At 64.2% G+C, this 57,671-nt stretch carries 41 protein-coding genes and 8 pseudogenes (1 of these 49 running past the window's edge); 24 read left to right on the top strand and 25 right to left on the bottom strand.

Going from position 1 to position 57,671, the window contains the following annotated elements; all coding sequences use genetic code 11:
• From ACFTWF_RS33780 to ACFTWF_RS33755, 6 genes and pseudogenes are all read right to left on the bottom strand, one after another.
• Positions 1-348, bottom strand: the 5' portion of a protein-coding gene (locus tag ACFTWF_RS33780; RefSeq protein WP_378465495.1) for a zinc-binding dehydrogenase. The gene continues 252 nt to the left of window position 1, outside the view; 348 of the gene's 600 nt are visible here — the first part of the coding sequence; its start codon is at positions 346-348; its stop codon lies off the left edge, out of view.
• 42 nt (positions 349-390) lie between these two features.
• Positions 391-771: pseudogene (locus ACFTWF_RS33775) on the bottom strand (alcohol dehydrogenase catalytic domain-containing protein); the annotation flags it as partial.
• Between the two features lie 120 nt (positions 772-891).
• Complete coding sequence (locus tag ACFTWF_RS33770) at positions 892-2,424, bottom strand: class I adenylate-forming enzyme family protein (protein ID WP_378465435.1); 1,533 nt, start codon at positions 2,422-2,424, stop codon at positions 892-894.
• Positions 2,425-2,518: 94 nt separating this feature from the next.
• The gene (locus ACFTWF_RS33765; protein ID WP_378465434.1) at positions 2,519-3,562 is read right to left on the bottom strand and encodes an AraC family transcriptional regulator; all 1,044 of its coding nucleotides are present in this window, start codon (positions 3,560-3,562) and stop codon (positions 2,519-2,521) included.
• Between the two features lie 65 nt (positions 3,563-3,627).
• A complete protein-coding gene (locus tag ACFTWF_RS33760; RefSeq protein ID WP_378465433.1) occupies positions 3,628-4,554 on the bottom strand; it encodes an alpha/beta hydrolase in 927 nt (308 codons plus the stop codon).
• 8 nt (positions 4,555-4,562) lie between these two features.
• Positions 4,563-6,848: a CaiB/BaiF CoA transferase family protein gene (locus tag ACFTWF_RS33755; protein ID WP_378465432.1), complete on the bottom strand. Its 2,286-nt coding sequence runs from the start codon at positions 6,846-6,848 to the stop codon at positions 4,563-4,565.
• Between the two features lie 815 nt (positions 6,849-7,663).
• Here ACFTWF_RS33755 and ACFTWF_RS33750 point away from each other — a divergent pair.
• Positions 7,664-8,848, top strand: a pseudogene (locus ACFTWF_RS33750) (ISAzo13 family transposase); the annotation flags it as partial.
• Between the two features lie 31 nt (positions 8,849-8,879).
• Here ACFTWF_RS33750 and ACFTWF_RS33745 read toward each other — a convergent pair.
• Positions 8,880-9,269, bottom strand: coding sequence for a limonene-1,2-epoxide hydrolase family protein (locus tag ACFTWF_RS33745; RefSeq protein WP_378465431.1), 390 nt, complete (start codon positions 9,267-9,269; stop codon positions 8,880-8,882).
• Positions 9,270-9,407: 138 nt separating this feature from the next.
• Complete coding sequence (locus ACFTWF_RS33740) at positions 9,408-9,899, bottom strand: ester cyclase (protein WP_378465430.1); 492 nt, start codon at positions 9,897-9,899, stop codon at positions 9,408-9,410.
• Between the two features lie 88 nt (positions 9,900-9,987).
• On the opposite strand from ACFTWF_RS33740, the gene ACFTWF_RS33735 reads away from it, so the two are divergent.
• Positions 9,988-10,317 (top strand): winged helix-turn-helix transcriptional regulator, encoded by a 330-nt coding sequence (locus tag ACFTWF_RS33735; RefSeq protein WP_378465429.1) that lies wholly within the window; start codon positions 9,988-9,990, stop codon positions 10,315-10,317.
• Between the two features lie 291 nt (positions 10,318-10,608).
• Here ACFTWF_RS33735 and ACFTWF_RS33730 read toward each other — a convergent pair whose 3' ends face one another.
• The 3 genes from ACFTWF_RS33730 to ACFTWF_RS33720 all read right to left on the bottom strand — a co-directional run bounded on the left by ACFTWF_RS33730 (position 10,609) and on the right by ACFTWF_RS33720 (position 13,824).
• Positions 10,609-11,373, bottom strand: coding sequence for an IclR family transcriptional regulator (locus tag ACFTWF_RS33730; RefSeq protein ID WP_128639665.1), 765 nt, complete (start codon positions 11,371-11,373; stop codon positions 10,609-10,611).
• Positions 11,374-11,594: 221 nt separating this feature from the next.
• Complete coding sequence (locus tag ACFTWF_RS33725; RefSeq protein WP_378465428.1) at positions 11,595-12,455, bottom strand: alpha/beta fold hydrolase; 861 nt, start codon at positions 12,453-12,455, stop codon at positions 11,595-11,597.
• Positions 12,456-12,552: 97 nt separating this feature from the next.
• Complete coding sequence (locus ACFTWF_RS33720) at positions 12,553-13,824, bottom strand: MFS transporter (RefSeq protein ID WP_378465427.1); 1,272 nt, start codon at positions 13,822-13,824, stop codon at positions 12,553-12,555.
• A 719-nt stretch (positions 13,825-14,543) separates the two neighbouring features.
• Here ACFTWF_RS33720 and ACFTWF_RS33715 point away from each other — a divergent pair.
• Entirely contained in the window at positions 14,544-16,187 is a 1,644-nt protein-coding gene (locus ACFTWF_RS33715) for a flavin-containing monooxygenase (RefSeq protein WP_378465426.1), read from the top strand.
• 648 nt (positions 16,188-16,835) lie between these two features.
• The gene (locus ACFTWF_RS33710; RefSeq protein WP_378465425.1) at positions 16,836-20,372 is read left to right on the top strand and encodes a protein kinase; all 3,537 of its coding nucleotides are present in this window, start codon (positions 16,836-16,838) and stop codon (positions 20,370-20,372) included.
• Between the two features lie 470 nt (positions 20,373-20,842).
• Here ACFTWF_RS33710 and ACFTWF_RS33705 read toward each other — a convergent pair whose 3' ends face one another.
• The 6 genes and pseudogenes from ACFTWF_RS33705 to ACFTWF_RS33680 all read right to left on the bottom strand — a co-directional run bounded on the left by ACFTWF_RS33705 (position 20,843) and on the right by ACFTWF_RS33680 (position 24,818).
• The gene (locus ACFTWF_RS33705; protein ID WP_378465424.1) at positions 20,843-21,250 is read right to left on the bottom strand and encodes a hypothetical protein; all 408 of its coding nucleotides are present in this window, start codon (positions 21,248-21,250) and stop codon (positions 20,843-20,845) included.
• Positions 21,222-22,817 carry an AMP-binding protein gene (locus ACFTWF_RS33700; RefSeq protein ID WP_378465423.1) on the bottom strand — a complete coding sequence of 532 codons (1,596 nt, stop codon included), beginning with the start codon at positions 22,815-22,817 and terminating at the stop codon, positions 21,222-21,224. The genes ACFTWF_RS33705 and ACFTWF_RS33700 overlap by 29 nt, the downstream gene beginning before the upstream one ends.
• On the bottom strand, positions 22,807-23,526 hold the full coding sequence (locus ACFTWF_RS33695; protein WP_378465422.1) for a hypothetical protein: 720 nt from the start codon (positions 23,524-23,526) through the stop codon (positions 22,807-22,809). The genes ACFTWF_RS33700 and ACFTWF_RS33695 overlap by 11 nt, the downstream gene beginning before the upstream one ends.
• Positions 23,527-23,538: 12 nt before the next feature.
• Positions 23,539-24,188: pseudogene (locus ACFTWF_RS33690) on the bottom strand (fumarylacetoacetate hydrolase family protein).
• Positions 24,189-24,400: 212 nt separating this feature from the next.
• Positions 24,401-24,640, bottom strand: coding sequence for a hypothetical protein (locus ACFTWF_RS33685; RefSeq protein ID WP_378465421.1), 240 nt, complete (start codon positions 24,638-24,640; stop codon positions 24,401-24,403).
• The gene (locus ACFTWF_RS33680) at positions 24,615-24,818 is read right to left on the bottom strand and encodes a hypothetical protein (RefSeq protein ID WP_378465420.1); all 204 of its coding nucleotides are present in this window, start codon (positions 24,816-24,818) and stop codon (positions 24,615-24,617) included. The genes ACFTWF_RS33685 and ACFTWF_RS33680 overlap by 26 nt, the downstream gene beginning before the upstream one ends.
• A gap of 14 nt (positions 24,819-24,832) precedes the next feature.
• Here ACFTWF_RS33680 and ACFTWF_RS33675 point away from each other — a divergent pair.
• A pseudogene (locus ACFTWF_RS33675) lies at positions 24,833-25,684 on the top strand (class I adenylate-forming enzyme family protein); the annotation flags it as partial.
• Between the two features lie 255 nt (positions 25,685-25,939).
• Complete coding sequence (locus ACFTWF_RS33670) at positions 25,940-26,260, top strand: hypothetical protein (protein WP_378465419.1); 321 nt, start codon at positions 25,940-25,942, stop codon at positions 26,258-26,260.
• A gap of 625 nt (positions 26,261-26,885) precedes the next feature.
• Here ACFTWF_RS33670 and ACFTWF_RS33665 read toward each other — a convergent pair.
• Positions 26,886-30,152: a protein kinase gene (locus tag ACFTWF_RS33665; RefSeq protein WP_378465418.1), complete on the bottom strand. Its 3,267-nt coding sequence runs from the start codon at positions 30,150-30,152 to the stop codon at positions 26,886-26,888.
• A 593-nt stretch (positions 30,153-30,745) separates the two neighbouring features.
• On the opposite strand from ACFTWF_RS33665, the pseudogene ACFTWF_RS33660 reads away from it, so the two are divergent.
• Both ACFTWF_RS33660 and ACFTWF_RS33655 read left to right on the top strand, forming a co-directional pair.
• Positions 30,746-31,064: pseudogene (locus ACFTWF_RS33660) on the top strand (transposase); the annotation flags it as partial.
• An 87-nt stretch (positions 31,065-31,151) separates the two neighbouring features.
• Positions 31,152-32,063 carry an SDR family NAD(P)-dependent oxidoreductase gene (locus tag ACFTWF_RS33655; protein ID WP_378465417.1) on the top strand — a complete coding sequence of 304 codons (912 nt, stop codon included), beginning with the start codon at positions 31,152-31,154 and terminating at the stop codon, positions 32,061-32,063.
• 933 nt (positions 32,064-32,996) lie between these two features.
• Here ACFTWF_RS33655 and ACFTWF_RS33650 read toward each other — a convergent pair.
• Positions 32,997-34,058 (bottom strand): IS110 family transposase, encoded by a 1,062-nt coding sequence (locus ACFTWF_RS33650; RefSeq protein WP_378465416.1) that lies wholly within the window; start codon positions 34,056-34,058, stop codon positions 32,997-32,999.
• Positions 34,059-34,299: 241 nt separating this feature from the next.
• Positions 34,300-34,464, bottom strand: a pseudogene (locus ACFTWF_RS33645) (transposase); the annotation flags it as partial.
• A gap of 88 nt (positions 34,465-34,552) precedes the next feature.
• Between ACFTWF_RS33645 and ACFTWF_RS33640 the strand changes: the two are divergent.
• The 7 genes from ACFTWF_RS33640 (at position 34,553) to ACFTWF_RS33610 (ending at position 38,676) form a co-directional block, all read left to right on the top strand.
• Complete coding sequence (locus ACFTWF_RS33640; RefSeq protein WP_378465415.1) at positions 34,553-35,146, top strand: hypothetical protein; 594 nt, start codon at positions 34,553-34,555, stop codon at positions 35,144-35,146.
• Positions 35,122-35,520, top strand: coding sequence for a hydrogen gas-evolving membrane-bound hydrogenase subunit E (mbhE, locus tag ACFTWF_RS33635; RefSeq protein ID WP_378465414.1), 399 nt, complete (start codon positions 35,122-35,124; stop codon positions 35,518-35,520). Before ACFTWF_RS33640 ends, mbhE begins: the two co-directional genes overlap by 25 nt.
• Positions 35,514-35,912 carry an MnhB domain-containing protein gene (locus tag ACFTWF_RS33630; protein ID WP_378465413.1) on the top strand — a complete coding sequence of 133 codons (399 nt, stop codon included), beginning with the start codon at positions 35,514-35,516 and terminating at the stop codon, positions 35,910-35,912. The genes mbhE and ACFTWF_RS33630 overlap by 7 nt, the downstream gene beginning before the upstream one ends.
• 175 nt (positions 35,913-36,087) lie before the next feature.
• Positions 36,088-36,330: a hypothetical protein gene (locus ACFTWF_RS33625; protein WP_378465412.1), complete on the top strand. Its 243-nt coding sequence runs from the start codon at positions 36,088-36,090 to the stop codon at positions 36,328-36,330.
• A gap of 106 nt (positions 36,331-36,436) precedes the next feature.
• Positions 36,437-36,778 carry a hypothetical protein gene (locus ACFTWF_RS33620; protein ID WP_378465411.1) on the top strand — a complete coding sequence of 114 codons (342 nt, stop codon included), beginning with the start codon at positions 36,437-36,439 and terminating at the stop codon, positions 36,776-36,778.
• Positions 36,779-37,483: 705 nt separating this feature from the next.
• Complete coding sequence (locus ACFTWF_RS33615; RefSeq protein WP_378465494.1) at positions 37,484-37,561, top strand: hypothetical protein; 78 nt, start codon at positions 37,484-37,486, stop codon at positions 37,559-37,561.
• A 77-nt stretch (positions 37,562-37,638) separates the two neighbouring features.
• Positions 37,639-38,676: an alcohol dehydrogenase catalytic domain-containing protein gene (locus ACFTWF_RS33610; RefSeq protein WP_378465410.1), complete on the top strand. Its 1,038-nt coding sequence runs from the start codon at positions 37,639-37,641 to the stop codon at positions 38,674-38,676.
• Positions 38,677-39,072: 396 nt separating this feature from the next.
• On the opposite strand, the gene ACFTWF_RS33605 is transcribed toward ACFTWF_RS33610, so the two are convergent.
• Positions 39,073-40,173 (bottom strand): hypothetical protein, encoded by a 1,101-nt coding sequence (locus ACFTWF_RS33605; RefSeq protein WP_378465409.1) that lies wholly within the window; start codon positions 40,171-40,173, stop codon positions 39,073-39,075.
• A 1,048-nt stretch (positions 40,174-41,221) separates the two neighbouring features.
• Here ACFTWF_RS33605 and ACFTWF_RS33600 point away from each other — a divergent pair.
• Positions 41,222-41,837 (top strand): annotated as a pseudogene (locus ACFTWF_RS33600) (AAA family ATPase); the annotation flags it as partial.
• A gap of 660 nt (positions 41,838-42,497) precedes the next feature.
• On the opposite strand, the gene ACFTWF_RS33595 reads toward ACFTWF_RS33600, so the two are convergent.
• Positions 42,498-44,456: an aconitate hydratase gene (locus ACFTWF_RS33595; RefSeq protein ID WP_378465408.1), complete on the bottom strand. Its 1,959-nt coding sequence runs from the start codon at positions 44,454-44,456 to the stop codon at positions 42,498-42,500.
• A 382-nt stretch (positions 44,457-44,838) separates the two neighbouring features.
• Between ACFTWF_RS33595 and ACFTWF_RS33590 the strand changes: the two are divergent.
• Positions 44,839-45,171, top strand: a pseudogene (locus tag ACFTWF_RS33590) (helix-turn-helix domain-containing protein); the annotation flags it as partial.
• A 16-nt stretch (positions 45,172-45,187) separates the two neighbouring features.
• On the opposite strand, the gene ACFTWF_RS33585 reads toward ACFTWF_RS33590, so the two are convergent.
• The 3 genes from ACFTWF_RS33585 to ACFTWF_RS33575 form a co-directional block, all read right to left on the bottom strand.
• Positions 45,188-46,309: a zinc-binding dehydrogenase gene (locus ACFTWF_RS33585; RefSeq protein WP_378465407.1), complete on the bottom strand. Its 1,122-nt coding sequence runs from the start codon at positions 46,307-46,309 to the stop codon at positions 45,188-45,190.
• A 416-nt stretch (positions 46,310-46,725) separates the two neighbouring features.
• Complete coding sequence (locus ACFTWF_RS33580) at positions 46,726-47,664, bottom strand: hydroxymethylglutaryl-CoA lyase (protein ID WP_378465406.1); 939 nt, start codon at positions 47,662-47,664, stop codon at positions 46,726-46,728.
• Entirely contained in the window at positions 47,661-48,911 is a 1,251-nt protein-coding gene (locus tag ACFTWF_RS33575) for a CaiB/BaiF CoA transferase family protein (protein ID WP_378465405.1), read from the bottom strand. Before ACFTWF_RS33575 ends, ACFTWF_RS33580 begins: the two co-directional genes overlap by 4 nt.
• A 1,310-nt stretch (positions 48,912-50,221) precedes the next feature.
• On the opposite strand from ACFTWF_RS33575, the gene ACFTWF_RS33570 reads away from it, so the two are divergent.
• The 7 genes from ACFTWF_RS33570 (at position 50,222) to ACFTWF_RS33540 (ending at position 57,212) form a co-directional block, all read left to right on the top strand.
• Positions 50,222-51,310, top strand: a complete 1,089-nt coding sequence (locus ACFTWF_RS33570) for a homogentisate 1,2-dioxygenase (RefSeq protein WP_378465404.1) — start codon at positions 50,222-50,224, stop codon at positions 51,308-51,310.
• Positions 51,311-51,399: 89 nt separating this feature from the next.
• Entirely contained in the window at positions 51,400-52,182 is a 783-nt protein-coding gene (locus ACFTWF_RS33565) for an enoyl-CoA hydratase-related protein (protein ID WP_378465403.1), read from the top strand.
• Positions 52,179-53,354 (top strand): acyl-CoA dehydrogenase family protein, encoded by a 1,176-nt coding sequence (locus tag ACFTWF_RS33560; protein ID WP_378465402.1) that lies wholly within the window; start codon positions 52,179-52,181, stop codon positions 53,352-53,354. Before ACFTWF_RS33565 ends, ACFTWF_RS33560 begins: the two co-directional genes overlap by 4 nt.
• A gap of 4 nt (positions 53,355-53,358) precedes the next feature.
• A complete protein-coding gene (locus tag ACFTWF_RS33555; RefSeq protein ID WP_378465401.1) occupies positions 53,359-54,453 on the top strand; it encodes an acyl-CoA dehydrogenase family protein in 1,095 nt (364 codons plus the stop codon).
• Positions 54,450-54,740, top strand: coding sequence for a hypothetical protein (locus ACFTWF_RS33550; RefSeq protein ID WP_378465400.1), 291 nt, complete (start codon positions 54,450-54,452; stop codon positions 54,738-54,740). The genes ACFTWF_RS33555 and ACFTWF_RS33550 overlap by 4 nt, the downstream gene beginning before the upstream one ends.
• Positions 54,741-54,948: 208 nt before the next feature.
• Complete coding sequence (locus ACFTWF_RS33545) at positions 54,949-56,232, top strand: acyl-CoA dehydrogenase family protein (RefSeq protein WP_378465399.1); 1,284 nt, start codon at positions 54,949-54,951, stop codon at positions 56,230-56,232.
• Positions 56,229-57,212: an NADPH:quinone oxidoreductase family protein gene (locus ACFTWF_RS33540; RefSeq protein ID WP_378465398.1), complete on the top strand. Its 984-nt coding sequence runs from the start codon at positions 56,229-56,231 to the stop codon at positions 57,210-57,212. Before ACFTWF_RS33545 ends, ACFTWF_RS33540 begins: the two co-directional genes overlap by 4 nt.
• Positions 57,213-57,671: the final 459 nt, after the last annotated feature.

Genomic DNA, 57,671 nt, shown 5'->3' with positions numbered 1-57,671 from the left:
GCCCACCGATGCGGCGCCGAGGGCCATCGTGCTGTCCACCCCCACGAAATCGATGACCGCGTCGGCGCCCTGACCGCCGGTGAGTTCTTTGATCTGCTGTTCGGCGTCGTCGGAACGCGGGTCGATCACGACGTCGGCGCCCAGTGTCAGCGCCAGCTCACGTTTCGCTGGATCGGTGTCGACCGCAATGACACGCGCCGGTGTCAGCAGTTTCAGGAATTGGATTCCGTACTGACCGAGGCCACCCACGCCGATCGACAAGGCGCTGCTCCCGGGTACGAGGCGCGACAAGGTCTTCGTCACCGCCGAGTACGGCGTCAGTGCTGCGTCGGTCAACGTTGCCGCCATCACCGGGTCCACTCCACCCGTAGGTACGAGTACCCGGACGGAGGGCACGACAAGGTACTCGGCGTAGCCGCCTGCCGGGCCTATTCCACCCCACAAGAAGGTGTCGCAGAGTTGTTCTCGACCGCCGAGGCAGAACCGGCAGTTGCCACAACCCCAGCCGCCGAACACGACGACCGCGTCGCCTATCTCGAAGCCATGTGAATCGGCACCGGGTCCGAACTCTTCGATCCAACCGGCGTTTTCGTGGCCGAGCGTCTGAGGTAAGCGAATGGCAGGGACATCTCCGCGTTTGATGTGCAGGTCGGAATGGCACACCCCTGCCCCTGCGATTTTGATGAGTACTTCTCCGGGGCCCGGTCGCGGTCGAGGTAGATCCTCGATGATGAAGTCGGCACCCTGAGTGTGGAGTCGTGCAGCTTTCATGGTCATGTCCTGTTGTCGTTGACGTTCGTGGTGTGGGCTAGAAGTGCGGATAACAGCGAACTGCCGGAGGACTTGGTAGCGGTGAGTGCCGATTGCCTGACGGATCTCCCTGCCGGTCGATCACTGGACGAGAGTGTCGATGGTGTGACTGAGCTTGCGGCGCATGATTTTCCCGCTCGACGTCTTGGGTAGATCGCCGACGAAGCGGACAATGCGCGGTCGCTTGTAGGCGGCGAGGTGTTGTGCCGAGAAATCGATGATCTCCTGCTCGGTCAGGGTCGAACCGTGTGCGCGGACGACGTACGCGCACGCGAGCTCGCCTTTGGTCTCGTCGGGCACTGCACCGACCGCGACCATGGCAATGTCGGGATGTGCACTGAGCACCCGTTCGATCTCCGCGGGATAGATGTTGTATCCACCGGTGATGATCAGGTCCTTGAGCCGGTCGACGATGAAGAGGAAACCGTTCTCGTCACGTCGTGCGACGTCCCCTGTTCGTAGCCATCCGAACTTGTCGAGGACCTCGTGGGTAGCTGCCTCGTTCCCGAAGTAGCTCTTCATGACGACGGGGCCACGTATCAGCAGCTCTCCGGCCGCGCCGTCGGCGGCGTCCCGTGTCGGATCTTGCAGGTCGGCCAGCCGCACCTCCATTCCGGGGAGGGGGATGCCGATCGAGCCTCTCGGCCCCTGAGCGTGAAGGGGATGTGTCGTGCCCAGCCCTGCCAGTTCGGTCATGCCCCATAGTTCGATCAGGGGAGCATCTGATCGTTCTTCCCAACGCTCGATCGTGGCTTCCGGCATGGTCTGGCCTCCGACAGTGGATCGTGTCAGTGAGGACAGATCGGCGTTGTCCAGTGCGGGATGCGACAGCATGGCGGCATACATCGCGGGCACACCCTCGAACATGGTCGCGCGGTGTTCACCGATCCGCGCGAGGGCTGCCGCCGGGTCGAAACGCTCCATCAGGACCACCGTGCCACCCGCCAACCAGGTCGAATTGATGGCCACATTGCCGTAGACGTGGGGAGCAGGTAGTGCCGTGACGACGACGTCCGCGTCCGTGCGTCCGTGCATCGTGGCGGTGAGTCCGAAGTTCGCGATCACGGCGCGGTTGCTCTGCACGGCCCCCTTGGGGTGCCCGGTGGTGCCGGAGGTATATCCGATCGTGCACGTGTCGTCGAGACGCGGCCGGTGCTGGACAGAATCGGCTGGGGTGTCCAGAAGAGTTCGGAACGCCACCGTGCCGGGCACCTCCGTAGAACCGAACACGATCACATCGCATTGCTGGGGGATCCGTGCCGTCGCCTCGACGAGTGTGCCGGCCTGATCCGCACCGACGAAGACCGCTGCAGAGCGGGCGTCGCGCAGGACGTACTCGACCTCGTCCGTTGTCAGCATGACGTTGATCGGATTGACCACGGCGCCGGCCTTCAGCGCGCCGTGATAGGCCACGAGCCATTCCCACCGGTTCTGGGAGTACAACGACACGGTCTGACCGGGTTCGACACCGCGTGAGTGCAGAGCGCCGGCCACACGACTACTGGCAGCATCGAGTTCGGCGAAGGTCATGATCCGATCGTGCGTGACCAGTGCAGTCTTGTCGGCGAAGCGGGATGCGGCATACGGCAGGACCTGAGCGGGGCCGTTGAGCATGATGTTTGTTCCGTTCGTGGAGTTTTCGGGTAGGGCGAGGAACACCGACCGTCCCGAGCGGTCGACGTCGAGAGAAACGTGCGAGGGGTGGTCGCTAGCGGCACACGGATTTCAGTGTCTCGGCGGGAAATTCACCGAAGCTGTCCCGATAGAAACTGGCGAAGCGGCCGAGGTGTTTGAAACCCCATTTGTTGGCGATGCGGGCGACGGTGTGCGTCGCCGGATCAGCAACTTGCAGATCGCTTCGAACACGATCGAGACGTACTTGTCGCAGATACGCCATGGGCGTGGTGTCGAGATGCTTCCTGAAGCACACTTCCAACGACCGCACACTCGAGTGCACCCGCTCGGCCAGATCCCCCACCGTGGTGAAGGCCAGGGGGTCGTCTTCGATCAACGTCTGTGCGTCCCGAAGCGGACCTACCGGACACGACCTGACCGGGCCGTGGATCAAGTCGGAGAAGTTGCTGGGTTGGGACAACACCAGCGACGTGGTCACGACGTCCGTCAGTAACGCAGCACCACGCCGGTTCTGTGCGATGCCATCCGCCTGGGTCAGTTCGATACGAAGCATCTCGAGGGCCCTTCCGAGCGCGGCACTGTTGCCGTTGGACAGGTCGAACTCGGGGTGGAACTTCACGGGATCGGCGATCGGTCTGCCCAGCATCTGGACGAGTTGCCGTTCGAGGAGTTCGGCATCGATTCGCACGGTGAGCAACTCCGTCTCCGGTGCCCAGTTCTCGAAGTAGGTGGGCTCATGCGGACAGAGGATGACACCGCGGCTGCCGGACACGACATGGGTCGAGCGCCCGGAGATGACATCCAGGCTTCCCTCGCTGGCGAGCCAGAGGACGTACCACGACGGCGGCAGAGCTGTCACCCTGACATCCGTTCCGAACGAAACCTTGCCGAAGACCAGTCCGGGAAGCCTGGAGACTCGCACCTCGACGTTGACGTCCCGGTCAGTGCCGAGGACGTCGAGGCGGGACGGCGCGTACGTCTCGATGATGACGTCGAGAACCGTCTCGGGACGAAGAACCGTCAGTCCGGTGACCAGATCGGTCGATGAACGTTCGGCCACCATGGCACCTGATACCTCCGGATCCGGAGCGATTGCCTTACTCACTGTCGCGGTCATGCTTGTTCATCCCACGGCAAACAACTCGGCCCGACAACGCTGATTCGCGTGCCTGTTCTTTCAGCTCACACCCTCGCCGGGGTAGGAGAGCCCAGCCTGGCGGCAAGCCACGCTCCGGCGTCGGTGACGGACCGATCTGCTTCGGGAGCTCGACCGGCCATGAACTGGAAGACGTGCTGCTGCCCCTCTTCGACGACGAAGGTGACGTCGACGCCGGCCTGCCGGGCCCGCTCGGCGAACCTCTCCCCGTTGTCGAACAGGCATTCGATGTCGCTGGCGGTCAGGTACACCGGCGGGAAGCCCGTCAGATCCGCACGGAGGGGATTCGCACGCGGGTCGGCTGCAGCACCGGTGTCCTGGATGTATGCGGCAGCCATGTCTTCGCACAGCGGCCGCTTGGCCAGCGCGTCGAACTGTTCGTTGCTGTCGAGTGTGCCGGGCAAGGACTCCAGGTCTAACCACGGTGAGAAACCGAGCACGCCGGCCGGAAGCTCGATCCCGTTGTCGCGCAAGCGCACAACTGTCGCCAAGGCCAGGCATGCTCCCGCGGAGTCGCCGGCGAAGCCGATGTGTGCCGGCTCGAAGTCCTGGTCGAGCAGCCACGTGTAGGTGGCCTGCGCATCGTCGATGGGCGCCGGGTAGGCGAACTCGGGTGCCTGACGGTAGTCAAGAAGCAGCACTCTACGGTTGGCGGCCTTGGCGAGATGACCGGCCAGCTTGCGGTGGCTGTGAATGCTCTGGACCACGAACCCGCCGCCGTGGAAGTAGACGATCACACCGTCCTGGTCGCCGTCCTCGGGTTCGCACCACATCCCGGGTCGTCCGCCGGCATCGACGTCGCGGTAGGTGACGCCCGTCGGCTCTCCTGTGACGAAATGGATCTGGTCGAGCAGCGCCCGCCGAAGCGCGAGGTCGATGTCTGGAGCGACGCTGAGGACGGCGACGGTCGCTTCGTAGTGGGCTTTGAGCGCAGCAGATTGGGGACTGGGCATCGATACTCCTAGTTTTCGAGTGAGGTCACGTGTCGAGGGAGGTCACGGACGGTGGCGGTATGGGCTCCGAGAGCGCCGGGGTGTTCGTAAATTCGGTCGGGCACCGGCCACGGAGCAGACCCGCCGCCGAGGACAGGTGAAGTGCGATTCTCACCGTTCAGGGCATGGCGGAGGATCCCCCGCTGGTGCCACACAGGGTCGTTCGCGACTTCGTCGATCTCTCGGACGGACTGAGCAGCGATATCTCGTTCGGCAAACGCTGCAGACCAGTGCGCGCGGGTACGTCGGCGAAGGGCACTTTGGATCTGTTCGGTGAACTCCTCGTCGTCGCAACCGGTAGGTGCAACGGGAGTGGAAGTCGAGAGCCCGAGTGCCGCGCGTAGATCGTTCGTCTGCCCGGGCGCGGCGGCGAGGAACAACCAACCGTCCGAGGCCTGGTACAGCCGCTGCAACGGCGTCCAGCCGTGGCTGTCGGGCCCGGACGGTTCCGGAAGTCTCGCGGCGTCGGGCCCGCCGTCGAAGAGGTAGATCGCCTGTTGGAGGGTGGCCACATTGGTCAGGGACGTGCTGATGTGCTGGCCACGGCCGGTGCGGCTGCGATGGAACAATCCCAGGACCGCTCCGAGGGCACCCATGATGCCGGTGTTGACGTCGCAGACGAGGTAGGGCTGGTAGGTCGGCCATCCGTCGGAACCGCCGTAGCGGCTGGACAAGCCGGTAACGGCGACCGCTTGGTTCTCGTGACCGCGGCGGGCACGCCACGAACCGCTGCGGGCGTATGCGCCCATGGAGACGTACACCAGGTCGGGGTGTCTTTTTTGCAGACCGTCGTAGCCGAGGCCGTATCGTTCGATCGCGCCGTAGGCGTAGTTCTGCAGGAGCACGTCGCTCTCGTCGACGGCTGCACGCACGGCAGCGAAGTCGTCGGGGTCCTGAACATCGAGGAACACCGTTTGCTTGCCGCGGTTCGTGTATGAGCCGTGGAATCCGTTGTTACCGTGCGGATCCGGGTTGGCGATCTTGACGACCTCGGCCCCGAGGTCCGCCAGCAGGCGTCCGGAGATCGGCCCTGCGACGACCTGGGAAAACTCGAGTACCTTCACACCCGCGAGGGGCGGCTCGTCTACCGCTGTCGTCGGTGCGTGCGTCCGTGCCGGCTCTGCGAGGAGTCGCGCGATGGCGTCCGAGTCGCCGCCGAGGGGAGATCGGGGGCGAAGGACCGCTGGTGCCTCGCTGAGCTCCAGGGCGACCCCTCCCATCGTCAACGATCCGAACTCGGGATCGTCGAGCTCGACGACCGTGCGTGATTGTCGGGCATGGTCGTTCTCGAGCCAGGCACGCGGTGTCCGGACCTCGGCGGCCGGGCTGCCGAGCTCGAGGACAATACGCTCCCAGTACTCCGCCGGCCGGGTAGCGATGAGCTCGACGAACCGTCGCTCGGCGACTCGTTTGAGGATGGGATCGGTGAATACCTTCCTCATGTCGCCGAGTCCGTCCGCACACCAGGCCTCCCACACTCCTGCCTCGGTGAGCAATCCTTCGACGAACCGCGGGTAGGACACCTGATCGAGGAATCCGCCGTCGCTGCATCGGTAGGAACCGAGGAACGCCTTGGGAAGATCCTCCCGGGGACCGACGAAGTCCGGAAACTCGAGATGGAAGCCGACGACTTCCAGCATCGCCTCCGAGAGCGGCACTTCCAGACGATTTCCTCGTCCGGTGTGTTCACGGTGATATAGGGCAGTGACGATGCGGAGGGCGCCGAGAATGCCGGCGGTGTTCGACGCCAAGGGGAGTGCCGTGAGCAGAGGGCGACCGGGGTCATCGACGGGGGAGTTCGTGCGTGCCTTCCAATCCCAGTGCTCGGACAGACGACGGTAGCCTGCCGTCGCCGCCAGCACGACTCCTTCCCAGGCGGGAAGCGCCGAACGGGGGTCGCACGCAGCGAACCCAGGCAACGAGCAGTACACCAAGCTGGGATTGGCCGCGGTGAGCTCAGCGGAACCGAGACCCAGTTTGTCCATGACACCTGGGCGGAAGTTCTCGACAACGACATCCGCCCGTCGGCACAATTCGCGCGCTGTTTTCCGGTCCCCGTCGCGAGAGAGGTCGAGATTGATACGTCGTTTGCCGCGGTTGAGGTAGGCGTCCGGCAGCCCCGCCAGCCGGGGTCCTGTCGGTGGGTCGATGTGCACGACATCGGCACCGTTCTGCGCCAGGAGCTCGGCGGCGAGCGGGCCCGCGACGTACTGGCCGAAATCGATGACGCGAACGCCGTCGAGGGCACCAGGCATGCGTTTCCTCCAGAACAAACATCGAGTAGAGATTCACATCACATCCGATGTGGATGCCGACGTTAGTGGCTGAAATCTGAATCGAATGTCCGCGGAGCGCGGCGCAGTATCCACCGATCGCGGTGTTGCGACGAATCTTGTCCTTCCGGTTGCTGCTCCCCAGATGCCTGGTCAACATGCAACGACCCGTCTCCAAGAAATGCAACCGCCCCCGCGGTGCGGTATTCGGGAGGGGTTTGCCTTCTACGATCCCAGCCATCACGAGGAGTAGTTCCGTATGTATGCCATTACCGCAGCGACCGGTCGTTTCGGCCGACCTGTCATCGACAAGCACCCCGCCTGCAGCATCAGGGCCGCAGTAGTGCATCCGGGCACGTTCTTCTCCGGGGGACCGGCGTCTCCAAGATGGATGTCCCGATGGTGTGGGCGCCGGGTTCCGATGGCAGAGATCGATGACAGACGGCGAACTAGCCTGTAGCCACGTGTGAGCGCTATAACGCCGTGACGGCATGGCGCGGGAATTACCACAGCGCGAGCGGTGATCCGGCGGCCTCTGCGGCGCGGATCCGTTCTTCGATGACCTCGGCATCTTCCTTGTTTGCAAGGCCGATGCGGACGGCCGCCGCGACGGCCCGGGTTCGGCCGGCCGCTCCTCGGACCTCGGCGAGGGCGCGCAATGTTGCGGCGCCGAAGGTAGCAGGTTATGGGACGACCCTTAGGGCGTGTGACAAAATAATGTCGCTTTGCCCGGATTCGGGCGTTACGGTTGTGCTATGACGGATATGGCGGACTCGGTGGCGCGGCGGTATGCCGTGATGCGCCCGCATTTGACGGAGTTTCAGCGGCGGTTGTGGCTGGGTGCGGAGGCCGCCGAGTTGGGGTCTGGCGGGGTCGCGATCGTGGCCGAGGCGACCGGGGTCGCGGCCGACACGGTGCGTCGGGGTCGCAAGGAAGCGGGGAACGGGAAGGCTCCGAGTCCGGGGCGGTCCCGGCGACCGGGGGGTGGTCGTAAGCGCGCCGAGGCCCATGACAAGGGTCTGGTGGAGTCGTTCGAGTCGTTGATCGACCCGGTGACCAGGGGTGATCCGATGTCGCCGTTGCGGTGGACCTCGAAATCGATTCGCGCCTTGACCGCGGCTCTACGGGGCAAGGGGCATCAGGTCAGCGATATGGTGACCCGGCGGCTGCTCAGGGAGGGTGGGTACAGCCTGCAGGCAGGCGCCAAGACCATCGAGGGCAACCAACACGCCGACCGCGATGCCCAGTTCCAGTACCTCAACGACCAGGCCGCCGACCACCTCGATGCCCGCGATCCGGTCATCAGTGTCGACACCAAGAAGAAGGAGCTCGTCGGAGCCTACAAAAACGCTGGCCGGGAGTGGCGACCGTCCGGCGAACCGGAACAGGTCAAGGTCCACGACTTCGTCGACCCCGTTCTGGGCAAGGCGAACCCGTACGGGGTGTACGACGTCGGCGCCAACACCGGGTGGGTGTCGGTGGGCACCGACCACGACACCGCCGCGTTCGCGGTCAACACCATCGCAACCTGGTGGCATGAGGTAGGCAAACCCATGTACCCCAATGCTTCCCGTCTCATGATCAGTGCTGACGGTGGTGGTTTCAACGGGTACCGCACCCGGCTGTGGAAGACCGAACTCGCCAAGTTCGCCGCCGCCACCGACCTGACGATCACCGTGTGCCACCTGCCGCCGGGCACCAGCAAGTGGAACAAAATCGAACACCGGTTGTTCTCCCATATCTCGATGAACTGGCGCGGGCGGCCATTGACCAGTCACGAGGTGATCGTCGAGACCATCGCCGCGACCACCACCAGCACCGGGCTGACCGTCCTCGCCGAACTCGACCAGGCCGAGTATCCGAAGGGCGTCAAGATCCCCGACAAGGAGATGAAGGCCCTTGAAACCCAAGGAATCCTGATGCGCCATGAGTTCCACGGCGAGTGGAACTACACACTCACCCCGGCACCCGACGACACGCCCGAACCGAGCTAGATTAATTCATCACAAGCCCTTAGCGCTTGATCTCGGCGAGCTGCCGCTTGATTTCGGCCGGATCGAAGTAGTCGCGCCAGACGGTGATCATCCCATCCTCGACCGTGATCGTTCCCATGACCGGCAGCGAGATCACGCTGCCACTGGAGTGATAGAAGTCATCGACCCGCTCGTTGAGTACGACGTTGCCGACGGCCGCGATGTTCACGATCTTCCAGTCTGCGCGGAAGTCCGTACCCATCCCGAAATCGAGATGGAACTTGCGGACGTTGTGGCGGCCTGTGATGTCCGGATACGGCACATTGTCGTAGAGCACGTCGTCGGAGAGCATGGCCAGGGCCTCCTCGACGCGATTGGCGTTCCAGTGCGCGATGAATGTTTCAGCGATCTCGGTCGGGGTGGCGGACATGGCGTGTCTCCTTTGGTGTGTGGGATAGCGAGAGCGTCTTCTGTTTTTTGCGGTGTCCCGTCGACCTGCGATCCGCCCGTAGGTGGGCGAGGGCCGATCAGGGACTCGCAGCTGACTTCGTCTAGATGATTACGAGTGCTAGGCAGCGGCGTCGAGTTGCTGGGTGAGCTGAAGCATTTGTTCGACGTGGTAGATCTCGCTGATCTTGCCGTCGACAACGCGGATGATGTCGCATCCGTTGAGGGCTACTGGTTTGCCGGTGGCGGCGAACCCGAAGGCTTCTCCGGTATGGGTCGCGGTCATCCGCCAGTGAAGGACCACCCAGCCGCCGGGAAGCTCCCCCTGGAAAAGGATCCGGTGCTGTGTATCGGTGAATCCGTCACGCACCGCGGCGATCAGCGATCGCATGCCCTCGATCGCCGAGGCAGCACTGGGATCGGCGGGATTGTGGTCGATGAGATCGGGAGCGAACACCTCGTCCGCTCCGGCGACGTCGCCGGTGTCGTAGAGCTCCAACTCGCGGAAGGCGACCCTCAACGCGGACGAGGTGGTCGAGCGCACCATCTCGCTGGCGGTGTTGGCCGTAGTGATCGCGGTGGCCGTCGGGGATGTGGTGGTCGTGGTGGTCATGCGGTTCCTCCGTGGTGTGAAATGCGGCTGACGTCGTTTATAGTTCCCCGAGGGAACCGGTTCCCTCAAATGAACTAATGGGAGAATTGTGAGTGATCTGGAACACGCCCTGCCGGAATGTCCGGTCGCCCGGTTCCTGACGGTGTTGGACGGGCCCTGGGCGACGCTGATCGTGCGGGACTTGTTGACCGGCCCGAAACGCTTTACCGAGCTGCGCACCGGACTACCGGGTATCAGCCCGAAGACCCTCTCCTCAAGGCTCCAACGATTCGTACGGACAGGGTTGGTAACCCGCACCGCCTATGCAGAGATCCCACCCCGCGTTGTGTACGAACTCACCCCGGCAGGCGCACGGCTCGAGGTCGTACTGGACACGATGGCCGCCTGGGCCGAACAAGACCTACCCCGGATCGGCTGACGCACTGCACCTGTCGGGCGGTCGATGAACGTCGAGCACTACCCATCGCACAAGTCCGCCTACCCGCTACAAACCGTGTCCTGGTAAGGGTTCCGGTAGTAATGGTGCAGCAGAAAACAACGAAGTTCGCGTAACACCTGGGCGGCAGGACCGATACCGAGGAATCTCTCAATTGTCTACGAGAGTTACCGCTCCAACTTCCCGGCATCCGACTACCGGCATAGTGAACCCACGCAAGAGCGGAGGAGCAGAACTCGGTGTGTCGGCAGTCCCAGTTCCGACAGTGGAGGCTCAGCGAATTCCTTTCGGATCCCAGCCGAGAGCTCTGGAGATACTTGCTGCCACGATCTGCGCGGCGGGAAGTGCCGCCATCGCAGTACTTGCGTCGTTGGGAAGTAGCAGGGACAGCGCGGCTATGACTGCTTTCGTACTGTCGCGAATCGGCAGCCCTAGTCCGGTGACGCCCTCGTCGATCCATCCATCGGTTCGTGCGTAACCCTTCAATCGGACATCGGCCAGTACTCGATCGAAACCGGCAGTAGTACGCGGCGTCTTGCTCGTGAAACTCGGAAGTGGCGAGGACAAGACGGCTTCCTGAGTCTGCAGACTCGCGAAGGCGGTGAGGACAAGGCCAGCGGCTGTGATGGATGCCGGCATCCGGCCGGCCACTCGTGCGATGTTTGTGACCGCGGTCGGCGCGGAGAGGCGTTCGATGTACAGGATGTCTGTTCCCTCCAGAATAGACAGCTGAGTGTGCTGCTGAATGGCCTCTTGGAGGTCCTCCATGAAGGGAAGAGCGGTACTGCGCAGTTTCAAGGTCCGAGATTCGCGGGAGGCCAATTCCCAGAGTCGAACTCCGGTCTGGATACCTCCATCGGCAGGGTCGAGGAATCCCTCACGAAGCATCTCGTTGATGAGGCGATAGGTGCTTGCGGCTGGAAGACCGGTTCGTCGCACGACTTCAGCGCGTGTCATGATCGACTGTCCCTGGTTGAAGGACTCCAGGATCTTGACTATCCGACTCAATCCCGTCTCGCCGGGAACCTGACGTTTCATCCCGTAATCGTCACATCCAGGTGGGTTCCATTCCAGCGCGATCTGTTCCGCGCCCGGGCGCAGACAGTTCGGAAATTATACTCTCCAGGTCGATCGAGAAGGCTGCGGCGACGGTCTCCGGGCCAGTCCGCCGAGCGGTTTCCAGAGAAGCGCACAGTCGAGAATGTCGTCGTCGATGTGGCTGTGCCATCTTCTTTTCCGCGTAGGTTCGGCCCGGAAAGTCACTGATCGGCCTCATCGAGGAAGTCGAGGATCACCTTCGACGTTTCGTCGGGTCTGTCGAGTTGAGGTAGGTGGCGTGAGTCGAGGATAACCGCCTTGCTGTTGGGAATGGTCGCTGCCAGACGGGCCGCCCAGTCGGGTTCGAAGAGTTCATCATGTTCGCCGGCCACCAACAGGGTGGGGGTGACCGTTTCGCGCAGTTGGCCGAGCCAGTGGTCGGGCTGCCGATTTCGAAGTGCGTCGGGAATGGGCATGGCTGCAGAGGCGAGGGCCCTATAGTGTCCCGGCGCGTGTGCCCACTTCAGCCGAAGTTCGACCTGGGTGGTGAACTCGTCGGTTTCGGTCATCAGATAGCGGACTACTCGCGCGAGATCCGAATGGGTGCCGTCCCACCGCCCGAGTTGGTCCTGCATGACGGGTGTCTTCCACAGCCCTCCGGAGCCGCCGATCGATGTCACCGACTTCAGGGGGAATGGAGCGGTCGGTAGCAGCCGCACAGCGACCGAGCCACCGAATGATGCACCGATGACGTGAACCGGCTCGACCACGTTCGCCGATGCGAGGACCGCAGTGATCTGCTTGATCCTGGGAGCGTAGGTCGATCGGTCGAAGTAGGTTACTTTGTCGCTGCCCCCGAAGCCGAGGAAGTCCGGGGCGATGACGTGATAACGCTCGGCGAGGATCGGTATGCAGCGTCCCCAGGTCACGTCGCTGGCCCCACCCCACGCCCCGTCATGGAGGAGCATCACAGGGGTTTCGTTGTTCTCTCCCGCCTCGAGATACCGGGTGGTGAATCCTTCCGTGTGAACGAATCGTTCTCGGAACACTTCGGTCTTGTCAGGTGTATGCGTCAGCTTCATCGCAGTGAGATTTCCTTCGGGTGTGGTTGTGAGGCCGAGCCGTGCTCGGACGGGTCAGCGGAGTGGTTGCGCGAGCGAACGGTCGCGTCTGGCTTTTCTATGACCTCGCGGGTTGCTTCCTGTCGCCCAGGTCGCGCAATGCGGTACGGCTTGTTTCCGAGGTCGACAGCGACGCCACGACGGCTATCGCGGCGAGGCCGGAGATGATGCATGCCACCACTGACCACTGGGCCGAATTCGTGCCGACCCAGGCTGTCGCCAACAGCGGGGAGAAGCCGGACATCAGCATGCCAACTTGGATCCCGATGGCGGTCCCGCTGTACCGCACCCGAACTGTGAACAGTTCGGAGAAGTAGGCGGGCGTCGTGCCGTTCCCGATGGCGTAGATGATTCCGTTCATCAGGATTCCTGCCCCGATGATGAGGAAGTAGTTCTGGTGTGCAATTCCGAACATGTACGGGAACGAAGTGACGGCGCAGCCGACGGCCGCGGCCGCGAAGACGGGCTTGCGGCCGAACCTATCGGACAGATACCCGCCAATCGGAGTGAAGATCAGCGCGCAGAGGTTGAAGGCCAACAAGATGTAGAGCATGGTCGTACGCGACAGTCCGGCGGCCGTCGTCGCGAAGGCCAACCCGAAGACCATGACCATGGTGTATGTCGCCTGGTAAACGGCAAGGCCGCCGACTCTGAGAACGTCCGCCCAGTGGTTTTTCGCAAGCTCGACGACGGGAAACTTCGGTGCGGACTGCTCGTCCTTGACCTCTGCGAACACCTCGGATTCCACCAATGTACGGCGAACGAGAAACGCGATAGCCAGAAGGATCGCACTGGCCCAGAAGGGAATACGCCAACCCCACGATAAGAGTTGATCATCGGGCAGCGTGGAGATCGGAATGAAGACGATGGTGGCGAGCACGAAGCCGGAGACAATGCCGCTCTGAATCCAACTACCGTAGAACCCACGCCGTGACTCCGGGGCGTGTTCGAGCACCAGGGAGCTCGCTCCGGCCGTCTCGCCGCCCGCGGACAGCCCCTGCAGAAGTCGCATCGCCACCAGCAGTACGGGCGCAGCCACACCGATCTGACGGTAGTCAGGCAAGCACCCGATGACGAAGGTACTGGCACCCATGACCGCGAGCGCCCAGATCATGACTCGCTTGCGCCCGAACTTGTCTCCGAAGTGCCCGAACACCACCGCACCGAGCGGGCGGGCGATGTAAGCGACACCAAAGGACGCGAACGAGGCCAGTAGCCCGTGGGCACCAGCGGCAGGAAAGAAGACGCGACTGAAAATCAGGGCAGCTGCAGATCCATAGATGAAGAAGTCGTAATACTCCAACGCGCCACCCAAGTAGCTGGCGATCACGGCCTTCCTGGCCTCGCGCGCCTCCCGCGGTGATCTCTCCGCCGGTCGGTGCGGCACCAACGACTCGTGTACGGGGATGTCAGTGGACATAGTCGCTCCTTGTGACCGTGCCTGCCGAGCTGGTGAGAGCAGGTGGTGGCGGCACGTGTGAAAAGTTGACGGCAGGATCGATGCCATCTGGTTGATCGATCGCTACAGCACACTTCACGGAGGGGTTGTAATCTACAACACTCTCTCCCAGTCACCGATAATCCACACGCATTGGCCCTGCTCGACGAGGGCGAGCGTCGGGGAGCGTGCGGTGCCGGAATCCCGGCACCGACGCGGCCGCGACGTTGACCGAGCCTCCTCCGGGTGCCGCTCCATCCTGGCACGACGAAGCGCAGGCTCCTTTTTACCGCCTCCGGGACAACGGAGTTCGATAGGGGAGGGCGCACCTCGATCGACGCCGACGCATCCGGAATGGAGACTCCCTCGGTGGACCTGGCGCCGCGTGTTCACAGTTCACTCGCGAGGAGAATAATTCTCGGTCACCGAGAGTCGGGTGGTGCCGCGGTCTCCGTTCGCGACACCCTGTAACCACGACCACTTCAGGACGCACTTGCGGTTCGCGTCGCAGCCAGCTGGCCGGTCCGACGCTGCGGGAATGCCCGCCGGAACCGCCCTAAGGCGGCCTGCCGGGAACGCTGCAGCACTCATAACATTTGCGAGGAGTCATCATGAACGTCAACGAGCCACCGACCACGACCGTCCAGGAATTCGACGCTGTCATCGTCGGCGCGGGATTCGCCGGTCTGTACGCACTCAAGAAGCTGCGGGATCTGGGTCTTTCGGTGAGGGTCCTCGAAGCAGGCGCGGGGGTGGGCGGCACCTGGTATCACAACCGGTACCCAGGCGCTCGCTGCGACATCGAATCGTTGGACTATTCCTATTCTTTCGACAACGATCTGCAGCAAGACTGGTCTTGGTCCGAACGCTACGCAGCGCAGCCGGAGATCTTGCGGTATCTCAATCACGTGGCGGACCGTTTCGATCTGCGTAAAGACGTGCAACTCGAGACGTTCGTCTCTTCTGCTGCGTACGACGAGAACGCGCGCGCCTGGTGCCTCGAAACCGAGGGCGGGGATCGGTTCGAATCCCGCTACGCAATCATGGCAACTGGTGTCCTCTCCGTCCCCCAGGTCCCTGCCGTCGCGGGGCTCGAAGACTTCACCAAACCGTGGTACCACTCCGGTGACTGGCCGCGTGAAGGAGTCGATCTTCGTGGCAAGCGTGTGGCGGTCATCGGCACCGGATCTTCCGGTACTCAGATGATCCCGCTCCTGGCGCAGGAAGCGGACGAACTACTGGTATTTCAGCGCACCCCGAACTTCTGCATGCCGGCCCAGAACTATCCGATGAATCCGAGTGTCGAACGTGAGTGGAAAGCGAACTACACGCAGCGGCGCGTCTTCGCACGCCAGTCGAGTTTCGGACACAACCAGGCATCCAACCCCGCAGCGGGAAAAGATCTCACCGCATCACAGCGGCGTGAAGAACTCGAATCGCGCTGGAATCTCGGGGGACTGTACATGATGCGTGCGTTCAGCGACATTCTCACCGACCTGGACGTCAACGAGGAAGCATCGGAGTTCGTTCGCGCGAAGATTCGGAGCATCGTCGCGGACCCACGAACAGCAGAGGCCCTCTCTCCGCGCGGGCTGCCGCTGGGCACCAAGCGACTGTGCTCGGGCACGGGATACTACGAAACCTTCAACCGGGACAACGTCACGCTCATCGACACGCGGACCGCGCCCATAGAGCGGCTCACCGCGAACGGCGTGCTCACCGCCGACGGCGAGCATGCGGTGGACGTGATCGTGTTCGCGACCGGATTCGATGCAATGACCGGTGCCCTCAACCGCCTCAACCCTGTCGGGCGGGACGGCACGCAGCTCCGACAGCACTGGGCGGGCGGGCCACGAACCTACCTGGGACTAGCGGTGCATCACTTCCCGAACATGTTCATCGTCGCTGGCCCCGGAAGCCCGTCTGTGTTCAGCAATATGGTGACCTCCATCGAACAACACGTCGAGTGGATTGCCGATGCGATCGTCTACCTGGATTCTCTCGGTAATGCGACGCTGGAGGCCACGGAGGTGGCCGAAGAACGGTGGGTCGCGCACGTCAACGACGCCGCGGCCTCGACGCTGTACCGCGATGCACGTGCCACCTGGTTCTACGGTGCCAACACTCCGGGAAAGCCCGTTGTATTCATGCCCTACGTCGGAGGGGTGGGGAACTATTGGAGTCGTATCGTCGCCGTCGCACAAGCGGATTATGAAGGCTTCGATCTTCGACAGGTCGCCGCAGTCACTTCTTGATTCGAGCCCGCACCACCATCCCGGTAGCGGCGCACTTTCCGGTGCAGTATTTCCCGACAGCTCCCACCTCCGCCACCGTGGCATCACGGCGGCCTGAGCCAGGACGGCAACCGGCCCATCGCACTCCGACGCACCGCCAGCCAACAACCCGCCCGTCAAGTTGACAGCACCGTCGAGCTCGATACGGACTACTACGACCGCGGCAACCAAGCCCGCCACGTCGCCCACGGTCAGCTCACGGATGCCACCAACATCCTCGACGGCATCGAGGACGAAGCCGACAAAATTCTCGCTGACCTGCTTCGCGTACTCGACGACATCCGTTACCGAACCGCGAGGCTGATCGCCACTTCACACCGACGGGTGCGGCTCCATCGCGTCTGCCGGACATGGTTCGCGGATACGAGGACGTCAAACTCGCCAACGTCGACCTCTACCATGCCCGTCTCGCCCAACTCGGAATCAAATCGGACCGAGTAGGCAGTCAGCGCGCTGCCACCGCGCTATCGTCAGACGCTTTGGGCGCAAGCGAGGGCGGTGGTATCTAGAATGGGGTAGTTGAATCGCAAGGAGACCCTATGGGCAGGTGTTGGTCAGCCCGAACTGCGCGCATCGACGAAGCGGCCACGGCGCGCTGAGGGGCCAGCCATGCCGGACGACGCCACCGAGCACACACAACGCCAGGTCGACGCCGACATCGTCGCCGAGTTGGCGGCTGAGGGCTTCGAGGATGCGTGCATCGCCGGCCGTGGCGGCTTCGGCATTGTGTACCGGTGCCGGCAACCCGCCCTCGACCGGTTGGTCGCCGTCAAAGTTCTGAGCCCGGATCCGGACCACATGGATCGCGCACGTTTCCTGCGTGAGCAGCAGGCCATGGGAAGATTGTCCGGGCACCCGAACATCGTCCACGTCCTGCAAGCCGGAATCACCTACACCGGACGTCCCTACATCGTGATGCCGTTTCATCGCCGCGACTCCCTCGACTCCTGGCTCACCACCCACGGAGCGTTGACGGTCGACGAGGCGCTGGCCGTGGGTGTCAAGCTCGCTGGTGCTCTGGAAACCGCGCACCGCGGGGGAGTGCTGCATCGCGACATCAAACCGGCGAACATTCTGCTGACCGAGTATGGCGAACCGCAGTTGACCGACTTCGGTATCGCCCGGATCACCGGGGGTGAGGAGACCACCCGGGGTCTGGTGGCGGGATCTCCCGCCTACACCGCCCCGGAGCTGCTCAGCGGAGCGGACGCGTCGACCGCCAGCGACGTCTACGGGCTCGGTGCCACACTGTTCACCGCGCTGGCGGGTCGGCCGGCGTATGCCCGGCGCCGGGGGGAACAGGTCTTCGCGCAGCTGCTGCGTATCGGCTCGGAGCCGCTGCCCGATCTTCGGGATCAGGGTGTCCCTGACGCGGTGTGCACGGTGGTCGAGGCGGCGATGGCGCGGGAGCCCGCGGACCGTCCCGCCACCGCTGCGGAGCTGGGCGGCGCACTGAGGGGGGCGGGGGAACAGGTCGGGCTCGCTCTGGCGAGTATTCCGCTTCCGATCGTCGGTGACGAGGACCGTCCCTTCCGGCCCTCGGGCGAGGTGCAGGTCGGTGTGTCGGATTACCTTCGATACCGTCCCGGCAGCGGTCCCCGGCGGGAATCGGCGCCGCCGAGTGCGTCGACCAAGTTCCGTCCACCGGTCACGCCGGGTGTGGCGGTGGCGCGCACGCACCTGCTCGACCGCCTGCGCCGCAGCGGCCGTCCTCGCCTGGTGCTCATCCACGCGCCCGCCGGGTTCGGTAAGAGCACCCTGGCCACTCAACGCCTCGAGGTACTGCGGGGGGAGGGGGTGGCCACGGCCTGGCTGACGATCGACAACGACGACAACACGCTCATCTGGTTTCTTACCCACCTGATCGAGTCCATTGCCGTCGCACAACCGGGCCTCGGCCGGGAACTGGTGCGCGAACTCGAGGTCCACGGCGTCGGCCGCGAGCGGTACGTGCTCACCGCGTTGATCGACAAGCTCCACTCCACCGATCAGCACGTGGCCCTCGTCATCGACGACTGGCACCGCGTGAGCAACGACGACACGCGGGCCGCGCTGGCGTTCCTGCTCGAACACGGCTGTCACCACCTGCACCTGATCGTCACCAGCCGCACCCGGCTCGGCCTACCCCTCAGTCGCATGAGTGTGCGCAACGAACTCATCGAAATAGACTCCGCAGCACTACGGTTCGATGTCCGCGAGTCGACACAGCTGCTGGTCGACCGCTCCGGACTCGTGCTGGGAGAACCCGACATCGTCGAACTCGAACAGTCGACGGACGGGTGGGCCGCGGCACTGCAACTGGTCTCGCTGGCACTGCGCGATCACCCGCACCCCCGCGAGCTGATCGACCACCTGTCCGGGGGAAATCGGGCCATCGGGGAGTACCTCGCCGAAAACGTCCTCGGCAGCCTCGATCGACGCACACTCGATCTCCTACTCACCACCTCGATCACGGAGAAGACGTGCGGCAGCCTGGCACGCGCACTCACCGGCGAGCAGGATGGGCAAGCGGCACTCGAGGACGTCGAGGCACGTGATCTGTTCCTGCGCCGCCTCGACGACGAGGGGGAGTGGTTCCGCTATCACCACCTGTTCGCCGAATTCCTCCAACGCCGCCTCGCGCGCGACGACCCCGATCGCGTGATCGAACTCCATCGGAAAGCCGGCGGGTGGTTCGCGGGCCGGGACCTTCTCAGCCAGGCCGTCGATCACTACCTCCGCGCAGGTGACGAGCACGACGCCGCCGCACTCGTCGAGAACGCCGCGGTGAACCTGCTCGAGCAGTCGCAGATGGGAACGCTGCTCGGTCTCGCCGCGAAACTGCCGGCACAAAGCACCACCGATCGCCCCCGGCTGCAGATCGCACTCGCGTGGGCGCACACGCTGCTCCATCACCCCCGCGACGCCGAGCACTGTCTGTCCGTCGCGGAGGCAGCACTGACCAGCGGAGTCGAGGACAGCGCGGCAGCGGATATGCGCGTCGAGGCCGCCTTCATCCACGCTACAATCACCGTCTTCGACGACGAAGTCGACGGACTCGACGAGGCCGTCGAGGGATGCATGGCACGGGCGAGCACACTGCGACCCTGGCTGTTGTGCGGAGCAGCAGATGGCGCGTCGTTCCGCGCCATCTACCGATTCGACTTCGACGACGCTCTGCGCTGGCAGACATGGGCGCTGCCCTACCATCGGCGCTCCACCGGTCCCTTCAGTGTCATGTATGGATACTGCATGGCCGGAATCGCCGCACGAGAACAGCTCGATCTGCCGGCCGCGGAGGCGAGTTTCCGGCACGCCATGGATCTGGCCGCCGAAGCGGAAGAGGGTGTCGGCTACGGAACCCGGCTGACCGCAGCCCTGCTCGGCGACCTGCTCTACGACCAGGGACACCTCACCGAGGCCGACCATCTCCTCGACCTCAGTCACACATTAGGGTCAGAGGGCGGCACCGTCGACTTCATGCTCGCCACCTACGGAACGGGCGCACGACTGAAACGCCTGCTCAAGCAGCACGATGCGGCGAAGGAGCGCCTGGACGAGGGAGCCCGGCTGGCACACCAACTGCGGTTGCCCCGCCTGGCAGCCCGGATCACCAACGAACGAATCCGAGCCGGGACCGGACACGCGCCCTCCGATACTTTGGCCATGGACGCCGAGGGTGCGACGCTCCTCGCTGACGGGAAGCAGATCGACGGCCTCGGCGACGGCGCCGGTGAGAACCGGCAGCAACTCGACCGGGACAACGGAATCGCCGTCATCACCACGGAATTGGTGGAGGACTCGGTGATTCGTGAGGCACTGGCGGCACAGATCGAAGCGCAGGATCTCGAGATGGTCTACGACAGGGCGCACGCGCTGGTCGAGTCGATCGATCGACGGGTCCGTCCGCGAGCGTTCCTGAACGCCGCCCTGCTTCAGGTGGAAGTCTTGGCCGCCGCAGGACGAGACGACGTCGCGTTGACGGAACTGATTCCGCTCGTCGAGCAGTGTGCTCGTCTCGGGCTTGTACGGCCGGTTCTCGATACCGGATTCGCGGTGAGCCGGTTGGCACGAAGTCTTCGCACGCACCTGCACAGGCGCGCCGACGCTACCGCGTCCACCGTCCTGGACGAGTATCTCGCCGACCTGGGGAAACAACCGACCTGACCAAGACATCCAGGTGTCCGGCAGCCGACGTGGTGCTGTTATGGATCCCGATCCGCAGCAACTGGTGAGACAACGCACTGGCGACCGCACCCGCCGCGCGGTCATTTCGACTTGCATGCCCGACACTCCGAACCACTGGCCGAATAGTACGCAGTCCTGGACCGACTCGACCAGCCAAGAGCCGGGACCGTCGCGTGCCGATTTGCAGGCGGAGCTCGCCGGCTTCCCGTCCGAGCTCGACATAGCGACGCTGGCATCACCGCACCCCAGACCGCCACGACATCGAGCTGCTCGAGGGTCTAGTGGGCGAGCTGCCCACACTGTGATGCACTAACACCCTCTGGCGCCCTGAATCGATTGCAGATACGTGAGCGCGTGAGTCACCGATGGACGATGGCCGACCAGTCACCACCACAACGGCTATTCCGCAGCCGGAAGGCGGGGCCCCGGACGCCGCGGTCTGGCTCGGGTCACCCCCGCGTAGTGATGGTCTGTGGACGGAGCGTGTGGAATCTGGTCAGTGCGTCGGGATTGTCGATTGCCTGGGGGTTGACCACGGTCGCCGCATCGGCGCCCTGCAGGACTCTTTTGACGGGCACCTCGAGCTTCTTGCCGGTTCGTGTGTGCGGGAGGGCGTCGACCACGATGACGTCGTCGGGTACATGCCGGGGGCTGACACCGACGCGGATGGTGTCCCGGATGGTCTTGGTGAAGGTGTCGGTGTCCGGCACCGGATGGCTGGGAACGACGAACAGGGGCATCCAGTACCCGCCATCGGCGAGTTCGACGCCGACGACCAGGGAATCGCGCACCTGGTCGAGTTGCTCGACTACTTCGTAGATTTCGCCGCTACCGATGCGCACACCCTGCCGGTTCATCGTCGCGTCCGAGCGGCCGTGCACGATGACCCCGCCCCGGTCGGTGACGGTGATCCAGTCGCCGTGACGCCAGATACCGGGGTACCGGTCGAAATAGGCGTCGGTGTACTTGGTGAAGTCCGGGTCGTCCCAGAAGAAGAGCGGCATCGACGGCATCGGGCAGGTGACAACCATCTCGCCCGTCTCGTTGAAGACCGGGTCCCCGTCCGTTCCAGGCCTCAAGTGCGACCCCGAGCAGGGGGCCCTGGATCTGGTCCGCAAACACCGGTTCGGTGGGCACGCCGCCGGCGAATGCCGAACAGATGTCGGTGCCGCCGCTCGCCGAGGCGAGCCACACCTCGGGCAACATCTGCGACACCCACTGCGCGGTGCTCGGCGGCAACGGTGACCCGGTGCTCCCGATCGCCCGCACCCGCAGTCCGGGGGCGACGTCGCGAGGACGGGCGGCGAGCTTCTGGGCCGCGATCAGGCTGGCGGCGCTCGTGCCGAGGAAGTCGAGTTCAAGCTTGTCGGCGATGCTCCACAGCTGGGCGAGGTCCGGCCAGGCGGGGCTGCCGTCGAAGGTGACGATAGTCGCCCCACACAGCAGGCCGGAGACCTGCACGTTCCACACCATCCAACTGGGTGTGGCCAACCACAGGAACGTCGACCCGGGTTTCAGATCGGCGTGCAGACCCAGGAACTTGGTGTGCTCGAGGACGATCCCACCGTGGCCGTGAACGATGCCCTTGGGTCGGCCGGTGGTGCCGGAGGAGAACAGCACCCACAGTGGATGATCGAATTCGACGCGGGTGTATTCGGGTTCACGACCGGCCGCGGTGACGTCGTCGAAACGGGGACCGGCGGAGTCCGCGTCGAGGGAGCCGAGGTTGTCGATCCACAACACCGTTTCCACCGAGTTGAGGGCCGCGGCCAGTGCTGTCGCCTGCGCGCGGCGGTCGTGCTTCTTGCCGCCGTAGTGGTAGCCGTCGGCGGCGATGAGAATCTTCGGTTCGAGCTGAGCGAACCGGTCGCGGGCACCGTCTGCGGAATACTCCTGCGCGCACGACGCCCACACCGCTCCCACGGCCGCGCAGGCGAGCATGGATACCACCGCGGCCGCGATGTTGGGCACGTAGGCGGCGACCCGGTCTCCGGGCTCGATGCCCTGGCTGCGGAACCAGTGGGCGAGCGCTCCGACCCGCAGGCGCAGTTCGTCCCAGGTGAGGGTGGCGAGGGTACCGGTCTCGTCGAGGGATTTGACGGCGATACCCGGCCCCGAGGTGCGCAGCGCATTGGCGGCGTAATTCGTTGTCGCACCGACGAACCAGTTCGTGTGGGGCATACCCGCGTCGTCGTCGACGAGGCGATCGCGGTCGTCGATGTCGAGGTCGAAGAAGTCGCGGATCGAGCTCCAGAATCCGGCGAGGTCGGTGGTGGACCACTGCCACAGCTGCCGGTAGTCGTCGAAGGTGCGCCCCCGCTCGGCGGCGAGGTAGTCGGTGTAGGCGGTCAACCGTGACTGGGCGACGAATTCTGCGGAGGGCACCCAGAGGGCGCCCTCCGAAGGGCAGAAATCAGCCGGCATGGTGCGATCCGGTCATGTGTGCGGCGAGGTCCTCGGGCAGGACGAACGACGGCGGTGGCGGCGGCCCCCAGTTGAACAGGCTGTGCGCGACCTGCCAGGAGGTGTGGTGCAGGAAGTTCACCGGTGCCTGTTGGACGAGGACGTTGTGGTGGTCGGTCGAGCAGCGCATGAAGGCGGCCAAGGACGGGATCACGTCGCTGACTTTGAGTCCGATGCCGTCGGTGAAGAACTTCTGGGTCGCGGCTTGGTCGGTCGACCCGATCACGACGTGCCCGAGTTTGTGCGGACGCACCCGTTCGTCCCGCAGGATGCCTGGCGCTCGGCCGGTGCCGCGGTCGATGCGGCCGGGACCGTTATAGGGCGTGGCGGGAATGGGTTCCTGGGCCAGGTGCGGCATGACCTGCACGACGGCCTTGAACCCGGCGATCGGTTCGAGGGCCTCGACCCGGCCCTCGGTCACCGAGGCCGCCAGGTCCAGTCGGTCGATCTGCCGGGCGATCCGGTCGATGTCGTCCTGGTCCTCCGCGCCGATGGTGATCTCGACGACTTGCCGCCGAGGCGCGTGTACCACCCGCAATTGCTCGCCGCCGTCCGTGGTGGCGAACCGGTCCTGACCGAGCGGTGTGAGTCCGAAATCCTCGTAATAGGCCGCGGTTTCGGCGACGTTGGGGACGCCGATGGTCACGGACCCGAGTCGGTGAAGTGCCATGATGTGCTCCTGTTATGACGTGCTGCCGGCCGGGTACGGGGTGCCGGCGCGGCAGGTGGAGGTGATCGTGCCGATGCCCTCGACCCAGGTTTCGAGGACGTCGCCGTGGCGCAGGAACACCGGAGGCTTGCGGGCGCCGCCGACTCCGGGCGGGGTGCCGGTGAAGATCAGGTCCCCGGGCAGCAATGGCAGGATGGCCGAAAGCTTGGCGATGATGCGCGGAACCGAGAAGATCAGATCGCTGGTGCGGCCGTCTTGCATGACTTCTCCGTTGACCGAGCAGCCGATTCCGAGGTCGTCGCGGTTGCCGAGTTCGTCGACGGTGACGAGCCACGGTCCCGTGGGGGAGAATCGGGGAAGGACTTGCCCAGACTGAACTGCGGGGCGGGGCCGATGAGCTGGCGGGTGCGTTCGGAGATGTCCTGTCCCACAGTAAGTCCGGCTACGTGATCCCACGCCGTCGACTCGGAGACCCGGTGGGTGGGGCGACCGATGACGGCGACGAGTTCCGCTTCCCAGTCCACGGTGTCGGTGGGAAGTTCGAGAATGGTGTCGGGGCCGGTGACCGAGGTGGGGAACTTGGTGAACACGGCCGGTTCGGGGGGCAGGTCGAGTCCACTTTCGCCGGTGTGGTCGGCGTAGTTGAGTCCGACCGCGAACACCTGGCGCGGTTGCGGCGAGGGTGCGCCGAGTTTGGTGCGGTCGAGCACGAATCCGTCCGCCAGGTCGACGGTTTGCGACCATGTTGCGAACTCGTCCCAGACGGCGAAGATGCTCTGCGGGTCGTCGGCGTACTTGCCGTTGCTGGCGTCGGCGGCGAAGACGGCGCGCTGACCGTCGGTGACGACGGCCCGGCCGTCGTAATGGGCGAATTTCACTGTGGTGCTCCTAGGTCGTTGGTGGAAAGGATGCTGTCGAGGGCGTCGGTGAGTGCGGCCTGTGGGTCGGCCACGGCGCCGGCGGAGCGGAAGCCGACGAATCGGTCGGGGCGCACCAGTACCGCTCCGTCGCGGGTGATTTGGCGCTTGCGCAGCCACGCGAAGCGCGCGTCGGCGAGATCGGCGTCGTCGGCGCCGACGGTGACCGCCTCAAGGACGAGCCTGTGCGTCTTCACCGGCGATGAGCACGAACTTGCCGCCGTGGGTGAGGTTCTGCAGAGCGAAGGTCTCCCCTCGCCGGGAGACGAACGCATGAGGCAAAGGATGGCCCGGTTTGGTGCTCGGCTCGTACAGCCGGACCGGATCGATCGGCTCACTCGCAGGGCTGCCGTCGTCGACGATCGCGGCAGACACGTACGTGAAACCGAATTCGAAAAGAGCTCAACCCGTCCAACGCCGTGAAACTCATCGATCGCCACCAGGTCGAGGCCCTGTTCGGAGTTCCCCTGATCTACGAGGCGACCGCGCGAGCTCCGGAGTTCGACGATGCCGACCTGAGTTCGATCAAGACCGCGATCGTGAGCGGAGCCGCGGACCCGGTGCCCCTGCTCGAGCGCTGGGCATCCAAAGGCGTCCTGCTCCGCCAGATCTACGGCATGACGGAGGTCGGGGGAGTCGCGACCGCGACGCTTCCCTCCGAGGCCCGGGAGTATCCGGACCGTTGCGGCACCGGCAACATCTTCACCGACGTGACCGTCGTCCGCCCCGACGGAAACGTGGCCGAACCCGGTGAAGAAGGCCAGATCGTGGTACGTGGCCCGATGGTGACACCCGGATATTGGCAAGACGAGGAGACCACCGCTCAGGCGTTTCGGGACGGTTGGCTCCACAGCGGTGACGTGGGGACCGGGGACGAGCACGGTCGGATCCAGTTCGTCGACAGAATCAAAGACCTGATCATCTCCGGCGGCATCAACATCTCACCCGTCGAGCTGGAACGGGTCATCGCCGAGATCGACGGGGTTGACGAAGTTGCCGTCATCGCCGCCTCGGACGCACGATTCGGTGAAACCCCGGCCGCGATCGTGACAGCACGCGCCGACATCGACGAATCGACGATCACCGACCATTGCAGCACGGTGGTCGCGGACTACAAGGTTCCTCGCTATGTGGTCATCCGCGACACTCCCTTGCTGCGACTGCCCAGCGGGAAGCTGGATAAACGGAAGATCCGCGACGAATATCACGACATCGACACTCGATTCGCGAAGGTCAGGTAAGCACGATGCGCTACCCGCCAAGCACGTGGGCGGGTAGCACACAGGGACACTGACGACCCCGCCGGACGGCACCGAAGCCACCGATCTCCGCATGATGTTCGAGGCGGCGCTGGCCGCGCCCACGGTAGCGCCGCTGCTGTGCAACCGGGCCCGGCAGTCGGTGACCACCAGATCCGAGCGGCGGCGCCGACGGCTCCGCAGGCTTGGTTCACCCGCCCGCTCAGTGGGACGCCTTCGACAGGATTTGGTTCGATAGTGCACCTCCTACTCGATCGGCTCTGGGAGCGGCTGGGCATGGGGGGCGCGTCGCGGGCGGTCGGCGGCTGGGCGGGGACGCACCGAGAGGGTGATCTTTGCGTTGGTCGCCAGTGCTTATTGGAGCCGGGCAGCAAGCTGGCCTCGACCGGATGGATAGCCGCACGAGCCGGCATCGGGGGCTGCACCGGATTCTCCGACGACGCTGCCTACGCGGCGATGGACTTCCTGTTGGCCGCGCTCGCCGAGATCGCCGGCGAGGTGTTTGATTCGGTTGCGCACCAGTTTGACCTGGTTTTGGACATCGTCTTCGGGGATTAGACGAGCACATCCTTCGAGACCGAGGGCACGGACACGCCGCCGGAGCAGGCCGACCCGATCCGCGACGATGACTCGAGCAACCCGGTCGAGTCCGGTGTGCGGGAGTTCGGTCACTCCAAAGACTTTCGCGCAGACCCTCCGCCAGTGGTGATTGCGATGGCCGTCAACCGTGGCGGTATTCCGGTGCGCTGCTGGACCTTCCCCGGCGATACCGAGGATCAGAAAATCATCCGCACCGTGAACGGCGACCTGGACGGGTGGAACCTGCGCCAGCTGTCTGGGTCGCCGACAGGCAGTCCCGCGGCCGGAACCATTCCACTACGGATCCGACGGATCCGACGAATGGGCGATGGGCAATGGGCGATGGGCGAGCTGCCCTGCGGTGGCTGCCCTCTGGCGATCACCCGACCGAGAACACATTCGTTCACTTCGGTGACGCCGGCAGTGTCCGCCCAGCGCGTCCGCCGGGTACTCACTCTCTCGCCGCACGGGTGGTTCACTCACCTCTCGACGCAGCGAGGAGTACGGGATGGCCGAGGCTTCCGCGTGGTAGTCGGACGGCCCCTATTCGTCGGCCGTCACCTACCGATGCATAGCGCCGCGCAGCACGCGCACTTTCCTGCGCCTAATCGTGCGTCCGGTCGACGATCCAGGCGGCGACCTGCGTCCGGGAGGTGAATCCAAGTTTGGCCAGGATGTGCTCGACATGTCCTTGGGCGGTGCGAGGTGAGATCACGAGGCGGACGGCGATGGCCTGGTTCGTCAGGCCCTCGGCGATCAGTTCGGCAACTTGACGTTCCCTCTTGGTCAGGCGCATTGACGTTCCGGTTCTGGGCGCGGAGGTGGTGGGTGGTTGCTCGTTCAAGGCGTAAGCGATCGCCGCGCCGAAGCCGAGCTGTTCACCCTTGAGGTGCGCCGTTGCGAATGCTCTCTCCCCAAGTTGCTGTTGGACCTTCTCCGCACACTCCTCGTGGTAGGCAATCAGATAAGAGTGTATGACCGCAGAACTGCCAACCGAGCGTGCCAGCCCGTCTGCGGCTCCCATCAGAACTGCGGCCCGGAGTGGATCGTGTTGTTCGAAGCTGATCCAGGCGAGCGCCTCGATGCAGGCTGCGGCTACGCGCGGGCCGTGTACTTCCCGGGTCAGCTCGAGTGATTGTTCAAGAAGCTGCACCGCGCGATCGGTGTCGCCCTGCTGCCATACGGCAATTCCCAACGCCCACAGCGAATTCGATCGATACATCTTCTCGCCGTACATGTCCGTGATCGCAAGGGCACGCTCATGGCATTCGATTGCCTGATCCGTCTCGCCGCTCAGTCCATGGGCCGTTCCCAATGAGTACAGTGCGGCTACTTTTAGCCATCGTTCTCCGTGTTTGCTGAACTCCGCGAGCGCGGTTTCGAGGTGCGAACGGGCGTGTGGGAGATCACCGCTGACGAGGCCGAGCATTCCGTCGGCGAAGGAAACGAAGGCGTGCATCAGGGGGTCGCTGGTCTGCGCGGCGAGCATGCGCCCCTCTTCGACGAGTGTTGTCCCGGCACGGAGGTCGCCCTGCACGTTCGCCATCACGCTGGCGCAGCACAGCCCCTTGGCCCATTCGAGGGTGGGTGGGCCACTCTGGAGGGCGAGCAATTGTTCGAGCCAGCGCCGCCCCTCGCTGTAGAGTCCCAGGGAGCTCCAGAATAGGTACAGTGCGGCCGCGGTGCGCAGTCCGGCGGCGGGATCGTCGTCGACGCTGAAATCGAGGGCCTCCCGGAGGTTCGGTTGTTCCCGTTTCAGGCGGGCGATCCAGTCGAGTTGATCGGCGCTGGTCCACTCGCTTTCCGATTCGAGCGCCAACGCCTCATACCACTCCCGGTGGCGGCGACGCAAAGACAGAGCCTCGTCAGTTTGCTCGAGCTTCTTCGAACCGTACTCGCGGAGCGTCTCGAGCATCCGGAACCGTACCACCGATCCGTGTTCCTCACGGATCAGGATCGACTTCTCCACCAACGACGTCAGCGTGTCCAGCAACTCGTCCGGGTCGAGTCCCGCGCCGCACACCTGCTCGGCGGCCTCGAGTGCGAAACTCCCGGCGAACACCGCCACCCGCTCCCACACCAGTTGCTCACCGGCAGAGCACAACTCGAAACTCCAGTCGATACACAACCGCAACGTCTGCTGCCGCGTCGGTGCACCCCGGTTGCCCCGGGTGAGCAGGGCATAGCGGTCGGTCAGCCGCCGTAGGATCTGCTCGGGCGACATCGCTCGCAACCGGGCGGCAGCCAATTCGATCGGCAACGGCAGCCCGTCGAGCCGATGGCAGATCCGGGCCACCGACTGCGCGTTGTCCTCGGTGAGCGCGAATCCAGGAACCGCGGCGGCCGCGCGTTCGGTGAACAGCGACACCGCATCGTATTTGGGTACCCACCGGAGCGACGGCGTCCGGTCGGGATCGGGGACGCTCAGCGGCGGAACCCGGAGCACTGCCTCCCCGCCGATACCGAGGGGTTCGCGACTGGTGGCCAGAACCCGCAACCGCGGGCATACCCGAAGCAAGTGGCCCACGAGTTCTGCGATTGCGTCCACGATGTGTTCGCAGTTGTCGAGCACCAGCAACAATTCCTGCACCGCCAGGCGCTCCGCGAGGACCTCGCGCAGCGGCCGAGTTGAGTGGTCCCGCACCCCCACCGCGGCGGCCACCGCGTCGACCAGTGACGACTCCTCGCGCAGTTCCCCCAACTCGACCAACCGCACACCGTCGGCGTTTTCGCGCTGCACCGCCGCCGCGACCCGCATCGCCAACCGCGTCTTGCCCACACCCCCGATTCCGGTCAAGGTCACCAACCGGGATGCGGTCAGCAGGTTCTTCGCCTCGGTCAGCTCGTGCCGCCGCCCGACGAAACTCGTCAGCTCCAGGGGGAGGCTTCCCGTCGCGCCCAGCGTGGAGGAGGGCGGCGACAATCGTCCGCCGCGCACCGACGACTGTTGTCCGTTCTCGTGCGCGTCGGCTTCGGCGTGCAGGGCCATCTCGTCGACCGGGACGCCGTGGTCGCGTTGGAGCCGTCGCAGTTCCTCCCCGAAGTCGGCGGCGGTGGCCGGACGATCACCGGGTTCGCGGGACATCGCACGGGCGATCACTGCGGCCACGTCGGCGTCGATCCCGTGCTTCCGCAGGTCGGGCACCTCCTGGGTGGTGATCCGCAGGAACTGCGCAACCACCTGCTCCCCGCTGCGCCGCTCGAACGCCGCATGACCGGTCAACGCACTGAACAGGGTCGCGCCCAAGCCGTAGACATCGGCGGCCAGGCTCGGCGGATCACCACCGAGCACCTCCGGCGCGGTATATGCCGGCGACCCGGTGACCGCACCAGTGGCGGTCTCGAAGCCGCCGCTGATGTGTGCGATGCCGAAGTCTGCCAGCTCCGGCTCGCCGTACTCGGAGAGCAGAATGTTCGCCGGTTTGATATCGCGATGCAGAATCTCGAGCCGGTGCGCCGACTCCACCGCCCCGGCAATCTTCACTCCGAGCCGCAGCACCCGGTCCAGTGCGAGTGGCCCGTCGCGGCGGATCAGCGCGTCGAGGGAATCCTGCGGGTGGTACGGCATCACGATGAAGGGACGTCCGCTTTCGGTGGCGCCGACCTGCAGAATGCTCAGGATGTTCGGGTGCCCGGTCAACCGGCCCATCGCCCGCTGCTCCCGGAAGAACCTCGCCCAGTTCTCCTCGTCGAGGTCGACGGTGAGCACCTTCACCGCGACGGTGCGGTCGAGGTCGGCCTGCGTGCAGCGGTAGACCACACCGAAACCGCCGCGACCGATCTCCACGGCGTCGCCGAACCCGGCGCCCGCCAACTCCGCGGCCGGGGAGGGCGGGTATCGCTGAGTGTCGAGCGGATCACTTTCACCCATCGGACGGTCTACTCACTCCGTCGGCTCATCGGCCCGCGCGCTGGTTCCGACGGCACGACCAGCGCACATTCCCGTGGACTCACCTCTCGATGGTGTCCTTCCGAGGATATCGCTGACGGGGATCGGTGCGAACGATCCTGGCGGCGACCTGTGTGAGTCTTCCCGTTTAGTCAATTAGATTGATCAATTTGCGGAGCGGCTGACAGCCGAGGAGAAGACTCTCGAGTTCCGTTTCGCGGTCCTGTTCCTGACCGCCACCACCACCATCCTCGTCGTCTGGCGAGTCGTTCCCGCAGGCCCCGACGCAGGCACTACGCAACACGCTCGACGTGCCGGGTGCGCTGCTTTCGGTACCGGACTCGCATCCCTTCTCGTTTCCGTCAGCGAAGGCTCCCGGTGGGTTGGAACTCTCCGTGGACCGTCGGATTCTGCGCACTCCGTACCCGCTGATCAATCTGCGGGTACTGCGCAACGGTGACGTGCTGGTCGCGAACAGCACCGCGATCGGCCTCGGCGCCGCGATGTACATCGGACTCTGCATCGGCAGTCTCATCGCGCAGGCGCGGGCCTCGATCGGGTTCGCCCAGGACGCGGCGGCCGACCGATGGACGTGGATCGTCCTGATTTGCGCACACTCAACTCCGGCTCGCCCGGCCGCTCGCCGAAGACCTACGCCGTCCGTGGGAACGACCCGCCCCACCGCGACGGTTGACGCCGGCCCGCGTCCGTCGCGGGTTTCCGCGCATCCGCGCCACCATGCCCACTCTTGCCAGTGCACCGAAACCCACTCGATCCGGTCCCGGACGCCCACCCGGCTCGAGGAACATCCGCCCCGCCCAGCACCATCACGTCGGGAAACGCAGGAAATCGACGTCACGGAGCCAGAAAGTGAAACCCAACAATGTTAAATAACAAGCTTAGCGTCGCTATGATGTGCATGACGGCGAAGGGCCGTGCGACTGGGCGACCAGTTCTCAGCGCAGAGGTAAGGAATACTCCATGGAGATCGTCAAAGATATGTCCGCGGTAGTGACGGGAGCAGGCGGTGGGATGGGGCGCTCGATCGCACTCGCACTCGCCGACGCCGGCGTGAACGTAGTCGTTGCCGACATCGATGCCGATGCCGCCCGGATCGTTGGCAAAGAAGTTGCCGAGCGCGGCGTAAAATCGATCGCGGTCGCCACCGATGTCTCCAAGTTCGAGCAAGTCCAAGCGCTGGCCGAGCGCGCGTATTCCGAGTTCGGCTCGATCGAAATCCTTTGTAATAACGCTGGCGTCACCTTGCGTCCGTTCCGGGCCAGCTGGGACACGAGCCTGGAGGATTATGAGTGGATCATGGGTATTAACTTCAAAGGCGTGCTTCACGGCCACCTCGCCTTCGTCCCGCGAATGCGAGAGACTCCCGGTAAGAAACACATCGTAAACACGTCGTCCCTTGCCACCGTGGTGTTAGCGTCGGGGCACTCCGCGTACAACGCCTCGAAAGCCGCCGTCGACGCCTTCTCGATCACGGCCCGCAAGGAGCTGGCGGCCCAGGACATCGGCGTCACGCTGCTGCACCCGGGCGCGGTTCGGACCCGGATCGTCACCAGCGAACGTCTGCGCCCGGTTGAGGAGCAGTCTGAGACTCGCTATGTCAAACCATGGTCTGACTACAACAGCCCTGGTGGGAACCCGTTGGCGGACAAGAAGCCGGACCAGGTCGAGGAGCCGGTGAACGACCCGGACACCACCGACGACGTCTTCACCTACATCACCCCGAAGGCCACCGGCTGGCTCGTGCTCGAGGCGATCCGCCAGAACAAGCAGCACATCATGACCCACCCCGTCCCGAATCAGGTCCAGCAGGGCAACGCCGACGCGATCAAGGCCGGCAATCCCAACTATTCAGCCTTCCCCGGCAGCAAGTAGGTTAGCCGACGGCGGGCTCTTCTGTCAGGAGCCGAGCCTCGGGCGGTCGAGAAGCGCGCGGGCCTCGGTCTAGGGGTTCCTCCGTAGGCTCTGGACGCCGCTCAGGTTGTTCCGGGCGCACTCGATGGTTGACTCAACCATACGTTTGCCACGCCTCGTCTCGCGGGCTCTGTCAGCGATGCGAGGCGGGGCCCCACGCTTCAGCCCGTGTCATCGTACGGCCATCTGGTCCTCCGGAGGAGCGCATTCGGGATCTGACCGTCAGGGACCTCGTATGTGACTCGCCGCACTGTGCGCACGCAGAAAGGTCTCTCTATTCCGTCGGCCGCCCCGGTGATCGTGCTCGTGTTGTTCGTTGCGCCGGTGACTTCGGCCCCGGCGAGTGTCGAAGGGAAGGCGATCCGGGGGCTCAGCGATAGTGGGGTGCGAGGCGGAGTGTTCGCTGAATGTGGCGCCGCGCCGCGCCTCAGCCGTCCCGGGTCATGTGCGACGACGGCCTCGATAATCGTTTGATGCTGGGCTTGCGCTTGGTCGAGGATCTCCCTATACGATTTCTCTGGGTCGGTCGCGACCACGTTGACGGCCGCGCGCTCGCGCAGTAGCGGAAGATGCAGCGTCGCCGAGCTGGTTCGAATCAGTGGGGCGAATGACTCGACCTTCGCGTTGGCGGATGCCCGGGTTATCAGCTCATGGCGCGCGACTGTGTCGCACCGGGTCATATGGCTCGGACGACTCGGCTATGTCGCCCAGCATTGAGAAAACTCGGCCTCGGCTGGCACCAGGTTGTCGCACGTAACGAACCAGCGGCAGAAAGGGATTCGGACGCCCCCACACGACGGGCGGCTCAGGTTCCCGAAATGCCACTTTGCTTGTGCAACCCCGATCTTCGGTTCGCATTAAGAACGTGTCTCATGTGGGGTGCCTCTCTGTTTGTCAAGCGGCCCTGGCGGATATATTTGTCTGTGGTTGAAGGCGACGCTTTTCGTCGGCCAGCATGATGCGCCAGACGTGATCGGACAGGTGACGTTTGAGGGCGCGCCTGGCCGCTGCCGGCTTCTTGCCCTCGGCGATTTTCTTGTCGTAATAGTTGCGCCCGGCGCTTGCGGGCATTCGGATCTGGACCACCGCGACGGTGTAGAGCGCGCTGTTGAGCTGTCGGTCGCCGTAGCGGGAGAGCCGGTGCCGGTCGGTGTCGGCGCTGGCGATCTGGACCGGTGCCGAGCCGTTGTAGTTCGCAAAGGCCGCCGCGCTCGGGAACCGATCGGGCCGGCCTGTGCGGCCGATCAGCCGGGCCGCAGTCACCGCACCGATCCCGTCGACCTCGCGCAGGCGGGTGCCGTGCGCGTCGAGGGTCTCGGCCATCTGCTTCTCGTTCGTCGCGAGCTGGTCGTCGAGGTGGCGGATGTCGGCGATCAAATCCCGACACAGCCCGACCCGCATCCGGTCGACAGCGCTCTTGGCGCGGAAGCCCCGCAACAGGGCGGACGCCGCAGCAGCGGTCAGCGAGGTCGGAGCACCACCGGCAAGCAGCTGCCGAAGTAGGGCGTGAAGCTGATTCGTGATGCGAGTTCTACTGCCCGACAAATTAGTTCGTCGCTCGTCGAGTAGTCCGAGAATCTCGGCGGGACCTTCCGGGTCGACCGGTCGGGCGTCGCCCTGCATCGTGGCTACGCACGCCGCCGCGGCTGCGTCGATGCGATCGTTTTTGCGTCGGCCGCCGCGGGAGAGTTCCCGCACCCGGGCGGTGGCGGTGGTCGGGACATCGAGCACGACCTCCCCGAGAACGAGCAGCCACTGCGCGAGGTGATGTCCGAGACCGTAGGCGTTCTCGACCGCCCAGGTGCGCTGCGGCCAGGTCTTGGCCCAGGCGATCAGCGTCTTGTAACCGGTGCGGGTGGCGTCGATGCGGATCGAGCCGAGGTCGGTGTTGGTGGCCGGGTCGACCGCGGTCGCGGTGTGGGTGGACTTGTGGGGATCGATGCCGATGACAATCATGGAAGACAGTTCCCTTCTCTGCCAGGGGTGGGGAATCCGCGGAGGACAATCCGACTTCAAGTACCTCTCACAGCAGCTCGGGGTCACGCCTCTCTTCAGTCACTCCGCGAACGCAGACCGGGAGAGTGGACACACCCCACAATGGTCAACCCAACGTGGGTGACAGGAGTTTCTCGAGTCAGCTCTTCCGGTCTGCTACGGGACGTTACGGGTAGCTGACCCGGTCACGAACCGCTGACACTCATACAAGTCGGAGTTTCTTGAAGCAAGTGAGTGCGGCGGCGAGTTGGAGGAATCCGGCGAAATGTTCTCCGTAGCGTTCGTAGCGGATGGTCAGGCGTCGGTAGCCGGTGAGCCAGGCGATGGTGCGTTCGATCTTCCACCGATACCGACCGAGGATAGAAGTTGTTGCTTCAGAACAGGAAACCCGGCGAGTTCACTCCCTACGACGAGTACCTAACGGCGGCGTTCGCCCTGGAAGGTACCGAGGAGTCGTGCTCGGCGGGCTTGTGCCACAACTGCTCAGCGGTCTGGCCGCGGACGCCGGCAGCGTCACCAATGCGGCGCCGGTGAACGTGTCCCCCGCCTACCATCTCGATGCGCACCCGGCGAACCTGATGGCCCTGAGCGCGTGGGCACTGGGGTTCACATTGTTGACGCTACCGCGCCTGCGGGATGGGTTGTCGCGGTCGTTGGTACGGACGGGCGAGTGGACAGGCCCGCTGCGGGTCTACACCAGGAGCCTGCGGGCGCTCTCGCGCGTCTCCGCGGCGGTCCACAATTGGGAGGTGCGCGATCTGCGCAGCAGTGTCGCGGCTGTGTTCGTTCCCGCGGGGGTATTGACCGCGCTGGCCTTCGCCGCCACGCCGACGGCCGGCGCGTATGCCGTGGGCTGGGTGCGCGGTACCGACTGGTTGGTCCTGCCGCTGTTGAGCCTGGTCATCATCGCGACACTGGCGACCGGCCGGGCCGGCCCGCGGGTCGGGATGGTGTTGGCACTGTCGGTGGTCGGCTTCGCGCTGGCGCCGTGTACGCGCTGGTCGCCGCGCCCGACGTCGCATTGGTGGCTGTGCTCGTCGAGACGATGATCACCCTCGTCTTCATTGCCGCGTTCTCCCGGCTGCCCAGCGCCGGACCGACCCGAGGCCACGACGACGGCCCTGCCAGGACCGCGGTGCTGCCACGCACCGGACCTCCGCATCGGCGGTGGCGCAATGTGGTCGCCGGTGGTGTCGCCGGGCTCGCCGCCTTTGCCGGCATCTGGGGATTTCTTTCCGCGCCGACCAGTGCGCCAGGTGTGGCCGAGGAGTACATCCGTCTCACGCCGAGCGCCCATGGGCAGGACGTCGTGACGGTGATCATTACCGACTTCCGCGGCCTGGACACACTCGCTGAGATCACTGTGCTACTCATCGCCGTCGTCGGAGTGGCGACGCTGCTGCGAGGCGGCAAACGGTGGTGAGGCGGGGCGCCGTGGTGCTGGCGGTCGTGGCGCGACTGCTGTTGGGACCGAGCCTCATGGTGGCGGCGGCTCTGATCGTCAAGGGCTACACTGATGTCGGGGACGGATTCGCCGCCGGTATGGTCGTCGCCCTCGCTATCGCATTGTGCTATGTCGCGCTGGGGGCGGCGTCCGCGGAGAAGGCGTTGCCGCCGCTGCGGTACGCACCGCAGCTCGCCGTCGCCGGTCTGCTGCTGTCCCTGGCCGTCGGTTTTTTCCGCGGTCGGAGATCATCGAGTGGGCGAAGAACCGGCCCGGTCAGTGTGCGCGCACCGACCTCCCCAAGTCCCGCCGCCGCACCGACTGACCAACTGCCCTTCCCGTCGGGCACCGAAAGTTGTTGTTCACTGTGAAATATGCTGGTGTGCAACAGGACCAGACGAATAGCGCAGAGGTCTCGGGTGGGGGAGTCGAGGGCGGGCGCGTGGTGCCCGGGCGACGCGTACGCGCGGGACCGTTGCCATCGCCTCTGGCCCTGCGGGGGACCAGCGTCACTACGCACATCGACGATCAGGGGGAAACGAACACATGAGCGCTGAGGTCACGCAGGCGGAGAAGGACGGCGCCAAGAAGTGCAGCCCGATCGTCCTGGCCGCCTATGACACGTTCGTGCTGCAGTGGAGTAACAACTACGCCTGGCGCTGCCCCCGCGAGCGGCTCCTGGCCCATTACTCACCGACCTCGGTGCCCGGCACCTCAACATCGGCCTCGGCACCGGCTGGTACCTCCACCACGCCACCTACCCCACCGCGGTGCCCGAGATCACCCTGATGGACCTCAACATCAACACGATGGTGATGACCACTGGCCGGCTCGCCGAACGCGGCATCACCCCCGCCGTACACACCGGCAGCATCCTCGCCCCATCGACCCGGCCGTGGGGGTATTCGATTCGGTGGCAGCGAACTTCGTGTTCCAATGCATCCCCGGAACCTGGCCCGAGAAGGGGCAGGCGTTCGGGCACATCGCCCGGGTCGTCGCCGACGACGGGGTGTTCTTCGGCTCCACCATCCTCGGGAAGGGTGTGGACCACAACCTGTTCGGCCGTGCTTTGTGTGCCCTGTACAACGGGCCGATCAAGGCATTCGACAACACCGCCGACGACGAGGACGGGCTGCGCACCGCACTGTCGGCCGCATTCGAGTCCGTCGAGATCACCGTCATTGGAACCGTGGCCGTCTTCGCCGCCCGCCGGCCGCGCCGCACCACAGCCTCCTAACGACCCGGGGCCGACAAATCCGCCGCCGATCCGGCCGCCGCGCGGCCGCGACGTCACATCCGCACTCGGTCGATGGTAGAGAAACAGGCTGCCACCGCACGCCGACCGATCTGCGGAGATGTTCCGTAGATCAGGACCGGGGGATGGAGCACCGGTCTGGGGCAGTGGGTGGCGACCTGTTGCTCGTCGCGGAAGTCACCGTAGATCGCCGCACCGACAGATCCGCGAGCGAACAGACTTCAGCCGCCGCATCGTACAGGCCCGAAGGCATCACAGAGCCACCAGATTCTCCGGCTCGGCGGTCTTGCGGCGCGGAGCGGCGGCCTCCGCATTGAGTGCGTCGCGGCCGAGGAAGTCGTGGTCGAACCAGTGACCAATCAGCGTTAGGCTAGTCGAGCGGTATCGCCTGCGGGCTGCCGGGTTTGCAATGTCCCGTTGAACCTTGCAAATCAAGCACGCCGGGATAATGTGACCGCCGTCTCTCGGGACGCGACCGTGCGAAGGGTACCGCAGTTGCATCACGTGCGCGATAGTTCCTTGTCAAAACCAATAGACGTTTGGTAATCTATGGCGAGGGCCACACTGGTATGGCCCGGGGCTGGTGGTGGTGCTCGCTCGCCCGCCAGACTCAGCGAGGGGAACCGCGTGATTCAACAGACGTCTTGCGCCTATCGGATCGTATGACCGTAATTCCGTCCGGCTGTCATCAGGAGCGGTAGCCCGGACGAGGTTGCCATGGATCCGCTCGTGATTGACGCCTACCTCGGCGCAAGGCGCGTGTGAAGTCAAGCGATGCTTTATGTGCACATGAATGCCCGCGTGGGTCAAACTGCGCTCGGGCGAGGAGAGCGGAGCAAGTCATGAAGGTAGTCGTTGCGTACCCTGATGGGTCACTGCGTGTTGAAGAGCGCGACATCCCGCACTGTGGTCCCAGGGACGTGCTCGTGCGACTCGTGTCGGCCGCGTGTAACAGGGCGGACATGCACACGAGGGACGGCCGTTTTGCACCGCTTCCGCGCGTGCTCGGAATTGACGGTGCCGGCACCATCGAGGCCGTCGGCGACGGCGTCGAGGATGTCCGAGTCGGCGACCACGTCGTGATCAACCCCGCCATTTCCTGCACTGAGTGTGCTTTCTGCCTCGCGGGCGAAGAGGGCTTGTGCAAGACTCGTAGAACGCTCGGTCAGACGACTGACGGGACTTTCGCCGAGTACGTCGTTGTGCCCGCTGTGAACGTGCACCGGTTGGAGAAGAGCATCTCTCTAGAAACCGCCGCAGCCTTTCCATCCGTCTATAACGCCGCGTGGCACGTGCTGGTGACACGTGCGGCTGTACGCCCAGGCGAGACCGTGCTTATCTCCGCAGGAGGCAGCGGAGTCGGAACGGCGGCGATCCAACTCGCGGCCGAACTTGGCGTACGTGTTGTCACAACGGCCGGTTCGGAGGCAAAGCTGGCTCAGTTGCACGAGTCCGGCGTCACCCTCGCAGTCAATCACAGCGAATCCGGGTGGGCGGAGAAGATCATCGACCAGGTTGGCGAGATCGACGCCGTCATCGACGTCGTCGGCAGCGCCTACTGGGACGACTACTGCCGGTGTCTACGCCCCGGCGGACGTATCGTCGCCATGAGCCTGATGACCGGAGACACCGGCACCGTAAACATTTACGATATGGTGCGGCGCGGTCTGTCCTTCCTGGGCTCAGGGCCGCAGGGCTCGAAGCGCGAGGCACTCGAAGTCGTCAACCTCGCAAACAAGGGCGCACTTGTTCCTGTCATCGACAGCACGTTCGTCTTCCCCGACATCGAGTCCGCCCACGAGCGACTGGCGTCCCGTGACGTATTCGGCAAGGTGCTCATCAGCTTCCGCCCGAACGGAATCGCGGCGCATGCGGACTGAACGAGACACGGCAACGAGAATCGACGAGATCGTCAGGAGGGTTGACGCACACCAACAGATCAGGACGTTCGCGCGCCTGGCTCGCGGAATGGATCGGCTCGACCGCGACCTATCATTCCGGCTACCACCCAACGGCATCGAACATCGCGGCTCTTCGAGGGGTCGGCGACCGAGTTCGCTGGCTGGGTCATCGCTCGTCATACGGGATACCTCGAGTCCTGCATGCATCTGCAATAGCCTGATCGAAGGTGACAGGGACACCGCAAGGTACGAGACCTATGTGTCGTGGCTTCTCATGTCATGAAGGACTGTGTCCTCCATGACATGACGGCACCGGGTCGTTATCTTATCTAGCGAACCTTGGTCGCTAGCGACTCACGGACTTGTCTCGAGTTTTCAGGCCGCGGTGAGTCGTGCTGTGTCGACGTAGTCGCGGACGTGGTGATCGATGGTTTTCAGGGCCTGACGCAGGTCCGGCGGTGCGGGCGGGGTATTCGCCGCCAGCAGCGGGCGGAGGAGCCGGTCGTGGACCTTGGTGTAGAAGATCGCGATTCGCTGTCCGTCGTCGGTCAGGACGTAGGTGTTGGTGTGCGGTAGGCGCTCGATCAGTGCGTTGCGGCGCAGCCGGGCCAGGTCGTAGCTCATCTGGTTCATCGTGTAGCCGACGCCAAGCAGGGCGGTCACCCGGGCGCGCAGGCTCCGATTGGTGAATCCGACGACGGCGTTGAGGCTGACGCACAGGGCGCCGACCAGGGCCATGACCCGAGGATCACCGAACCGCAGGGCCGGGGCCCTCCTCCCGTCCGCGGTGAGCGTGGGGAGCGCGACCCGCTCAAAGGCTGGGCTCGCAAGGACACAGCTCTGGCCGACACGTTCAGTATCGAGCATGCGCCGGTTGACGGCACGGGCTTTGACCTGCAGTTCGTCGAGATGGGGCAGGCGGCGGTGGCAGCGGAGGTCGTCGGGCGAATTGATCACGGTCTCGATGCGCAGTGCCCGCCCGTCCTTTAGGTACTGCTTGATCCGGGAATGCTTGTAGAACGCGTTGACGGTCACCTCGGTGTCCCGGGTCACGATCTTCGTCTTCGCCACGCAGTCCAGTTTCGGCGGCCTGCCCAGACGGCGTGGTCCGTGGAAGATCAGTTCCACGCTGTCGGGCCGGCCGAGGTCGAGGTTGTCGGTCACCAACGCCTCGAAGAATGCCCGGGCCCGTCGCGGCGCGTCGAAGACCATCGTGCGGGAGATCTCGATCTGCCGCATCGACAGCTCCCACCGGTAGCCCGCGTCACGGTCGGCGTCGGTCAACGGCAGCGGCAGCCGACTCATCCAACGTTCGAAGAACACCGTGATCGTTCCCGGCCCGAGTCGGTCGCAGATCGCCTGCAACCCTTCCGGATCGTCGGTCGCGGCGAATCCGTTGGACAGTGCGGTGAACCCGATCCCGGCGGCGAGGGCCTGCCGCTTGGCCCATTCGTGCCCGTTGACCCACACCTTCATCGGATAAGGAAAGTAGGAACAGATCTTGATGAACGCGGGTCCGAAGTCGGTGTCCCAGGTAGAAGTAGAAACACAACACCCGCCGGTCCGCCTTGGTGAACGAGAACCACGGAATCCCGTTGTTGCGCTCGCGCCGGGTTGCGGCGAACACGTTCTGGAACTCCTGCGCGATTCCGATAGCTGCCACTCCCGACCGGCCGGTTTCCGCCTGCCTGGTCAGGTACGGCCGCATCACGTCGATCTTGCGGTCACCCTTGGAGAACCGCACCACCGGGATGTGATTGGCTTCGGCGAACGATCGCACCGAGCTGCGGAACGCCGTGCCGATCTTCTCCATGATCGCCGGAGACGGAATCGGATTACCCAGATGCGCGGTCATGAACGACACCACCTGCCCGCCGACCTGCAGGTTCGGCACGTAGCCGTTGAGATAGATCCGATCGAGACACTCGATATCCAACCCCACATGCGTGTCGAGAAGATCGGGTACCGTCACCGTCGCAACCATAGATCCAGCCTGACCGCACCCACCGGCTCAGACCAGCCCCCACCTCGGCGGTCAGAGGCGAAGCCTCACTGGGAGACTGCTGAACAATCCGTGCGGCGTGGTGCGGTGGTCGGTTGTGCCTGAAATCCTGTGGGTGTGCAGGGTGATGCTGATCAGCAGCGTGAACTGCTGGATGTGGAGTCGGCGGCCGCGCATCTGCTGGAGCCGGGCAGTGCGCTCGCGTTGCTGTCCGAGCACCGGGACCGGTTGTTCCCGGCGGAGTTATTCGCCGACCTATTCCCCCTCGGCTCGGGGCCGGCCCTCGATCCCGGGCGAGGTGGTCGCCTGGTGATTGTGCTGCAGGCGATGTACGGGCACTTGGAACGCGAGGCGGCGATTCAAAGTTCGCGAACGCCGAGGAGTTCGACATTGACCGCCTGGCTTGTCCTGACACCTCACGTTCGGGATCGGCCGCCATCGCTGCCTTGGAGAGGCGCTGGCCCAAGCTGGAGTTGCGGCTCGTGCTGGAGTGCGTGCTGGACCACCTGCGCCCGATGTCGAAAGATCCGCAGGATCGTGATGGAGAAGATGGAGCTGGTCGGTCTGCTCGGGGTGGAGGAAACGCTGCCGGGGGAGATTTCCGGTGGTATGCGTAAGCGTGCCGGGTTGGCGTGGGCGCTGGTGCTGGATCCGCAGCTCATTTTGGTGGACGATCCGGACTCGGGTCTGGATCCGGTGCGTACCACCTTCATTTCGCAGACGTTGATCGATATCAATGCGGAAATCGATGCGACGATTCTGATCGTGTCGCACAACATCAATCTGGCGCGGACGGTGCCGGACAACATCGGGGATGCTGTTCCGTCGGCATTTGGTGATGTTCGGTCCGCGGGAGGTGTTGTTGACCTCGGAGGAGCCGGTGGTCAAGCAGTTCCTGAACGGCACGATGATCGGTCCGATCGGGATGTCGGAGGAGAAGGACGAGGCGCAGATGGCGCAGGAGCAGGCGATGCTCGATGCCGGGCATCATGCTGGTGGTGTCGATGATGTGGAGGGGATCGTTCCGCAGATGAAGGCGACGCCGGGGATGCCGTTCCGGCAGGCCGTGGCCCGCCGGCAGGAACGCGTCCGCCACATCATGCATATGCTGCTCGGGAGCGCCCAGATCGCGATCAAGTCTCAACGACACAACCATTTACGAATGGATTTCGTAGGCGAATCCACCGGACGAAATCTGCGAACAGATCGTAGATTCGCCCTCGGCGGGGCGACACTGGAGTTACGCGCCGCAAGCGTAGCCGCTGACCGTCGCTGCAAGACGATTATCCATTGTAATGTCGTGACGAAGGACCCGCACCGTAGTTCGGTGCGGGGCGATCGTCCATTCGTGGCCTCGCGGTGTGTGAAGACGGGCACGCTTGATTCCGAACTCAATCGGGTCGTCCTTCTGGCCCTTGGTGGCGAAAGTGGAGCGATAGCGGGGGCACTCGCCGTACTCGTCTCGAGACGAGTACTGCACGACCAGGCGTGCCGTAATGGGCGTTTCCGCCGACGATCGTCGCCGTACCGATGTTCGGACATTCCTTGTGTGAATTCATTGCGGAGAACGCCGACTATCAAGCTGTGGGGGTACGGCAGGCTCCGTGCATCCCGGCCTCGTTTCCCAGTCGGAAACGTTGGAGAACGCGCCGATTGAATCAGATTGCTTTGCGGAATCTGGAGGGAGCGAGGCGGCTTGGGAACACGGAGACGCGATGTCTCCCACCGCGCCGCGGGCCGCTCAGCGGTTCCCGGCGGGGAGCGTGCCGGTCTCGGCGGGTAAAAATGTTGTTGTGATTCAGATGTGGGTGGGGTCGGGGACTGGGGTTCGGTTTCCTGTTCGGATGTGGGCGAGTAGGCCGCCGGCAGCGAGGACTGCGCGTTCGCCGAAGGTGAGGTCGAGGCTGACGGTGATCGGGTCTCGGTCGTTGATGGTGGCAGTGATGGTGTCGGCCCCGTCGAGGATCGCGGTGCGCAGACCGGTGACGTTCAGGGTGGCGCCGATGTCGAGTGTGGGGGTGTCGTCGGCGAGGACGAGTGGGGCGATGCCGGCGGCGATGAGGTTGCGCCGATGGATACGGGCGTAGCTTTTTGCCGCGATGGCGCGGATGCCGAGGTAGACGGGGATGAGCGCGGCGTGTTCGCGGGAGGATCCCTGCCCGTAGTTGTCGCCGGCGATGATAATGCCGCCGGTCCAGCTCTGTGCGCGATCGTAAAAGTCGGGGTCGAGCCGGTTAAACATAAATTTCGCGCATAAGGCGATATTCGACCACACGGACATGGCGATCGCCCCGTCCGGGGCCATGTCTCCGGTGGAGATGTCGTCTCCGACAGTGATTAGTACCCGTGCGCGCAGGTGGTCGGGTAAGGGTTGGGGTAGTGGGGGTGAGACCAGGTTGGGTCCGCGTTCGACGACGGTGGCCTGGCGGATCTGGGCGGGAAGGACGGCGGTGATGAGGGTGTCGTGGATGCCGGTGTCCGGCGTGGCGGCGGGGCGGATCGTGTGAGATGGCAGGCTTGTGGGGTCGGTGATGCGGCCGGTCAACGCGGAGGCGGCTGCAGTGGCAGGGCTGCACAGGTACACCTGGTCTTCGGCGGTTCCGCTGCGGCCGGGGAAGTTTCGGTTGAAGGTGCGCAGGGACGCGGCGCCCTGCAGGGGTGCCTGGCCAATTCCGACGCAGGGTCCGCACACGGGTTCGAGCATGCGGGCGCCGGCGTGCATTAGGTCCTGGTAGACGCCGGATTCGATGATGGTGCGCAGGATCTGTCGCGATCCCGGGGTGACGGTCATCTGCACGCGGGGGTGCACGGTGTGTCCGCGTAGGGCGGTGGCGACGGTGGCGAGGTCTTCATAGGAGCTGTTGACCGACGAGCCGACGCAGATCTGGGAGATCGGGGTGTCGGGGAGTTCGGCGACGGGTAGGACGTTGCCGGGGGAGTGTGGAACGGCGATGAGAGGGACCAGATCGGTCAGGTCGATGCGGATGTTCTCGTCGTAGGCGGCGCCCGCGTCGGCGGTGAGCGGCTCGAAGTCCTGTGCACGGTCCTGGGCGGTCAGCCACGACAGGGTTTGGGGGTCGGAGGGGAAGACGGCGGTGGTGGCACCGGTTTCGATGACCATGTTCGCGATTGTTGCCCGTCCGGAGACGTTGAGCGTCTCGACAGCCTCGCCGTAAAACTCGAACACCGCCCCGCGGCCACCGCGTACCCCGTATCGGCGGAGGAGTTCGAGGACGATGTCCTTCGGTTCGACGGCGTGGGGCAGATGCCCGACGAGTTCGACACCGATCACGCGGGGACAGGGGAAGGTGAATCCGTATCCGCCCATGGCGACGGCGACCTCGAGACCGCCGGCGCCGGTGGCGAACATGCCGACCGCCCCTGCGGTGGAGGTGTGTGAGTCCGCACCCAACAGCAGCTCGCCGGGTTTGGTGAACCGCTCCAGGTGGATGTAATGCGAGATCCCGTGTCCGGCAGGTGAATATCGCAGACCGTAACGTTCGCAGAAGGTGCGCAGGTAGCGGTGGTCCTGCATGTTCTTGTCGTCGATCTGCAACACGTTGTGGTCGACGTACATGACCGCGAGAGGCACCTGCACGCAGTCCAGCTCGAGTTGTTCGAACTGCATGGCGGCCATGGTGCCGGTGGCGTCCTCAATGAGGATCTGATCCGGGCGCACGGTGATGTCCGTTCCGGGGATCAGTTCTCCGGCCGTCAGATGGCGACGCAGGATTTTGTTGGTGAGGGTGTCGTGCATGACGGGGAAGGCTCCTGAGGAAGTCGTATGCGTGCGGAGGTTGGCGTACTGCTGGCAGCACGCCCGAGCAAATGCCTTCACGGAGTGCCCGCCGCCACGTCTCCACCCATATTATGAGCAGTAGTTCACATTATAGGCATCATATGTGCTGCGGTGCCCGCGCGCACTTTTCGCGTTAACGGCTGACCGTGCCGTCGGGTTGCGGATCTGGAGCACCGGCCCATCCGACGACAACCAGAGCCCCGGCGGTGATGAGGGCGTCCGATCCCCCCGAGCGGCCACCAAACGCACTCCCGCCCTGTGCCTCCCTCGGCGCTGGCACCTAACGGCATTGACGGCGCCACGGCCAACTGGGCACCCTGTGCGGGCTATCGTCGAGCGCATGCGAGCACAAGATGGGGCCGAGTTGGCGCCCAAGGCTCAGCCGTTGCTGGTGCTGAGCAAGATCAAGGAAATCCTCGACGCGTTCACCCTGGCCCGTCCGTCGTTGACGCTGAGCCAGATCCGGCAGGAGACGGGACTGCCCATGTCGACGGTGCAACGCCTGGTCAGCAACCTGGTGGCCCAGAAGTTCCTCGACCGCACCAGCGACCAGATCCGAGTCGGGGTGAAGATGGCGTTCTGGTCCGCAACCGCAACAAAGGGTCTCGACGTGCTGGCTGTCGTCACACCGGTGCTGAAGGAGATCCGCGACGTCACCGAGGAGGCCGCCAGCGCTGAGCGGTAGTTGGTCACACCAAGCCTGCAGGTGGCGTGACGACGACGTTGATAGCGTTCTCGCCCTCGACCTCGCCGACCATCAGTTTGACCGCGTGTTCGAAATTGTCGAATGGCACGACATGCGTGCGCATCTCGTCGATCGCCGGAAAGCGACCGGTTGCCAGCAGTCGTGCAGCCTGAAGATAAGAGTCGTGACTTTGGCCCATCGAGCCCACGATCCGAGCGCGCTTGATAATCAGTTTGTCGACGTCGACGCCGTCGACGGGGCGGTTCTTGACGCCGGCGAGGACGATCGTGCCGCCTGAAGGCCGCAACACCTCGATGGCATCACGTATTGGTTGTGTCGCCCCGGGCGTGGTGTCGACGATGACGTCGAAGCCCTCGCCGTTGGTGAGTTCGTTGGCGCGCTCGACGAGGTTCTCGGTTTCGACGTTGATGACCGCATCCGCCCCGAAGTCCTGAGCGCGCTTCAGTTTGAGTTCGTCCTTGATGACGCCTGTGGACACAATCAGTTCGGCACCGACTGCGCGGGCAGCGAAAATCGATGCCAGTCCCCGCTGGCCGGGTCCGAGGATGAGCAATTTGGTTCCGAAGCCCACACCTCCGTTGATCACTCCCCATTGGAATCCGGCCGCCAGCGGATTCCACAGAGTCGCGGTAAGCCCGCTCACGTGTTCAGGGAATGGGTAGAGCACGGAGTTGGGATGTGCGTATACGTGCGTGCTGTACCCGCCCCACAACCCGGGCGCCTCAGCCAAAGGCAACTGACCGTGCATGTACGGCCAGAACCCGAAACCGCGACACATCATGGTGTCGCCCCGGAGGCAGTCCGTGCACCGTCCACATCCGATGAACGGGTTTACCGCTACGCGGTCGCCGACCTTCAGACCTGGACGCGGGTTTCGACCGGGACCGAGTTCCTCGATCACACCGACGATTTCGTGACCTATAATTCGTGGGAATTTCTGTTCGGGGATTTCATCTCCATAATAGGAATCCACATCTGTGCCACACATCCCGTTGGCCTCGACGCGGATCAGCGCAGATCCCTCGATGAGTTTCGGGAAGTCCAGCTCTTCGATCTCCATCTGCTTCGGTCCGTACTGCACCAAAGCGGTTGCCTTCGTCGACATGTCAGTTCCTATCCGTGTAGTGAAGTTTTCGGAGTTTCTGGTGTACCTATCGTAACTGCACGTCTGCTTGTGCGGCGCGGCTGTCTCCGACCGCATTCACGACCGTCCCGGCCTCGTGAACCGGCGATTCCTCGACGGTGCCAATCCCTTTCGCGAGGCGCCAGGACAGCACTGCCAGTACCATCGCGCACAACGTGATCGGCACCGCGGCGAGTAAAAAGACTGTGGTGGGAGCGAATCCCTGTGCGATCAGTGCTCCACCAACGAGGGGTCCGGCAAGAGATCCGATGCGCCCAACTCCCGATGCCCATCCGATACCGGTTGCCCGGGTGTCGGTCGAAGAGAGCTGCGGCGCCAGAGCCCAGAGCCCGATCTGACAGCCAAGCGCAGGTGTTAGTCTCCAGGGAGATCGTCGCTCATCGGCCGCCGCCGATGACCCACTCGAACGCGGAAGCGTTGGAGCGCGCGCCCTGCGCCGCCTTGGACCGATTGGCCTCGCCGAGTTCGGCGAGGGTCTTCTCGGACAGTTCCACGAGCGAGCCGAACGTGGTGGGGTTCAGCCAGTCCGGGCGGGTGGCGAACAGCAGGTCCTCGCTGGCGGTGTTGCCGCTGGCGCCGGGCGCGAACGGGCAGCCGCCGAGCCCGCCGAGGGCGCCGTCGACGGTCATCGCGCCTGCCGCGACCGCGGCGAGACTGTTCGCGACTCCCAGACCCCACGTGTCGTGCCCGTGGTAGACGATGCCGCGTTGCGGGGTCTCGAGCCGGACCCGGGAGACGAGGGAGTACACCTCGGCGGGGACGGCCTGGCCGAGGGTGTCGCAGACGACGACGTCGACGGCGCCGTGGGCGCGCGGATCGTTGGCGATGTCGATCACCCGCTGCTCCGGCACCCGGCCCTCGAACGGGCAGGTGAACGACGTCGCGATGCACAGCTGGATGCTGCCGCCGACTTCCTGTGCGAGTTCGATCGCGGCGGGCATCGCGGCGAGGCTGTCCTCGGTGGAACGGCCGATGTTCGCCTGGTTGTGCGAATCGGACGCCGAGAAGCAGTACTGGAAATGGCGGGCGCCGGCGGCGGCGGCCTTCTCCACGTGCCGGGGAGTGGCCACCCACACCCAGCAGCGGTCGAGTTCCTCCGGGGTCAGTTCCGAGATCACCTCGACGGTGTTCGCCATCGGCGGCACCAGGTCGGGGCGGGCCATGGAGCCGATCTCGAGCGCGGGCACACCGAGTTCGAGGAGTCGCCGGGCGATCTCGAGTTTCCTTGTGGTGGGCAGCATCTTGCCCGTCAACTGCAATCCGTCGCGCAACGTGACGTCGCGCAGCATGGTGCGTGATTCGAAGGACTGCGTCATGAGAGGCCACCTACTGTGTCGTTGACGATGGAGTCGATCTGTTCCGGGGTCTTGCCGAGCAGTGTCGCGAGGACCTCCCGGGTGTGCTCACCGAGGTCCGGTCCGACGTTGCGGATGGGCAGCGACTGCCCGCCGATCACCGGGACGATGCCGGGGAACCCGACCTGTTTGGGCTCGGCCTCACCGGTGTCGACGGTGAACTGCTGAATCATGTTGCGGGCCGCGTACTGCTCGTCGCTGCAGATGTCGGCGGCCGTGTTGATCGGACCCGACGGCACCCCGGCGGTGTCGAGGATCTTCAGCGCCTCGTCACGCGAGTACTGAATCGTCCACTCGCCGATCGCCGTGTCGAGTTCGTCGCGGCGCGCCCACCGTCCGGCGTTGGTGGCCAGGTCCGGGTCGGCGCCGAGATCGGGGCGGCCGATGGTCTCCATGTAGCGCTGGAAGATGGCGTCACCGTTGCCGGCGATGATGATGCTGTTGCCGTCACTGCAGATGTACGCGTTCGACGGGGCGATGCCCTCCATTCGGCCGCCGACGCGTTCGCGTTTCACGCCGTACGCGAGGTAGTCGGGGATCAGCGACTCCATCATCGACAGGATCGATTCGTTGAGCGCGACGTCGATGATGCGATGCGGCAGCGACGGGCCCTGCGTTCCGGCGACCTTCGCGGCCTCCCGCTGGAACAGGGCCATCACCGCCCCGAACGCCGCGTAGAGTCCGGCGATCGAATCGCCGATCGACACTCCCACCCGCACCGGGGGCCGGTCCGGGTCGCCGACGAGTTCGCGGAATCCGCCCGCGGCCTCCGCGACCGCGGCGAACCCCGGCCGCTGCGACATCGGCCCGGTTTGTCCGAACGCCGAGATGCGGGTGATCACCAGGTCCGGGTTGGCCGCGTTCAACGCGTCCGGTCCGATGCCCCACTTCTCCAGGGTGCCGGGCCGGAAGTTCTCCAGCAGGATGTCGCACTCGGCGGCGAGGTCGAGGACGAGTTGCCGGCCCTCCTCGGTGCGCAGGTCCAGCACGATCGACTTCTTGTTCCGGTTGATCGTGCGGTACAGCATCGACGTGTCGCCGGAGTACAGGCGCCAGTTGCGGAGTTCGTCGCCGGTCTTCGGGCGCTCGACCTTGATGACCTCGGCGCCGAAGTCGGCGAGCATCCGGCCCGCGGTCGGTGCGGCGATGTAATTACCCAGTTCGAGTACCCGAACGCCGTCGAGCGGCCGAATGGTGTTGTCAGGCATGGTGATCCTTCGGTGTCACTGATTTCGGCGACTGCACCCATCCATCCCCGTTGTGGGCATCAGCACCCATGAGTTACCCATATTATGGGTACTAACTCACAATATAAGCAACCAATTGTGAAATTGGTCATCATACGGCGGCCACCCGCCAAGAGGGTGCACCGTCGGGACGACGGTTGCCGCGATCATCCTCGCGAGTGGGGTAGCCGGAGCGTATTACTGCGCCCCGCCCGCAGATTGGAGGGTGTCCCAAGTAGCGTTGGTGCGGGTGAACATCGCGCGTGCCGCGTCGTAGCGCAGCTCCCGGAACGGGCGCCGCAGCGTCCACCGCAGCGGCTCGTCCCTACCAGCCTGGCACCAGACCGGCCAGCTGAGCCTGATGCAGCCGAAGCCACACGAATGCATCCGGTGCGGTGGGCAACGGTTGCAACATCCGAGTTCCCTTCCGGGATCACGGTGATCAACTGTTGTCCAGGGTCGACATCGGCGAGCGTGGCGCCCAACAACTCCGAGGCCCGCGCCCCGGTCGAGACCCAGAACGCGACCAGTGCCCGGTCACGGTGCGAACCCAGCTGTGCGAGCAGCTCGTCGAACCGGTGGTCCGGGATGCAGCGCGGCACCCGCGTCACGACCTTCGGCCGATACCGGCCGCTGTGTTGCCCGGGGAACGGATCCATTGGGTTGTGGTGCGCATACCCGACCGGAGCGGCGCTGCCGAGACAATAGGAACGGATTGACCATCGGCCCAGTGTCCGCCACCAGATGGAAGTCACCCTCGTTTAAAGGGTCCAGAAAAGATAGCGGGGCACCTCCCACGTAGTGGGAGGCGACCTCCGACGCGCGGTGAAAAGTGCACTCGCGGAATGCAATATCTCATTTTCCCTGCGTAATTCGGAGACTTCCCGGCGAAGACGAGCGAGTTCCTCCGACGCGTCCGGTTCTGGAGCCGCAGCCCCGGGCGGGGCGGCTTCGTCCCGCCCGATCCAATTCCGCAGCGTCGCCGGCGCGATGCCGAGCAACTCACCGACGTGGCGACGGGCGGCTGACCTTCGGGTCGCCGTGCTCGTCGAGCCGGTCCCGATACATCCGGACGGGCCGTTCCTGGGTCTCGGCGTCGTACTTCTTCGGTGCAGGCATAACCAACATTCTCCTTGTCAGGTCAACAGCCTCCACTCGATCGAGGGCGGTTCACCGCCGGGTGCACGGAGGTCCGGCAACGTCGGAGATCGCCCGTTGGTATCTTGACGTCGTAGATATTCCAACATAGTTTGGTTTTAGGAATCCAAGCGATCAGTAAGGGAGTTCGTCGTATGCGCACCCTCATCCAGCACAGCAAGGGACAGACAAGCCGGCAGGCCCACCGGAACCTCGGCGATCTGCGCGACGACGAGCTCGGGCGTGGCGGATTCGACGGCCGCCAGGCCGTCCTATACCGCAGGAACGACCCGACGGTCTTTCGTGGAGAAGGACGCTTCAGGTCGTCGTCTTTTCCATCGTTAGACCTGAAGACCGATGATCTCAGCGATGCTCGCGGCTGGCCGGCTCGTCTGTTCTTCAACGACGACGTCACCGTGTGGTTGACTCGGCGCGCCGAATCGATGCCGTTTGTCCGGCGTAACGTCGACGGCGACGAGTGCTGGTTCATCCATGTCGGGACCGGTGTTGTCGAGACGGAGTTTGGCCCGGTGGAGTTCGGCCCTGGGGACTATGTGGTGATCCCCAAGGCGGTGACGCACCGCTGGGTGATCACATCCGGGCCGATCCATGCGCTCGGGATCGAGACCGTTGGCGAGCTTCGTGCTCCGACCTATACCGGACTGGGCAGGCAGGCGCCGTTCGACCCGGATGTGGTCCGCGTACCGGAGCCCTGTGAAACCCAGTTAGTGGGGGGGGAGGTGGAACTCCAGGTGAAATACGACGGGGAGTACTCAACGCTGATGCTGTCGAATCATCCGTTCGATGTTGCAGGTTGGAAGGGCGACTACTTTCCGCTCGCGTTCAATATCCGCGACTGGAATGTGATCATGTCCGACACCTTGCATCTCCCACCGTCGATGCACGTCTTCCTCATCGCCGAGGGTGTCAACATCATCAACCTGCTGCCACGGCCGTTCGAGTCGGTCGAGGGCGTCGAGAGGATCCCGTGGTACCACCGCAATGCCGACTATGACGAGATTGCCTTCATTCACGGAGGCGACGCTCTCGGACGTCCGTTGGTCAAAGGTCAGATTTCCCACGACCCGCAGGGCATCCACCACGGTTTCCCGCAGCGCGCCCGGGACAAATCGCGTCGGGAATGGGACAACCACCCGCGCATCAACTGGCAGGTCATCATGCTCGAGTCCCGTCGACCGTTGCGGTTGGATCCGGGATTGCTGTCCACCGACCTCCTTCAGTGACGAGTTGGTCTCTTGTCCTCCCTCGTCGGTCCCTCCCTGCACCGTGGGGAAACCATCCAAGATGACTCACGTGCATAAGAAAGGCACCCATGTCCGACTACACCAATTTGCGCTGGACCGTGGACGATACCATCGCCACGGTGTGGCTGACACGACCGCCTGTAAACGCGGTGAGCCAAGACATGTATCGGGAAATCTGCGCGCTGTTCGCCAACCCTTTTCAGATCGACGCTTCCGTCAAGGTCATCGTGCTTGCGGGGGAAGGTCGACATTTCTGTGCCGGCAACGACCTCGGTGAATTCGCGACTCTCTCACCCGAGAACTCCGACGCCCGGATGGCCGAGGTACGCGCCGCGTTCTTCGCGATCCAGGACTGTCCTGTTCCGGTGATCGGTGCGGTTCAGGGAGCTGCATTCGGCACTGGTCTCGCCATCCTGGCCTCGTGTGACTTCGTGGTCACTGCGGAGGACGCTCGTATCGGAACACCCGAGGTCGGTGTCGGAGTGATGGGCGGTGCCAAACACCTCGCTCGGCTGATCCCGCAGCCCTGGGTTCGCTGGATGTACTTCACCGCGCAACCCCTCAGCGGAGCCCAGTTGGTGGCGCTTGGCGGCGCTGTGCAAGCCGTCCCGCGTGAACAGGTGATGAAAACCGCGGGCGAGCACGCCCGCCTCATCGCCCGACACAGCGGACCGATCCTCAGAATGGCGAAGCGATCGCTCAACGCGATTGAGACGATGGACCTTCAGCCGGGGTATGCATTTGAGCAGAGCCTCACCGGTGAGATCTCCGGCCACCCCGACTCTCGAGAAGCCGTCCTCGCGACCTTGGAGCAGCGACCGCCCGCCTACTCGTCAGAGTCCCGCCGATGACCCGCGTCGCTGACGCTAAGGTGGCCGCCGGCATCAGCGTCGAAGAGTTCCGGCAGCGGGCCTGTGACTGGCTTTCTCGGACAGCCGTGCCCATCTTGCCGCCAGAATACGAGGGTAGGGCTCCGCTCCTACGCGAATGGCATCAGGCTTTGTACGCTGCTGGATGGGTTGGAATCCACTGGCCACGCGAAGTCGGTGGACTCGGCCTGTCCGCCCACCACAATCTCGCCTTCAACGAAGAACTCGCCAAGGCCCGCGCGCCTCAGCCCGTCGGTTCCATCGGCCTGGAGGTGATCGGTCCGACGATTCTCAAGTACGGAACCGCTGAGCAGCGACAGCGAATCATCAAGCCGCTGCTGGCCGGAAAAGAGGTTTGGTGTCAGGGGTTTTCCGAGCCGGACGCGGGTTCGGATCTCGCCTCCCTTCGAACCTCCGCAAGGCGCGAGGGGGACTACCTGATCGTGACCGGACACAAAGTCTGGACGAGTTGGGCGACCGATGCCGATTGGTGTGCTTTGCTGGTGCGAACCCGCTCAGACGCCGATCGGCCCCATCGCGGTATCACTTACCTTCTGGTCGACATGCGATCCCCCGGGGTCTCGGTAAAACCCATCACGATGCTCAACGGCGATGCGGAGTTCAACGAGCTGTTCTTCGACGAAGTCCGGGTTCCGGTGTCGAACGTACTAGGAGAGATCGATGGCGGGTGGGCTCTGGCGATGGACTCGCTCGGTTGGGAACGGGCTGGCTATTCGATCCGCCGCAGATTCGAGAACGAAGTGGCCTTCAGGGACCTTCTCGCGGCCCTCGTAGGAGTCATCGCTGAGGAACCGCTTGATGCCTGCGCTCTGACGCGCTTAGGTGAATTGCATGCCGAACTCAAGGCCTTCGAGGCACTGACCCGACGCAGTGCCGAGCGGCTCGCCTCCGGCACCGTTCCCACTCCCTACGATTCGATCGACAAGATGTGGCTGACACGTACCGAGCAGGCGCTGACGGGGCTGGGGTTCGACCTGCTGGGTCCGACTCGCACAGCGCCGGCGACTGACCATGGTCGGCGGTGGACCAAGCGGTTCCTGTACGGCCGAGCGGCCTCAGTCTACGGAGGCTCCGCACAAATCCAAAGAACATTGGTGGCTGAGCGTCTTCTCGGTCTCCCGCGAGGACGGTGAACAGGTGACAGAGTTGACTGACGAGGTCGTCCATGCAGCGGAGACGATGGTTGAGCGTACTTTCGGACACATCGAGGCCCGGGCAAACGCCCGCCGTGCCGGATGGTCCACCGAAATGTGGAAGGCTGCTGCCGACGCCGGATGGTTCGACATCCTACTCGCCGAGGACGTCGGCGGTCTGGGATTCGACACGAGCACCGCTGCAGGCTTGTTCTCGTTGATCGGAGCCGAACTGGTTCCTGGGGCGTTCCTCGAGCACATGGTTGTGCTCCCGCTGTTGTACCCCCATGCACCCGAAACTCTTCTCCCACGACTCAAGAAGGCGCGCGAGGGATCGTCGATTGTGGCGCTCGGCGATTCCGAGGCAACGGGAAACGATCCACGTGCACACGCCGTTATCGAGAACGACGGAAGACTTCACGGTTGGATACCGATGGTCAGGTACGCGCAGAGGGCGGATGCGTTCTTCGTCATCTGTGATCGTGGTAGCTCGACAGACGTTGTCTATTTGCCTGCGACGACACCCGGCCTGCACCTCGAGTCGCGAAGTTCGATCGATCCCACGTTCCCGGTTGCAGACCTGCGACTGGAGGGGGTTGAGGTTCGCGCAGAGGATACTCTCCGTACTGCCGGTACCCGACCGGTGTCTGAAACCTTGGTGCGCTTGCGCTCGACAATTCGGCAAATTGTTTCGGCAGAGCTTGCTGGATTGTCCCGGCACCTGCTCGACTCGTCAGTCGAATACGCCAAGCAGCGGCATCAGTTCGGCCGGGCGATTGGCTCCTTCCAGCCCGTCCAGCAGATTCTGGCCGACATGACCCTTGACGTATTTGGTCTCGAGGCATACGTAGAGGACGCGGCGTCTTCGAACCTCCGCGACCAGCTTTCGGCCGTCGCACTCAAGGGATTCGCCTCCAAGTCGGCGCGACGAGTCGGGGAGGCCGCGTTGCAAATACATGGTGGCATCGCCTTCACCGCGGAATTCGATCTCCACCAATGGTTCTTGCGTGTGTTGTCGCTCCAAGGTTTGTACGGGGATGAGAGCGCATCCTTCCTCGATGCAGGGCGGACGCTCGTGACGGAAGATGGAGTTGGATGACCGAGCACGTCAGTTCGGACACAGGGAGAAGAACAGTGGACCGAGACAAACAGACTCGAGAGAGCCGCGCTGTTGTCACACGATTCTTCGAGAAGATTGTGATCCATCAACTGCCGTTCATTGCCTACTGCGGCAGCTACAGTGGCCGTGAAGCCTTCCCGGCGCTGGCCGCCAAGTTCAACAAGGACCTCGATATGGCAGCATCGAAACTGCAGTTGCCCGTCCCCGACGGAGATACCGTCTTCGCCGCACATCTCGCCCCGGAAGTCAAGACCGGAAAAATCTGAATGCTGGCTGTCCAAATCACCCTGCGCAACGGTCGTCTGGTGGAGAACAGCATCTTCTTCCACCAGCGGCAGGTCTGATCAAGGACGGCCTGTCGGATTCGTGACCGATGTCCGAGTGCGGCGCGGCGGTCGGGTTCGGACGCCAGATTGAGCAGCATTACCTATCGGTGTTTTATTATTGGGACGTGTAGAAGGAGGACTAGTAACCATGGTGTGGAGCTTCTCGACCGACCCCGAGTTCGCCCAGAAGCTGGACTGGGCTCGGAATTTCGTGATTAATGAGGTCGAGCCGCTCGACCTGCTGCTTCCCGATCTGCACTACACGCCGCCGACTCCGCAGATGTCGGCGATCATTGACCCGCTCAAGAAGCAGGTGCGCGATCAAGGTCTGTGGGCCTACCATCTGCCGCCGCGGCTTGGTGGTTCCGGCGCAAGTGCGGTGCAACTCGCTCTGCTCAACGAGGTACTCGGCCGCTCGTGGTGGGCGCCGACGATCTTCGGAACCCAGGCGCCGGACACCGGCAATGCCGAGATCCTCGCTGTCTACGGCACCGAGGAGCAGAAGAACCGATTCCTGAATCCTCTACTCAACGGCGAAATTTTCTCCTGCTACGCGATGACAGAGCCGCAAGGAGGAGCAGATCCCGGCGTCTTCACGACAACCGCCGGGCCGGACGGGGACTCGTGGGTGATCGACGGACACAAGTTCTTCGCTTCCAATGCAAAAACCGCTGCGTTCTTTATCGTCATGGCGGTTACCAACCCGTCCCTGCCGATCTACCAGGGCATGAGTATGTTCCTGGTCGAGGCGGATACACCAGGGCTTACCATCGAACGACACTTTGGCCTCGGCGGTGATCCTCTCGGTGAGGGAAGTCACGCCCTGCTGCGTTTCGACGGGGTTCGCGTGCCAGCAAGCAATATGCTGGGTCGTGAGGGCGATGCTTTTGCCGTCGCGCAAACCCGTCTCGGTGGCGGCAGGCTCCACCACGCTATGCGAACCGTGGGCTTGTGCCGACGGGCATTCGAGATGATGCTTGAGCGCGCGGTCAGCAGGACGGCCAAGGGTGCGCGACTCGCTGACATGCAGCTAGTGCAGGAGCAGATCGCTGATGCATGGGCAGCTTTGCACCGGTTTCGGCTGCAGGTTCTGCATGCTGCTTGGGTGGTGGACGAGGGCGGCGAGATTGAAGCCCGGCGGGTGATCGCAGGTGTGAAGTTCGCAGCTCCGCAGGCTCTGCAGGATGTGGTATCCCGCTGTATCCAGATCCACGGTGCGCTGGGTATCAGCAACCAACTGCCACTGTGGGAATGGTTGAGACAAGTTCACGTCCTCAATCTCGCCGACGGACCCGTCGAGGTGCATAAGCTCAATCTCGCCAAGTCGCTCCTCAAGGACGCCACACCGGCGCCGACGGAATGGCCGACTGAGCTTGTCGCCGATCGCCTGGCCGTTGTGATGAACCGGTACCCGGAGGTGACTTCGCGATGAAGGCAGTCGTCGTGTCCGAGTCAGAGACCGGACTCAGCCTCGAAGCAGTCGACGATCATCAGTTGGTTCCCGTTGAGCACGGCGTAAGCATCGACGTGGAGGTGGCTGGCGTCACCTATCCGGATGTTCTGACGATCGAGGGCCGCTATCAGCATGTGCGGCAGTATCCGTTCGTGCCCGGCGTGGAGGCCGTGGGCATCGTTAGGGAGGCTCCGCCCGGCTCAGGAGTGGAGACGGGTCAACGCGTTATCGCGCTGACCCCTGACGGTAGCTGGCAAGAGCACATCTCTGTTCCTGCTGACTCGGTATTCGCCGTGCCGGAAGGTATCTCGGCAGCTGAAGCATCGTCGATGCTGGTCAATTACGTCGCGGCTCACTTCGGCCTGGTCACTCGGGCTCAGGCGACCTCAAGGGAGACTCTCCTCGTTCACGGAGCGGCAGGGGGGCTGGGCAGCGCGGCGATCGAATTGGGACGTGCCCTCGGGATGGTGACAGTCGCTGTTGTCAGCTCAACCGCCAAGGCCGAGTACGCGCAGCGGCACGGCGCGGACCACGTCGTCATGGAACATGACTGGAGAGCGTCCCTCGTGGATCTGATAGGTGAGCGCAACGTCGACATCGTGTTCGACCCGGTCGGCGGAGATCGGCTGATCGACAGTCTGCGGGTCCTGCGGCCCAGCGGACGTTACCTGATCATGGGATTTACCGCCGGGAAGATACCCGAGGTCAAGGTCAATCGTCTGTTGCTCAACAATCTGTCGCTGATCGGCGTCGCGACTGGCCAATTCATGCAGGGTCACCCTGGTGAGCTGAGTAGGCAGTGGGCGGCAGTGACGAGGTTGCTGGCCTCAGGACCTCGGCGCCCGACGAAGGCAACTGTCTTCGACTACAGCGATGTCCGCGAAGCGATCTCTGCTATTGCTGAGCGTCAAGCGGTAGGTCGGGTTGCGATCACGTTCACTGCAGATAACACCGACTGATCCTTCATCACGCGATGGATACACGGATCTGAAGCCTCGGCGGGTCCGGCAGAAGGGTAGTGCACACTCGTAATCGGTGACCTCTGCTCGGACTCGACAGGATCGTCAGTCCCTCGACGACGAGCCTGTCGAGTCCGAGTTACGTGCAATACTGTTCAGTTAGTCCCCTGAACTGGGCACACCGCTGCGTGTTTCGTTCGGGATGGTGTTGGTGGTGTGAGCGTTTGGCCTGGCCACTCGAGGACTTTGCGTTTGCCCACGCGGGGATGGGACCGCGGTCAACGAACCGGATTGACGCGATGCAGGAGCTTGTCGCTCGCGTAGCGCCACAATGCCACGGCGGCGTTACGGTCGTGAGGGGAAAGCGCTGTGTGACAGCGATCGGCGGGTGATCCGCAAGGTGGCGACGAACGACATCCGATCTTCGGTCGTGCCCGCCGGCGCGGGCGGCATCGAGCA

Origin of the sequence: Rhodococcus sp. NPDC056960, from assembly GCF_042674125.1 — a bacterium.
Classification (GTDB): Bacteria; Actinomycetota; Actinomycetes; order Mycobacteriales; family Mycobacteriaceae; genus Rhodococcus_F.
Note: the sequence above shows the minus strand (reverse complement) of the source record. Positions and strands in the feature narration are given on the sequence as shown.

Bases quoted from the DNA above. Each gene is read 5' to 3' on its own strand.
- ACFTWF_RS33560 (WP_378465402.1), top strand. From the start codon at position 52,179: ATGACCCGCGTCGCTGACGCTAAGGTGGCCGCCGGCATCAGCGTCGAA.
- ACFTWF_RS33700 (WP_378465423.1), bottom strand. From the start codon at position 22,817: ATGCCGGCTGATTTCTGCCCTTCGGAGGGCGCCCTCTGGGTGCCCTCC.
- ACFTWF_RS33545 (WP_378465399.1), top strand. From the start codon at position 54,949: ATGGTGTGGAGCTTCTCGACCGACCCCGAGTTCGCCCAGAAGCTGGAC.
- ACFTWF_RS33710 (WP_378465425.1), top strand. From the start codon at position 16,836: ATGCCGGACGACGCCACCGAGCACACACAACGCCAGGTCGACGCCGAC.
- ACFTWF_RS33695 (WP_378465422.1), bottom strand. From the start codon at position 23,526: ATGGCACTTCACCGACTCGGGTCCGTGACCATCGGCGTCCCCAACGTC.
- ACFTWF_RS33760 (WP_378465433.1), bottom strand. From the start codon at position 4,554: ATGCCCAGTCCCCAATCTGCTGCGCTCAAAGCCCACTACGAAGCGACC.
- ACFTWF_RS33770 (WP_378465435.1), bottom strand. From the start codon at position 2,424: ATGCTCAACGGCCCCGCTCAGGTCCTGCCGTATGCCGCATCCCGCTTC.
- ACFTWF_RS33705 (WP_378465424.1), bottom strand. From the start codon at position 21,250: ATGAACCGGCAGGGTGTGCGCATCGGTAGCGGCGAAATCTACGAAGTA.
- ACFTWF_RS33565 (WP_378465403.1), top strand. From the start codon at position 51,400: ATGTCCGACTACACCAATTTGCGCTGGACCGTGGACGATACCATCGCC.
- ACFTWF_RS33570 (WP_378465404.1), top strand. From the start codon at position 50,222: ATGCGCACCCTCATCCAGCACAGCAAGGGACAGACAAGCCGGCAGGCC.
- ACFTWF_RS33755 (WP_378465432.1), bottom strand. From the start codon at position 6,848: ATGCCTGGTGCCCTCGACGGCGTTCGCGTCATCGATTTCGGCCAGTAC.
- ACFTWF_RS33625 (WP_378465412.1), top strand. From the start codon at position 36,088: ATGAGCGCTGAGGTCACGCAGGCGGAGAAGGACGGCGCCAAGAAGTGC.
- ACFTWF_RS33610 (WP_378465410.1), top strand. From the start codon at position 37,639: ATGAAGGTAGTCGTTGCGTACCCTGATGGGTCACTGCGTGTTGAAGAG.
- ACFTWF_RS33740 (WP_378465430.1), bottom strand. From the start codon at position 9,899: ATGACCACCACGACCACCACATCCCCGACGGCCACCGCGATCACTACG.
- ACFTWF_RS33745 (WP_378465431.1), bottom strand. From the start codon at position 9,269: ATGTCCGCCACCCCGACCGAGATCGCTGAAACATTCATCGCGCACTGG.
- ACFTWF_RS33595 (WP_378465408.1), bottom strand. From the start codon at position 44,456: ATGCACGACACCCTCACCAACAAAATCCTGCGTCGCCATCTGACGGCC.
- ACFTWF_RS33575 (WP_378465405.1), bottom strand. From the start codon at position 48,911: ATGCCTGACAACACCATTCGGCCGCTCGACGGCGTTCGGGTACTCGAA.
- ACFTWF_RS33605 (WP_378465409.1), bottom strand. From the start codon at position 40,173: ATGAAGGTGTGGGTCAACGGGCACGAATGGGCCAAGCGGCAGGCCCTC.
- ACFTWF_RS33730 (WP_128639665.1), bottom strand. From the start codon at position 11,373: ATGAAACGTCAGGTTCCCGGCGAGACGGGATTGAGTCGGATAGTCAAG.
- ACFTWF_RS33585 (WP_378465407.1), bottom strand. From the start codon at position 46,309: ATGTCGACGAAGGCAACCGCTTTGGTGCAGTACGGACCGAAGCAGATG.
- ACFTWF_RS33765 (WP_378465434.1), bottom strand. From the start codon at position 3,562: ATGACCGCGACAGTGAGTAAGGCAATCGCTCCGGATCCGGAGGTATCA.
- ACFTWF_RS33580 (WP_378465406.1), bottom strand. From the start codon at position 47,664: ATGACGCAGTCCTTCGAATCACGCACCATGCTGCGCGACGTCACGTTG.
- ACFTWF_RS33655 (WP_378465417.1), top strand. From the start codon at position 31,152: ATGGAGATCGTCAAAGATATGTCCGCGGTAGTGACGGGAGCAGGCGGT.
- ACFTWF_RS33550 (WP_378465400.1), top strand. From the start codon at position 54,450: ATGACCGAGCACGTCAGTTCGGACACAGGGAGAAGAACAGTGGACCGA.
- ACFTWF_RS33650 (WP_378465416.1), bottom strand. From the start codon at position 34,058: ATGATTGTCATCGGCATCGATCCCCACAAGTCCACCCACACCGCGACC.
- ACFTWF_RS33540 (WP_378465398.1), top strand. From the start codon at position 56,229: ATGAAGGCAGTCGTCGTGTCCGAGTCAGAGACCGGACTCAGCCTCGAA.
- ACFTWF_RS33665 (WP_378465418.1), bottom strand. From the start codon at position 30,152: ATGGGTGAAAGTGATCCGCTCGACACTCAGCGATACCCGCCCTCCCCG.
- ACFTWF_RS33725 (WP_378465428.1), bottom strand. From the start codon at position 12,455: ATGAAGCTGACGCATACACCTGACAAGACCGAAGTGTTCCGAGAACGA.
- ACFTWF_RS33715 (WP_378465426.1), top strand. From the start codon at position 14,544: ATGAACGTCAACGAGCCACCGACCACGACCGTCCAGGAATTCGACGCT.